The sequence below is a fragment of the Gilvibacter sp. genome, from assembly GCF_965601605.1.
Classification (GTDB): Bacteria; Bacteroidota; Bacteroidia; order Flavobacteriales; family Flavobacteriaceae; genus Gilvibacter.
Genome location: NZ_CBFCWJ010000005.1, coordinates 57,672 through 115,342 on the forward strand (window position 1 = coordinate 57,672; position 57,671 = coordinate 115,342).

General features: G+C 43.8%; 44 protein-coding genes, 3 tRNA genes, 1 other RNA gene and 1 pseudogene (2 of these 49 cut by a window edge). 27 read left to right on the forward strand and 22 right to left on the reverse strand.

Translation table 11 applies throughout. The features are described 5' to 3' along the window. A protein-coding gene (locus ACSLP7_RS00630) for a translocation/assembly module TamB domain-containing protein (protein WP_435577514.1) crosses the window boundary here: on the reverse strand, positions 1 to 3,290 show its 5' portion. 1,153 nt of this gene lie to the left of the window's left edge; 3,290 of the gene's 4,443 nt are visible here — the first part of the coding sequence; it begins with the start codon at positions 3,288 to 3,290; the stop codon falls past the left edge of the window. Positions 3,291 to 3,327: 37 nt separating this feature from the next. On the opposite strand from ACSLP7_RS00630, the gene tsaD reads away from it, so the two are divergent. Further along, on the forward strand, positions 3,328 to 4,365 hold the full coding sequence (gene tsaD / locus ACSLP7_RS00635) for a tRNA (adenosine(37)-N6)-threonylcarbamoyltransferase complex transferase subunit TsaD (RefSeq protein ID WP_435577515.1): 1,038 nt from the start codon (positions 3,328 to 3,330) through the stop codon (positions 4,363 to 4,365). Positions 4,366 to 4,386: 21 nt separating this feature from the next. Next, positions 4,387 to 5,106 (forward strand): 16S rRNA (uracil(1498)-N(3))-methyltransferase, encoded by a 720-nt coding sequence (locus ACSLP7_RS00640; protein WP_435577516.1) that lies wholly within the window; start codon positions 4,387 to 4,389, stop codon positions 5,104 to 5,106. A 71-nt stretch (positions 5,107 to 5,177) separates the two neighbouring features. Here the strand turns inward: ACSLP7_RS00640 and ACSLP7_RS00645 are convergent, their stop codons facing one another. From ACSLP7_RS00645 to ACSLP7_RS00660, 4 genes are all read right to left on the reverse strand, one after another. Next, positions 5,178 to 6,053, reverse strand: a complete 876-nt coding sequence (locus tag ACSLP7_RS00645) for a hypothetical protein (RefSeq protein ID WP_435577517.1) — start codon at positions 6,051 to 6,053, stop codon at positions 5,178 to 5,180. A gap of 11 nt (positions 6,054 to 6,064) precedes the next feature. Next, positions 6,065 to 7,492 (reverse strand): RagB/SusD family nutrient uptake outer membrane protein, encoded by a 1,428-nt coding sequence (locus ACSLP7_RS00650; protein WP_435577518.1) that lies wholly within the window; start codon positions 7,490 to 7,492, stop codon positions 6,065 to 6,067. Between the two features lie 11 nt (positions 7,493 to 7,503). Continuing rightward, positions 7,504 to 10,557 carry a SusC/RagA family TonB-linked outer membrane protein gene (locus ACSLP7_RS00655; RefSeq protein WP_435577519.1) on the reverse strand — a complete coding sequence of 1,018 codons (3,054 nt, stop codon included), beginning with the start codon at positions 10,555 to 10,557 and terminating at the stop codon, positions 7,504 to 7,506. Between the two features lie 185 nt (positions 10,558 to 10,742). Next, entirely contained in the window at positions 10,743 to 12,116 is a 1,374-nt protein-coding gene (locus ACSLP7_RS00660; RefSeq protein WP_435577520.1) for a helix-turn-helix domain-containing protein, read from the reverse strand. Between the two features lie 324 nt (positions 12,117 to 12,440). On the opposite strand from ACSLP7_RS00660, the gene ACSLP7_RS00665 reads away from it, so the two are divergent. The 6 genes from ACSLP7_RS00665 (at position 12,441) to ACSLP7_RS00690 (ending at position 16,265) form a co-directional block, all read left to right on the forward strand. Then, positions 12,441 to 13,097 (forward strand): DUF4159 domain-containing protein, encoded by a 657-nt coding sequence (locus ACSLP7_RS00665; protein WP_435577521.1) that lies wholly within the window; start codon positions 12,441 to 12,443, stop codon positions 13,095 to 13,097. A 2-nt stretch (positions 13,098 to 13,099) separates the two neighbouring features. Continuing rightward, positions 13,100 to 13,612, forward strand: coding sequence for a TrmH family RNA methyltransferase (locus tag ACSLP7_RS00670; RefSeq protein ID WP_435577522.1), 513 nt, complete (start codon positions 13,100 to 13,102; stop codon positions 13,610 to 13,612). 44 nt (positions 13,613 to 13,656) lie between these two features. After that, on the forward strand, positions 13,657 to 14,745 hold the full coding sequence (locus tag ACSLP7_RS00675) for an AI-2E family transporter (protein WP_435577523.1): 1,089 nt from the start codon (positions 13,657 to 13,659) through the stop codon (positions 14,743 to 14,745). A gap of 1 nt (position 14,746) precedes the next feature. Next, positions 14,747 to 15,910 carry a THUMP-like domain-containing protein gene (locus ACSLP7_RS00680; RefSeq protein WP_435577524.1) on the forward strand — a complete coding sequence of 388 codons (1,164 nt, stop codon included), beginning with the start codon at positions 14,747 to 14,749 and terminating at the stop codon, positions 15,908 to 15,910. A gap of 84 nt (positions 15,911 to 15,994) precedes the next feature. Next, positions 15,995 to 16,078, forward strand: a tRNA-Ser gene (locus ACSLP7_RS00685). 112 nt (positions 16,079 to 16,190) lie between these two features. Next, a tRNA-Pro gene (locus ACSLP7_RS00690) sits at positions 16,191 to 16,265 on the forward strand. Positions 16,266 to 16,295: 30 nt separating this feature from the next. On the opposite strand, the gene ACSLP7_RS00695 is transcribed toward ACSLP7_RS00690, so the two are convergent. Next, a complete protein-coding gene (locus tag ACSLP7_RS00695) occupies positions 16,296 to 16,520 on the reverse strand; it encodes a hypothetical protein (RefSeq protein WP_435577525.1) in 225 nt (74 codons plus the stop codon). Positions 16,521 to 16,681: 161 nt separating this feature from the next. Then, positions 16,682 to 17,272: a hypothetical protein gene (locus ACSLP7_RS00700; RefSeq protein WP_435577526.1), complete on the reverse strand. Its 591-nt coding sequence runs from the start codon at positions 17,270 to 17,272 to the stop codon at positions 16,682 to 16,684. A gap of 806 nt (positions 17,273 to 18,078) precedes the next feature. On the opposite strand from ACSLP7_RS00700, the gene ACSLP7_RS00705 reads away from it, so the two are divergent. Further along, complete coding sequence (locus ACSLP7_RS00705) at positions 18,079 to 19,206, forward strand: MBL fold metallo-hydrolase (protein WP_435577527.1); 1,128 nt, start codon at positions 18,079 to 18,081, stop codon at positions 19,204 to 19,206. Positions 19,207 to 19,266: 60 nt separating this feature from the next. On the opposite strand, the gene ACSLP7_RS00710 is transcribed toward ACSLP7_RS00705, so the two are convergent. Next, a complete protein-coding gene (locus tag ACSLP7_RS00710; RefSeq protein ID WP_435577528.1) occupies positions 19,267 to 21,174 on the reverse strand; it encodes a S9 family peptidase in 1,908 nt (635 codons plus the stop codon). 216 nt (positions 21,175 to 21,390) lie between these two features. On the opposite strand from ACSLP7_RS00710, the gene ACSLP7_RS00715 reads away from it, so the two are divergent. Further along, entirely contained in the window at positions 21,391 to 22,026 is a 636-nt protein-coding gene (locus ACSLP7_RS00715; RefSeq protein ID WP_435577529.1) for a DUF2306 domain-containing protein, read from the forward strand. 8 nt (positions 22,027 to 22,034) lie between these two features. Here ACSLP7_RS00715 and ACSLP7_RS00720 read toward each other — a convergent pair whose 3' ends face one another. The 3 genes from ACSLP7_RS00720 to ACSLP7_RS00730 all read right to left on the reverse strand — a co-directional run bounded on the left by ACSLP7_RS00720 (position 22,035) and on the right by ACSLP7_RS00730 (position 24,730). Then, a complete protein-coding gene (locus ACSLP7_RS00720) occupies positions 22,035 to 23,351 on the reverse strand; it encodes a fibronectin type III domain-containing protein (RefSeq protein ID WP_435577530.1) in 1,317 nt (438 codons plus the stop codon). A gap of 111 nt (positions 23,352 to 23,462) precedes the next feature. Next, positions 23,463 to 24,212 carry a DUF5995 family protein gene (locus ACSLP7_RS00725; protein WP_435577531.1) on the reverse strand — a complete coding sequence of 250 codons (750 nt, stop codon included), beginning with the start codon at positions 24,210 to 24,212 and terminating at the stop codon, positions 23,463 to 23,465. Between the two features lie 68 nt (positions 24,213 to 24,280). Beyond that, on the reverse strand, positions 24,281 to 24,730 hold the full coding sequence (locus ACSLP7_RS00730; protein WP_435577532.1) for a hypothetical protein: 450 nt from the start codon (positions 24,728 to 24,730) through the stop codon (positions 24,281 to 24,283). 179 nt (positions 24,731 to 24,909) lie between these two features. On the opposite strand from ACSLP7_RS00730, the gene ACSLP7_RS00735 reads away from it, so the two are divergent. Beyond that, positions 24,910 to 24,983: transfer RNA gene (locus tag ACSLP7_RS00735), tRNA-Arg, on the forward strand. A gap of 543 nt (positions 24,984 to 25,526) precedes the next feature. On the opposite strand, the gene ACSLP7_RS00740 is transcribed toward ACSLP7_RS00735, so the two are convergent. Then, positions 25,527 to 25,943 carry a CBS domain-containing protein gene (locus tag ACSLP7_RS00740; protein ID WP_435577533.1) on the reverse strand — a complete coding sequence of 139 codons (417 nt, stop codon included), beginning with the start codon at positions 25,941 to 25,943 and terminating at the stop codon, positions 25,527 to 25,529. A gap of 153 nt (positions 25,944 to 26,096) precedes the next feature. Here ACSLP7_RS00740 and ACSLP7_RS00745 point away from each other — a divergent pair, with 153 nt between their 5' ends. Genes ACSLP7_RS00745 through ACSLP7_RS00755 form a run of 3 tightly spaced genes read left to right on the forward strand, consistent with a single transcriptional unit; the run spans position 26,097 to position 27,672 of the window. Beyond that, the gene (locus ACSLP7_RS00745) at positions 26,097 to 26,555 is read left to right on the forward strand and encodes a 6-pyruvoyl trahydropterin synthase family protein (protein ID WP_272831875.1); all 459 of its coding nucleotides are present in this window, start codon (positions 26,097 to 26,099) and stop codon (positions 26,553 to 26,555) included. Continuing rightward, entirely contained in the window at positions 26,536 to 27,222 is a 687-nt protein-coding gene (folE, locus tag ACSLP7_RS00750) for a GTP cyclohydrolase I FolE (protein ID WP_435577534.1), read from the forward strand. The genes ACSLP7_RS00745 and folE overlap by 20 nt, the downstream gene beginning before the upstream one ends. A 33-nt stretch (positions 27,223 to 27,255) precedes the next feature. After that, a complete protein-coding gene (locus ACSLP7_RS00755; protein WP_435577535.1) occupies positions 27,256 to 27,672 on the forward strand; it encodes a DUF2452 domain-containing protein in 417 nt (138 codons plus the stop codon). 3 nt (positions 27,673 to 27,675) lie between these two features. Here the strand turns inward: ACSLP7_RS00755 and ACSLP7_RS00760 are convergent, their stop codons facing one another. Next, entirely contained in the window at positions 27,676 to 29,724 is a 2,049-nt protein-coding gene (locus ACSLP7_RS00760) for an HD family phosphohydrolase (RefSeq protein ID WP_435577559.1), read from the reverse strand. A 139-nt stretch (positions 29,725 to 29,863) separates the two neighbouring features. Here ACSLP7_RS00760 and ACSLP7_RS00765 point away from each other — a divergent pair, with 139 nt between their 5' ends. Together ACSLP7_RS00765 and ACSLP7_RS00770 are read left to right on the forward strand one after the other, a co-directional pair. Continuing rightward, a complete protein-coding gene (locus ACSLP7_RS00765; protein WP_435577536.1) occupies positions 29,864 to 31,048 on the forward strand; it encodes an acetyl-CoA C-acyltransferase in 1,185 nt (394 codons plus the stop codon). A gap of 8 nt (positions 31,049 to 31,056) precedes the next feature. After that, positions 31,057 to 31,806 carry an NlpC/P60 family protein gene (locus ACSLP7_RS00770; RefSeq protein ID WP_435577537.1) on the forward strand — a complete coding sequence of 250 codons (750 nt, stop codon included), beginning with the start codon at positions 31,057 to 31,059 and terminating at the stop codon, positions 31,804 to 31,806. Positions 31,807 to 31,859: 53 nt separating this feature from the next. On the opposite strand, the gene ACSLP7_RS00775 is transcribed toward ACSLP7_RS00770, so the two are convergent. Both ACSLP7_RS00775 and gyrA read right to left on the reverse strand, forming a co-directional pair. Beyond that, a complete protein-coding gene (locus tag ACSLP7_RS00775) occupies positions 31,860 to 33,113 on the reverse strand; it encodes a tetratricopeptide repeat protein (protein WP_435577538.1) in 1,254 nt (417 codons plus the stop codon). A gap of 66 nt (positions 33,114 to 33,179) precedes the next feature. Further along, positions 33,180 to 35,699 carry a DNA gyrase subunit A gene (gene gyrA, locus ACSLP7_RS00780; RefSeq protein WP_435577539.1) on the reverse strand — a complete coding sequence of 840 codons (2,520 nt, stop codon included), beginning with the start codon at positions 35,697 to 35,699 and terminating at the stop codon, positions 33,180 to 33,182. Positions 35,700 to 35,958: 259 nt separating this feature from the next. On the opposite strand from gyrA, the gene ACSLP7_RS00785 reads away from it, so the two are divergent. After that, entirely contained in the window at positions 35,959 to 38,514 is a 2,556-nt protein-coding gene (locus tag ACSLP7_RS00785) for an ATP-dependent Clp protease ATP-binding subunit (protein WP_435577540.1), read from the forward strand. Between the two features lie 99 nt (positions 38,515 to 38,613). Continuing rightward, on the forward strand, positions 38,614 to 39,003 hold the full coding sequence (locus ACSLP7_RS00790) for a hypothetical protein (protein WP_435577541.1): 390 nt from the start codon (positions 38,614 to 38,616) through the stop codon (positions 39,001 to 39,003). A gap of 17 nt (positions 39,004 to 39,020) precedes the next feature. Here the strand turns inward: ACSLP7_RS00790 and hutH are convergent, their stop codons facing one another. Both hutH and ACSLP7_RS00800 read right to left on the reverse strand, forming a co-directional pair. Next, positions 39,021 to 40,529 (reverse strand): histidine ammonia-lyase, encoded by a 1,509-nt coding sequence (gene hutH, locus ACSLP7_RS00795; protein ID WP_435577542.1) that lies wholly within the window; start codon positions 40,527 to 40,529, stop codon positions 39,021 to 39,023. A gap of 73 nt (positions 40,530 to 40,602) precedes the next feature. Then, a complete protein-coding gene (locus ACSLP7_RS00800) occupies positions 40,603 to 42,147 on the reverse strand; it encodes an NAD(P)H-hydrate dehydratase (protein ID WP_435577543.1) in 1,545 nt (514 codons plus the stop codon). Positions 42,148 to 42,340: 193 nt separating this feature from the next. On the opposite strand from ACSLP7_RS00800, the gene gcvT reads away from it, so the two are divergent. From gcvT to ACSLP7_RS00815, 3 genes are read left to right on the forward strand one after another with little or no spacing between them, the layout of a single operon-like run. Continuing rightward, positions 42,341 to 43,423 carry a glycine cleavage system aminomethyltransferase GcvT gene (gene gcvT, locus ACSLP7_RS00805; protein ID WP_435577544.1) on the forward strand — a complete coding sequence of 361 codons (1,083 nt, stop codon included), beginning with the start codon at positions 42,341 to 42,343 and terminating at the stop codon, positions 43,421 to 43,423. Next, on the forward strand, positions 43,424 to 44,269 hold the full coding sequence (locus tag ACSLP7_RS00810; RefSeq protein ID WP_435577545.1) for a sugar nucleotide-binding protein: 846 nt from the start codon (positions 43,424 to 43,426) through the stop codon (positions 44,267 to 44,269). It abuts the gene before it with no gap. A 10-nt stretch (positions 44,270 to 44,279) separates the two neighbouring features. Further along, positions 44,280 to 44,558, forward strand: coding sequence for a 4a-hydroxytetrahydrobiopterin dehydratase (locus ACSLP7_RS00815; RefSeq protein WP_435577546.1), 279 nt, complete (start codon positions 44,280 to 44,282; stop codon positions 44,556 to 44,558). Here the strand turns inward: ACSLP7_RS00815 and ACSLP7_RS00820 are convergent. Further along, a complete protein-coding gene (locus ACSLP7_RS00820; protein WP_435577547.1) occupies positions 44,548 to 48,375 on the reverse strand; it encodes a M48 family metalloprotease in 3,828 nt (1,275 codons plus the stop codon). The genes ACSLP7_RS00815 and ACSLP7_RS00820 overlap by 11 nt on opposite strands. Before the next feature lie 181 nt (positions 48,376 to 48,556). On the opposite strand from ACSLP7_RS00820, the gene ACSLP7_RS00825 reads away from it, so the two are divergent. Both ACSLP7_RS00825 and ACSLP7_RS00830 read left to right on the forward strand, forming a co-directional pair. After that, entirely contained in the window at positions 48,557 to 49,273 is a 717-nt protein-coding gene (locus ACSLP7_RS00825) for a YebC/PmpR family DNA-binding transcriptional regulator (RefSeq protein WP_435577548.1), read from the forward strand. A gap of 88 nt (positions 49,274 to 49,361) precedes the next feature. After that, positions 49,362 to 50,270, forward strand: a complete 909-nt coding sequence (locus tag ACSLP7_RS00830) for a hypothetical protein (protein ID WP_435577549.1) — start codon at positions 49,362 to 49,364, stop codon at positions 50,268 to 50,270. Between the two features lie 7 nt (positions 50,271 to 50,277). On the opposite strand, the gene ACSLP7_RS00835 is transcribed toward ACSLP7_RS00830, so the two are convergent. The 3 genes from ACSLP7_RS00835 to ACSLP7_RS00845 all read right to left on the reverse strand — a co-directional run bounded on the left by ACSLP7_RS00835 (position 50,278) and on the right by ACSLP7_RS00845 (position 54,145). Beyond that, positions 50,278 to 50,823: a 1-acyl-sn-glycerol-3-phosphate acyltransferase gene (locus tag ACSLP7_RS00835; protein ID WP_435577550.1), complete on the reverse strand. Its 546-nt coding sequence runs from the start codon at positions 50,821 to 50,823 to the stop codon at positions 50,278 to 50,280. 1 nt (position 50,824) lies between these two features. Continuing rightward, positions 50,825 to 52,639 (reverse strand): 3-deoxy-manno-octulosonate cytidylyltransferase, encoded by a 1,815-nt coding sequence (gene kdsB, locus ACSLP7_RS00840; RefSeq protein ID WP_435577560.1) that lies wholly within the window; start codon positions 52,637 to 52,639, stop codon positions 50,825 to 50,827. Positions 52,640 to 52,717: 78 nt separating this feature from the next. After that, on the reverse strand, positions 52,718 to 54,145 hold the full coding sequence (locus tag ACSLP7_RS00845; RefSeq protein WP_435577551.1) for an ATP-dependent DNA helicase: 1,428 nt from the start codon (positions 54,143 to 54,145) through the stop codon (positions 52,718 to 52,720). Between the two features lie 117 nt (positions 54,146 to 54,262). Here ACSLP7_RS00845 and ACSLP7_RS00850 point away from each other — a divergent pair, with 117 nt between their 5' ends. From ACSLP7_RS00850 to ACSLP7_RS00860, 3 genes and pseudogenes are all read left to right on the forward strand, one after another. Continuing rightward, on the forward strand, positions 54,263 to 54,928 hold the full coding sequence (locus ACSLP7_RS00850; RefSeq protein WP_435577552.1) for a hypothetical protein: 666 nt from the start codon (positions 54,263 to 54,265) through the stop codon (positions 54,926 to 54,928). Beyond that, positions 54,903 to 55,697, forward strand: coding sequence for a DUF3822 family protein (locus ACSLP7_RS00855; protein ID WP_435577553.1), 795 nt, complete (start codon positions 54,903 to 54,905; stop codon positions 55,695 to 55,697). The genes ACSLP7_RS00850 and ACSLP7_RS00855 overlap by 26 nt, the downstream gene beginning before the upstream one ends. Continuing rightward, positions 55,688 to 56,233, forward strand: a pseudogene (locus tag ACSLP7_RS00860) (RsmD family RNA methyltransferase); the annotation flags it as partial. The gene ACSLP7_RS00855 and the pseudogene ACSLP7_RS00860, both read left to right, overlap by 10 nt. Here the strand turns inward: ACSLP7_RS00860 and rnpB are convergent. Then, positions 56,221 to 56,575: RNase P RNA component class A (gene rnpB, locus ACSLP7_RS00865), an RNA gene on the reverse strand. The pseudogene ACSLP7_RS00860 and the gene rnpB overlap by 13 nt on opposite strands. 102 nt (positions 56,576 to 56,677) lie before the next feature. Between rnpB and ACSLP7_RS00870 the strand changes: the two genes are divergently transcribed. After that, positions 56,678 to 57,671: the 5' portion of a DNA polymerase III subunit gamma/tau gene (locus ACSLP7_RS00870; protein WP_435577554.1), read on the forward strand. 770 nt of this gene lie beyond the right edge of the window; only the first 994 of its 1,764 coding nucleotides appear in the window; its start codon is at positions 56,678 to 56,680; its stop codon lies off the right edge, out of view.

Sequence of the window (57,671 nt, forward strand, 5' to 3'; positions counted from 1 at the left end):
ACGTCACTCAGAGGAATATTAAATACAGTATTGGGTTCCGTAGTAGCCAAAACGTCTATGGTCAAGGCATCTGTAGGCCCGTAGATATCCGTTTCTCCGCTGACAAAGGCTGTTCCGTAGTAAAGCGCATCCTCTTCAAATGGAGTGTCTAAAACAAGCAGATTATCTGTGATGACCTTGAGGTTAAGGTTCCAGGTTTGGAAGTTTTGGTGTGAAACATAGCCCGACAATATACCTCCTGAGTCGTATTTAGTATCGGTAAACGGAATATTCCCCAGATCCCATCGGCTGCCATTTATAAAGAGCTCTGAGGCGTCTGCAAAGGCGTAATCTACATTCAACACCGGAATGGTCAAGCCAGAAGCATCTAAGGTGATCTTACCATTGACATCGGGTTTTTTATAACTACCACTCACTTGAGCATTTCCGCTGGCAAAACCGCGAATGTCTGTTATGACATCTGTTCCAAACGGAGTTAAGGCGCTTAGATTCAATCGATCCAAATTCACATCCAGATCAATTTGAGGCTCTTTGGGTCTCAGGTCAATACTTCCTACTGCGGATATGGCCTTGAAATTACCACTGGTCAAAGCTATATTGACATCGTACTGGGAAAGATCTTGGTTTCCGGAGACTTTGAGCAGCAGATCACCGTAATACACCTCATTGATGTTTACATCTGAGATCTGCACGTTGGAGTCCGGATAATACAGACCCTCTCTTTGTAAAAAGTTTAAACGGCCATTGACAATACCGTGCAGGTCTAAATTCTCTACCACAGGCGTTATATTGCCAATATCAACATCCGTAAAGTTCAGCTCGAAGTCCTTGTAATCACTGCCGCGTAAAAAGCCAGCCATCTCAATGTATTCATTGTCGTGATTCATCACTAAGGAATCAATATTTACATCTCTAAAGTTGTTGTCAAAGACGATCTTATTACGTCTGTTGTTGTTGCGATTTATGTACCAGACATTCTCCTTAAACTCAACGGTAGAGCGCTTAATACCAACTACAGACTTTCCGTCTGGATTGATAGTGTGATATAAGGAAAGGTTGTATTTGTCTTTGTTGTCAAAGCCTCCCGTGAACTCCGAACGAATAAATAGGGTGTCCTTAAGGGTGAAATTGATCAGCTCCATGTCCTTAAGGTCATAAAAGCCCATATCCACAGAATCTACTTGAATATAGGTGTTAAACAGCGGATTGTCATTATCAACCCGCAGATTTACCTTTCCGAGGTAATTGCCATATACCCCTATCTCTGGTGAATTGAAGTTGAGTTTGAACTCAGACTCATCAGACGAAACAGAACCCGTCACTTTAGAATTTTCTCCCAATTTTATCTCTGGCACAAAAACATCCACAATTTTACTGAAGACTTCAAATTCATAGTCTAAGTACTGATTGGTGGTTACCTCTATAGGCTGATAGTTCGCATAGATACTCCCGACCCCATTTCTAAACAAATACGGCAGGTCCATGATATTGAACTTCCCGATCAAACGGCCGTTGATCACATCAGGAGAAACCACTTTGATCTCGCGCTCTTCTCCTACATTTCCTGCTTGGACGATCAGGTCGTCAAAATAATAGTAATCCTCCAAGTTCTGATAAATGGTCTCTTTAAACTCGATCATTCCCACGGCGTCATCCACATTGGTCCCTGTCATATCCATAAGGATCTCTCCAGAGAAAATACTGATGGAATCCCGCTTGATCAGGTTGAGTTTATTCAGATCCGCATATTCCACATCCGCAGTAAAATCATAACGGTTGATGGCGGCAGAAACATCGATCAAGCCTTCAAAATCCATCTGCAAGTTTGGATCGTTTATCGTAAAGGCTCCATTGAATTCTGGCTTTTGAAGGGTTCCAGAGACCGAAACGCCTCGGTAGGGATAATCCATGATCTCCAAAACATTGAGACGGCCTGAGATACTGGATTTTACCGTTTCCACATTAAATCCTTGGCCATCAAAATCTAAGGAGCCGTCAACACTGCCAATACTTGAGGTCCCAACAAAGGTGCCCAAATTGAATTGGTCCATCCGCAGAAAACCTTTATAAGTGGCATTCTCAATCTCATTGATCTGCCCCATTTCAAAAACGGTTTGCAGATCACCTAAGCCAGTAGCGATATAAACATCAGAGTCCAGCGTAGTGCCTGTAACTGTGGAGCTTCCGTTGACATCAAAAACTCCCAAACTCTGCAGTTCTTGAGGAAGATCGGCAAAAGTGTTGGGTAGTAAACGTTTGAGGTCTGTATAACTAGTAGAAATACGATGATTCTTAGAGTCAATGCTAAATCCTTTCTCCGTGCTGAGTAAATTCACGCCGTGATAACGACCTCTCAAACGCGTTGAACGAAAACGGGTGTTGTTGGTAATGAAGACAAAATCGTTGAGTACCCCTTCAAATTCCCCAGAAACAATCAAAGTTTCATTGCGCCCAAATTCATCGTAAAAGGCGCGGAGATCGTTGGTGCTTAAAGCGGAAGGCTCAAAGTTTGCTGTGATCTTTACTTTGTTGATGAAATCACCCAGCTTGTCCGGATAGTCCAACATAACCGAAGCTGAGATATTAGAATAACCCGTCTGCAAAAGCAGGTCTTTAATCTCCATATGTTCTGGCCCATAGGTGTAATGTCCACTCATATGGTTCACACAAACTCCGTTGCGTTCGTTGAAATAAATATGTTCTACCCAAAGGCTTACAATATCGTCGTTGATCTTTAAGTCTTTAGCGTTTAGAATGAAATCGCGAAAATCAAACATCAAGACCAATTCTTGATTTTCATCACGAATACGAATATGGGTCTCTTCCATATTGACCTCACTGGCCAAGAGCACAAAGGGCTCTCCACTGGGCGGATTGTCGCTTTCGAATTTTTCTATAAAGACCGTGAGGTTATCATCTTCTTCTCCCTCATAAGTAGTGAGGTAAAAGTTCAGGCCTGCAAAGTCCACATGACCCAAATCTGGATTGCCTTCATACAGACTTTTAAAACTCAAGATAGATGCTGAGAGCTTCTCCGTAAAGATCAAGGTGTCCTCGTGATGGTCTTTGATCATCAATTCTTTGAGCACCACATCACCGTTCCAGCCCAGTCCTACCCGCTCTATACTGATGTTAGTATTGAAGTCTTCATTGATGGATTTGGTGAGTTTTTGAGCGATTGCGGTCTGAACAGGCGGCAAGGAGATCAAGATGATCAAAGACACCAAAAACAACAGCAGGATCAATAAGATCCGCAGGAAACGTTTTCGGTATTTTTTCAGAGCGCTCAAAGTCGTAATTTTGTAATCAATAAACGTACCACGTATTATGGCAAAGCCTACTTATATCTTGGGAATAGAGTCCTCTTGCGATGACACCAGTGCTGCTGTCATTGCAAACGGGAAAATGCTTTCGAATGTTGTTGCTACCCAGAAAATTCACGAGCAGTATGGCGGGGTGGTTCCCGAGCTTGCCTCGAGAGCGCATCAGCAAAATATAGTTCCGGTGGTACATCAGGCCTTGGTTCAAGCAAATATCGAAAAAAAAGACCTAAGCGCCATAGCTTTTACCAGCGGACCTGGACTGATGGGATCCTTGCTTGTCGGCACCTCATTTGCCAAGTCTCTGGCCATGGGATTGAACATCCCGCTCATTGACGTACATCACATGCGCGCACACATTTTAGCCCACTTCATTGATGTTGAAGGGCAAAAGCCTCCAGAGTTTCCTTTTATCGCTTTGACCATAAGCGGAGGACACACGCAGCTGGTGTTAGTTCACGATTACTTTGATATGGAACTATTGGGAGAAACTATAGATGATGCCGTTGGCGAATGTTTTGATAAGTCTGGGAAGATCTTAGGCCTGCCTTATCCCGGAGGCCCGCTATTTGACAAACTGGCTCAGCAAGGGAATCCCAAGGCTTTTCCCTTTCCAAAACCCAAGGTTGGACCTTATGAATTTAGCTTTAGTGGCCTAAAGACAGCCGTCTTATATTTTGTACAGAAGAATACCGCGCAAAACCCTAATTTTATTGAGGAGAACATTAAAGATATCTGCGCGAGTGTCCAATTCACTATTGTGGATTATATCATGGATAAAATCAAAAACGCCGTGCGAGACACGGGTGTGAATCGAGTGGCTATTGGCGGAGGAGTTTCTGCAAACAGCAGTATTCGTCAGGCTATGGTTGATGCCAAGACGGACTTGGGCTGGGACACTTTTATCCCTCCCTTTCAGTTTTGTACGGACAATGCGGGTATGATTGCCATGGTGGGTCAACTCAAATACGAACGCGAGAACTTTGCCGGGTACGAACTGCACGCCAAAGCACGAATGCCTTTTACCCGTCCTGCTGAAATTTAAGTCTTTTTATACCTTTACTAAATGCAATTGTTCTTCCAACCCGATCTTGATTCCAACAGCACCAGCGTTGGGTTTGACAAAGACGAGAGTCGCCATATAACCCGAGTTTTAAGGAAATCCACAGGAGATGTGATCCACATCACCAATGGTAAAGGCTTGTTGTTTACTGGCGAATTAGGTTTGGTAGAACCCAAGCACTGTGAAGCCTTCATTACCCAAGTAGAAAAACTCCCTGTACTGCCCTACCGCCTGCATATGGCGGTGGCTCCGACCAAATCTAACGATCGATTTGAATGGTTCTTAGAAAAGGCTACAGAACTTGGGATTAGTACCATTACGCCATTGCTTTGTGATCACAGTGAACGCAAGCAGATCAACTGGGAACGCTACAACAAGATCGTGGTCAGTGCCATGAAACAATCGCTGCAAACCAATTTACCGGAGCTTAATGAGCTTACCGCTTTCAAAGACTTTGTCAGTTACCAAGCCAAGCTTAAAGGCCTTAAAGCCATTGCGCATTGCGAAGATGGCGCTAAAGAACCGTTTAAAGATCTGGTCAATAGCGAGCAGCAACAAATTGATGTCTTGATCCTTATTGGCCCCGAAGGCGACTTTAGCACAGAAGAGATCGCCTTTGCTACTGAGGCCGGTTTTGTACCGGTATCTTTAGGAACCCAACGCTTACGCACGGAGACCGCTGCCATTGCAGCCTGTCATACCCTAGCCATACTCCGCGGATAAAAATTGAAACCCAGAGCCGAAGCCCCGGGTTTCGCTAACCAACCTTGATTCAAAAAAATTGAAAAAAAGTATCATTGTTTGGTCCACTGGAGGGTCACATCAGGAGAACCTTCTCCACAGGCATCGGTAATATCATCCTGAAAGGTTAAGGTAAAACTGCTGTCATCTCCAGAAATATACATTCCATTTCCTCCCACTCCTGGGCCCAAGAATATGGAGTTGCCGCCGCAAGCAGTAAAGGTGAATTGCTCATCGGCAAAGATCACCTCCTCACAGACAAAATCCATGACATATGTAGTGAGGTTATCCAAACCAACAGAGGCTACATAAAAGGCTTCAAAAACACGTTGGTTCGGGCCTGTCAAAGTCACTCCTAAGGCGGCTTCAGAAGTGGTTTGATCAAAGAGCGTTAACACCACGCCACCTCCATCTGGATCAAAAGTATCCAAGCCAAATATGGTCGGTGTCACTTGTTCCACTAAATAGTCTCCAGTAAATGCGCCTGGCTCTACTGGACAAGTAATGAATATCCTGATTGTTAGTGAACTAGCAACAACTACCTCACCAGATGCTTCAATGTTCACAATTACCTCTTCTGTAGGAATCTGTTCTCCCAAAGGGTCTATTCCAGAGATGGTAAAACTCCCTTGATAGGCATTTGCGGGAATGGTGAAACTACTCGGGATATTATAGTATTCTGCACCCAGTTCGGCTGGTGCGCTTATAGACAAATTAAAGTTTCGATCCATAGGGGCACGGGTGGAACTGTTCACCACCACTTCTGCCGTTCCAGAATCGTTGATCAGAATGGCGAGTTCCACAGTAGAATTCGCAAAACTGAGTAGGGTCTGACCGTTATCCGGATCAAACAGGATACGGTCCTTATCAGAATCGCAGGCGGTAAATGCCACACAATTCAACAGTATTAAAATGATATACTTTTTCATGATTGCTACATTTAATTGGTGTCATAACCAGGGTTCTGTTCAATATTCGGGTTCACATCGATCTCTGCCTGAGGGATCGGCAAAGTGAACTTGAAGTCCGTAGGCAGGAGTTCGCAAGGCGTAGGCCCGCCGCAGTCGGCATCGTTACGTACGATTCCCAAACCTGTGATATCACGGGTTCTTCTCAGATCAATAAATCGATGCCCTTCATAGGCTAATTCTTTGCGTCGCTCACTTAAAATGTCAGTAATGGCTTCGAGAACAGTGGAATAATTAGGAGCCGGCTGATCGGATCCAAAGCGCGCGTCACGAAGGGCATCGATGGTTATGGCTGCCTCTGCCAGCTGCCCCAAACGGGCTTGAGCTTCGGCTTTGATTAAATATTGCTCGGCCACGCGATAGAGCTTCAGGTCATTCAACCCAAATTGCCCATCACGACCGGGATATTTCTTGATAAATAACGTCTCGGGAGGATTACTCACCGGATCAATGGTGCCGCCGTCCACATCATCATCCAACAACACATCATAGCGGATATCTAAAGGGTCCAAGGAATCAAAGAGTCCAAAAGACATCTCAAAAAAAGCACCTCCTGTACCTGTGAAATAGAACAGTCCACCTGCTCTACCGTCGGCTACGGTGCGTGAGGCCTTAAAGATCACTTCCGTATTGTCTGCATCAGCATACATATTTACGTATTGAGTTCTATCGGCCAAAGGATAGGTTGCGATCAACTGATCGGCCAAAGAGATGGCTTGCGCATTGTTTCCTCGGTATAGGGCGATACGCGCCTTTAACGCTGTGATAAAGTCCTTGTTGAGAAAGATATTCGCCGAATCCTCCAAAATGGCATCAGCAGCATCTAAATCGCTTAAAATCCCTGCAAACACGTCTCCAACGCTATCACGCCCAGGAAGTTCCAAAATGACCACAAAGTCTATATAAGGCACTCCCAAATCGCTGTCAGCAAAACCTGGAGCAAACACAGTGAGCAGATCAAAATGCGCCAAAGCTCTCAAGGCTAAGGCCTGTCCTTCTATTTGCCTGAGACGATCCACCTGAGCCTCCGTCAAGGAAGCACTGTCTATAGTTTCTATGGCTTCCAAAACACGATTGGCTCGATTGATCACCGCATAATAGCTGGAGTAAATATTATTTACCACGCCACTACCGGCGTTTATAGTCTGATTGTGCTCTACGGTTCCCTGTCCACCGTTGTCTACTCCAAAACGCAGATCGTCTGTGAATCTGGAGGAGAATTGTATGATCAGTTGCGGGTTGTAGGCCGCATAGGCACCGCTTAGCGCAAGATCAATATCTTCCGGAGTTGTCAAGGCGCCTTCTGCAGCTACGGAATCTACCGGAAGTATGTCCGTAGCGTCACCGCAGCCTGCAAACAGCAGGGCTACCGAGGCGATATATATAAATAACTTCTTCATGATTTCAATTTTTAAAAGGTTAAGTCTAAACCAAGCGTAAAGGTTCTGGCGGTCGGGAAATCGAAAAAGGAAGATCCTGTATTGGTCTCCGGATCGAATCCTCGCCAACGACTAAAGGTTAACACGTTCTGTCCTTGCATATAAATACGCGCTGCTGCAAACGGTTTCTTTTTGAACTGTTCTCCGCGTAGCGTGTAGGACAGGACAATATTTCTCAAGCGCAAAAAGGAGCTGTTTTCCAGATAGCGGTCTCCCGCTTGAAACCTAAACCCGCCCAAGTTAGGATCCGGAACATCGGTGATGTCTCCCGGCTGACTCCAAGCGTTAAGTACTGTAGTGCTCTGATTGGCAAATCCCGCTAAAGAGGGATCCTCTGTTACGGCAAGCGATCCGTTAGTACGGTACTGCTCCGCAGCAAAGCTCCAAAGGCAGGAAAGTCCAAAGCCTTTGTATTGTACATCGGCACCAAAACCACCGCTGTAGAGCGGCTGTGTACCTTTTCCTAAGAAAACAGCATCGTCTGGATTGAACTGATTGGTGATCTGCCCGTTGGCATCTAAGTACAGCGGTTCTCCGTTCGCCGGATTCACACCTGCATAGCGCACCAAACGAAACTCTCCAATAGATTGTCCAACCCCGAGGTTGCCCACGCGCTCTTCCCCATCAAAAAGACTGAGGATCTCGTTGTCGTTGTAGTTGACATTACCGTATAGGTTGACAAAGAGCTGCTTGGCTTCATTGCGCACCAAGGCATAATTGAATTCAAAGTCAACCCCTTTGTTTCTGAGCTTTCCAACATTGTCTGGAAAGGTGTTGAAACCTGAAGTCAGAGAAACGGGGCGAAAAAGCAAGGCATCTCTGGTGGTGTTGGAATAAAAATCCAGGTTCCCGCTAAAGCGGTTGTCAAAGAAACTGAAATCAATTCCGAGGTTGGCCTGGGTGGTTTCCTCCCACTTCAGGTTATCATTACCAATAGCGCTTGGAACTACACCTGGCGTTGCATTGTAGCCAATGGCTGGAGAAAACAGACTGAACTGCCCAAAGGGAATAAACAGCTCCTGATTTCCTACCGTACCAAAACTGACACGCAAGGCGAGCTCATTGACCCACTCTTTTTTGGCCATAAAAGCTTCATTGGCAATATTCCATCGGCCGGATACGGCATAGAAGGTTCCGAACTCATTCTCATCCGGGAAAAAGGACGATCCATCACGACGCAAACTGGCCTGCACCTCATAACGCTTGTCGTAACGGTAGCTCAACACTCCAAAGTAAGAGAAGAGCCCACGATCGTTCTGAGACCCAAAAAGAATGGGGATGTACGGTCTGGTTTCGGCTCCGCCTTGTAACTCTACCACTTGCCCAGAAGTGATCCCGTTGATTGACTGCTCAAATAGCGGATTAAGTCCAAAACCGACAAAACCGAAGGAACGCACATGCCGTTTGTTGTACTCGGTAAACAGCGAGGCCGTTACATCGTGTACATCCCCAAAGGTGTTCTTATATCTTAAACTGGCGTTGAAGTTCAACCGCAGGTCTCTAAAATCACTTTCTTGGCGTGACCCTTTCAGATCAGAATCCGCAGTAGGTGTAATTAAACCGCGAATACTCCCGGGTGTAGTGATGATAGTCCCATTCTGTTGGCGGTAATCCGCTCCCAAAAGGGCTCCCAACTTGAGATTCTTGGCCAATTCATAAGAGGCGTCCAAGGAACCGATCAAGCGCAGTTCTTCTTCATTATCTGTATTAAAGGTGGCCGTATTCAATGCCAAATAAGGCGTATTGAGAAAGCCATTGGCTCCCGAAGCATTGATGGATCCATCCGCGTTAAGCGCACCAGATGCCACAGTACCAAAGGTGTTCAGGCTTCCATCGGCATTAAAGGCGTCCTGAAACGGCAAACCGATATAAGGCACAATGAACGGGTTATCCAACTGCCCTCCAGTATTGCCTCCACGAGCGCGATCCACCACAAAATTACTCTTGCTAAAGTTCGCTGTGAATTGACTCGAAAGCTGAAAACGGTCCGAACGCACCTCATTGTTCGTTCTAAAGGTGAATCGTTGCAAGGAAGAACCCAAGGTGATTCCCTCCTGTTCAAAATAACCCAAGGAATTAAAGCTTCTGCTGTTCTCACTACCGCGAGACACGGCGATCTCATGAGAAATGGTCGTTCCATTTCTAAAGAAAATATCACTCCAATCGGTGTTGATCTGTGCGAGTTCTGCGATCTCCTGATCAGTCAGGCCGTTCCCAGCTCCTGTACCGATGAGTCTTTGGTATTCCAAAAGCTCACGTGAGGACAGAACATCAAAGTTCGGATCGGGTTTTAAAGAAACTCCATACTGAGAACGATAAGTCAAAGTGAGCGGACTGTTGAACTTACCGCGTTTGGTAGTCACCACGATCACTCCACCGGCAGCACGGCTTCCGTACAAGGCAGAAGCAGAAGCATCCTTAAGGACTTGAATGTCTTCAATATCATTGGCATTCAAACTGCGGAAGTTGTCTTGATCTACAAAGACCCCATCGATAACGAACAGCGGTTCACTATCTCCGTTGAAGGAATTCACCCCACGAATGGTAATGGTTCCCTGTTGTCCTGGTTGTCCAGAACCCGTGGCTACGTTAAGTCCAGCCACACGTCCTTGCAAAACCTGGTCTAAGGAAGCAATAGGAACTTGCTCCACTTCTTTGGCTTTAACCGTGCTCACGGCTGCTGTTGGATTCTCCAAGCCATAAATAGGCGCTGAGATCACAACTGTTTCTAAGGCTTCGGATTCCAGAACCACATCAATTTGGCTGCGTCCGTTAATACCGACTTCCAATGGCGCGGTTGATACATACGAAAACACCAGGGTTTGACTGCCATCTACATTGATGGTATACGTTCCGTCAAGGTCGGTTTGTACCCCTAAATTGGTGTCTTTGATTTGCACAGTGGCTCCAAACAAAGGAAAGCCCTCTGTGTCTGATACGGTACCTGTTACTGTTAGCTCTTGCGCCATCCCTAGCCAAGGGACCAACAAGAATAGCAGCCAGGCATTTTTCAAAATACTCTTCATACTAGCAAATTTTGATGAAACAAAAACGAGGCTTTAAAAGCAGCGATGCTCTTAAATGCGCTAGTACAAAGATTTAATGGAAACCCAGGCTTTGTGGGTGCAATGGATAAGAATTACCCTTTACCTTTTTAATGTTTACCTAAGCCCGTTCGGGCTTTACCTTTACCTTTTTAAGGAATGTAAGCCTATGTATATAAGGCTTTTACGAATTGAGAAGGAGTAACCTCGTTGATCTTTTTGAACGATTTGTTGAAGGTAACCTTATTGTTGAAACCTACCTCGTACGCCACGTCTATGATGTTCTTCTCACGCTCGGTATCGGCTTTGAGAATCTCCATAGCTTCCTTGATTCTGTAGCTGTTGATCAGCTCAAAGAAGTTCTGGTTAAAGTGCTCGTTAATGATCTGAGAAGCACTGTGGCGCGTAGTACCTAAACGGTCTGCCAAAGAGTCAAGGTTAATATTGTTCTCCCGATAGATCTTCTCTTCATCTAAAAGATGCATGAGTTGATTCTTCAATTCTAGGGAATAACTATTGGTAAGACCAGAGTTCTTGTATTTGAGATAATTGGATTCCAAGTGGAAGCCCATCAATACCTTCGGACGGCTGTAGGCAACATAAGCTACGTACAATACCATTCCAGACATTAAGATCAGCTGGGAGTTAAAAATAAGCCCTGTGTTGATATCAGCCATCAATAGAATACCGTAGATCACATACACCAAGGCATACAAGATTTGGAAGCCTACAATGTTGCGCTGCCACAGATACAATGGTGTTTGTACTTGTGTGCGATGCGTTCTGGTCTTTAAGAACAACATTAAAGTCAGGGAAGCATAAACGATCAAGGAAAGGATCTTTCCTCCCGCCACAATTTGTCCATAGGGATTAGAACTGTAAGTCCCTAAACCGAGCATCATGCGCAGCTTCTCTTCCGCAGACAAGGAATAAATCGGTAGAAACATAATCACCAACGCCAGTGTTGGCAAGAGGTGTAATGCATCAATAATTTTAGGTTTGTAACCTGTTTTGATCCGTCTGAAGTAGAAATACAAGAGCGGTCCATAAAGGAAGGAGAATACCGTAGACATGCTTTGTGTGTGCGGTAACTCAAAGGTGTAATTCATGGTGTACAAGCCAACGTGGATGATAAACACCGAGTGAATCAACAAAAAGAGGCTCAGCAATAGCGCTGCTAACTGATCTTTTCGCTTTCTGATGTTGATGATAAAGACAATAAAGAATCCAATAAGTCCAGAATAAATATAGAACAGTGCGATCCACTCAAAACGAGGTACATATTGTTCTACCAAGGCTTGGTATTCTGGCGCTTCTGAGATATAATTGAAGGAACTGTGTTCTACAAAGTGGAAATCTAAGGTTCGCTTTACGTATTTGTCTATGTAAATAGCAGCAGTCTCGGCGTCATTGGTCTTTGCGGCTTTAAATGCTAGCTCACGGAACATCAGTACAGAATCGATCTGAACTTCCTCTTGCATATGCGCTGATGAGATCTGGGCAAAAGAAGTTGTGCCGCTCAAAACAAGGAGCAGTAGCACAATTGTTTTTTTGAATTTCGCCTGGATGGTTAGCATAGCCGAATTTTCTATTAAAGATAAGTCTCAACAAGGTAAAATAAAAGCGGATAGTACATCCCGATAGAAGTTTACTCGTAAACCTTTATCAGGAAGACAACGTAACTACCTGTTTTACAAATATATAAAACAAGCGTCAAAAGCGTTCAAAATTTTAACATGCGTAAAGCCTCAAATGCATTAAACCTTGTAGGAACTTTTAATTTATAACAATTTAGGCTAAAAATACCCTACATTTTTATCACTTTTTGGCATTTATTTATGAGAAAGGAAGCTTACCTTTAAACCATGTCTAAAAGACTCGCATATCTATTCCTCTTGGTAGCCCTATTTGGAAATTTATCTTTGACCAAAGCACAGGAAATTGCCGTTTTGCAATACGGTGGTGGCGGAGATTGGTATAGCAACCCAACGGCCGTTCCCAATTTGGTTCGTTTTTGTAATCAAGAGATTGGAACGGTGATGAAGGATCGAATCAGCAGCGTTAAACCCGGGAGTATTGATCTGTTCAATTACCCAATGCTTCATATGACCGGTCACGGTAATGTCTATTTTTCTGACGAGGAAGCTGAAAATTTACGCGCATACTTATTGAGTGGAGGATTTTTACATATAGATGATAACTACGGTATGGATCCTTATTTACGAAAGGAGTTGGTAAAGATCTTCCCAGACAAAGAGCTTAGAGAATTGCCCGCCTCCCACCCTATTTTTAGCGTGCATTTTAAATTTCCTGAAGGATTGCCCAAGATTCACGAACACGACAGCGGCAGACCTCAAGCCTTTGGAATCTTTGAGAATGACCGCCTGCTGATCTTGTATACTTTTGAAGCGGATATAGGCGACGGTTGGGAAAACCCGGAGATCCATAACGATCCGCCAGCAGTGCGTCTCAAAGCCTTGCAAATGGGCGCTAATATTGTCAAATTTGCCTTTAATCAATAAAGGTGACGCAACTTACTCACGACCAAAATCCATTCAAGCCCAAAAGCTTTTCCATATCCTTGCTCACTGATGGCGTTCGCTCTCCGGCCAATATTGGCGGACTTTTCCGACTCATGGACGCCTTTGGGATTAAAGATATTTTCTTGGTAAACTCTCAGGTCGATTTGAACTCCTCCAGACTCAAGCGTACTGCACGCGGCACCGAGCGCAATTTAAATATCAAACAATTCGATTCGGCAGCTGATGCGCTACAGGATATCCAAAGTATAATTCCACAAGCAAAGTTAGTAGCCTTGGAAATTACCTCCGAGAGCGAAGTTTTAGACAGCTTTGAACTTGATCATAACGGGGAGTATGTCTTAGTTCTCGGTGGAGAAGTTCATGGGGTAAGTGAGCAGGTATTAGCCCAATGCGATAAGGTGGTTCACATTCCTATGTATGGCAACAACAGCAGCATGAATGTAACCCAGTCTGCGGCTGTTGCGCTGCATGTGCTCACTCAAAAGCTTTTGTAGTTGCGCTGCTAAATGCCTACTTTTAATTCATCAAACTAACTTAAATGACCTCCAAGACCATCTCCAATGGAATTTTACGTGCAATAGTAATATTGGTCGCGATAGCGGTGCTTATTTGGTTTTTGTATCAAATACGTTCTGTATTGGTCTATATCTGTTTAGCAGCAGTGATCACCCTGATCGGAAGGCCGATCGTGGTCTTTTTAAGAAGGCGCCTGCGCTTTGGAAACACCTTAGCGGTAATTACTACTATTACGCTGATGTTTGGGGTCTTTCTGGGGATCATGTCGCTTTTTATTCCGCTAATTGCTAAGCAGAGTAAAAACCTTTCGCTGCTGAATATGAATGGCTTGCAGAGCAATTTTGAATCGCTTTTTGATCAGGCCAATGCTTATTTTTCTAACAAAGGCATTGATATCCTGACTTCATTAGAAGAAATGGATTGGCTCTCAAAGATCGATTATAACGCCGTTCCAGACTTTTTGAATCATATCTTCGGAGCCTTAGGTTCCTTTAGTATAGGACTGTTCTCCGTGCTCTTCATCACCTTTTTCTTTCTGAAGGACAGCGCCCTTTTTGACAATGCCATCCTGAGTTTGGTGAAGAATTCTGATGAGAATCGGCTTAAAAAAAGCATTACCAAGATCCGCAACCTCTTGACACGCTACTTTGTGGGGCTCTTGGCACAGGTTACGGTGATCTTTATTTTGTACACTATTTTATTGCTGATCTTTGGCATTGAGAACGCCGTTGTCATTGCGTTTTTGTGTGCACTCTTAAATCTGATTCCCTACGTGGGACCACTTATTGGTGGGGCACTGATGTTGCTTTTAAGTATGAGCAGTAATATAGGAGCGGATTTTCAAACTGTTATTCTCCCTACAACGCTTTATGTGATGATCGGAGTGGTGATTGTGCAATTGATTGACAATTTTGTGAACCAACCGTTGATCTTCTCTTCCAGCGTTAAATCACATCCGCTTGAGATCTTTTTGATCATTATCATTGGCGGATTACTGCTGGGAATTGTCGGGATGGTTGTTGCTGTTCCTGTCTACACGGCAGTCAAAGTAATTGCCAAGGAATTCCTGTCTGAATACAAGGTGGTGCAACGCCTGACCAAAAATCTGTAGCGTGAACCTGGAGCTTTTAGCATCTAAGGCGGTTCAAACCTTTATTTTGGAACATTTAAAGGAGGATCCGCATCAATTGGCCTTAAAAAAGGCGGAAGTTGCCGGAGTGTCCATGCCTGAAATTGCTCAACAGGTCGCGGCTAGACAGCGCATCAAAGCCAAATTACCCAAGCTTTACGACCGAGCTGGTTTGGTGTTTCCTCCCAAGCTGAGTTTAGAGCAGAGCTCTTCTGAGCAGACGGCCGTTTACAAAGCCGCTGCGCACAGCGGGAAGCTGTTATTAGACCTCACAGGAGGCTTAGGGATAGATTCCATGGCCTTTGCAGAGCGGTTTGAACAAGTTACCTACTGCGAGCACAATGCAGCACTAGCGAAGCTGGCTGCACACAACTTTAAAATCCTCGGATTTGATAACATCACGGTGCATATCGGCGACGGAACAGAACTCTTAAAAACCCAAGCTTGGGATATGATCTATTGCGATCCCGACAGGCGCTCCAAGGTGCAGCGCGCCTTTAAATTGGAGGATTGCGAACCCAACGTCATTGCCTTGCAAGATGAGCTTCTGGCCAACAGCGCTAAGCTGCTGATCAAAGCGCCACCGATGTTGGATCTGCAACAGGCGCAATCCTCATTAAAAAATCTAAGCAGCATTGAAGTTGTTGCTGTCAAAGGCGAGGTTAAAGAACTTTTACTGCTAGCAGAACCTAATGCTGCACAGGTCACTGAACGCGCCGTAAACATCGGAACCGATAGTACTGTAACGGACAAAATCACCGCGGAGTTTGAGCCTCTTGCCTATTCTGACCCTTTAAGATACTTATACCTTCCTCATGGCGCACTGATGAAGCTACAGGCCTATGATTACATAAGCGCCTATTACGGCGTTCACAAACTGGCCAAACACAGTCATGTATTTACCGCAGATGGGTCCTTTGATTTCCCAGGAAGACGCTTCCAGGTTTTGGAGGTTTTGCCTTATGACAAACGACAGATGAAATCCTTTCTAAAGAAGGACTATTTGGTCATTGCGAAGAATTTTCCGCTGACGGTGGCACAATTGCGGCAGAAATTCAAGCTGAAAGACGCCGGAGACAAATACCTCATATTTACCACATTAAAAGACGGGAGTCGGGTTGTGATCACAGCCGAACTGGATTTGTAAAAAAATCTAAGAATTGGTTGTGTTATCTAATTCGAAAAGTTAACTTTGCCTCCGCTAAAATCAGCAATGGTATTAGTGTTTATTGGAGAGGTGCCAGAGTGGTAATGGAGCAGATTGCTAATCTGTCAACGGGCAACCGTTGCCCGGGTTCGAATCCCGGTCTCTCCGCAACGATCTTACAAAGGATAAGCGTTACGATTTTAATTGTGCATGAACAGCCCGCCCGCCGGCTGGCCCGTTCGCTAAAAACATCCACTGGATGTTTTCTTAACGCTCCGTCCGGGGTGTAGCGTAGCCCGGTTATCGCGCCTGCTTTGGGAGCAGGAGGTCGCAGGTTCGAATCCTGCCACCCCGACAAAAAAAAGACCTGAAAAGTGTAGCAAGTTTACTTGCTTAAGCTTTGAAGGTCTTTTTTTTGCAACAAACTAAAACCAGGATCACGAGCCGCAGGCGAGTAATCCTTTGGTTTGTTGCATTTTTCTAAGCGAACGGAAACTTGATTCCAGTGAGCGAGGGAAACAAAAAAGCCATAAAATCGCTTTGCGATTTTGGCTTTCTCTAGCAACATCCCCCACTCAGGATCATTGCCGAAGGCAATGAATCCTTCCAAGTTTACATCCTCGCAGCGTAGTTTATTTTACGGCATTTTAGTTTATGGGTTGTTGTGTTTTGTATGGCTAATCAAATCCAATCTCAGAAAAATAAAAGCGCTCATTCATTTGAACAAGACTGTATGATGCTCCATTGAGAGTTCAACGAACAAAGTCAAAGTCACCCCCCACAAGCCTCGTTGTAATACTCCACAATTTGATAAAGCCCATCACGCATTCTAAAGTCTTTGTTCTCTACCTTTTCAATCAGGGAAGGACAATCCTGAAAGTATTCCAACACCCGCTCTTTGAGTTGGTTGGCAATAGGATCATAAGGCCCCATATAGAGTGGTTTGGGGTCCTCCGGTTTTTTTAGGTAGAATTTAGTGACGGTTTGTCCAAAGGAAATGCCACCTGCTCCAGATGAGTTGATATTGTACTGATCCACATAGAGTTCTAATTTTTCTCCTGGAATGACCAGTTCTAGTTTTAGGTATTTCTTGCGGCCGTTAAACTGGTAAAACCGATAGACCCTTTTGTCTAAGTTGTCATCTATGATGCTTAAATAGTCAATATCTGCATAGGAAATGGTCTCGGGCTTGGCCATTTCATTTTCCTTTAATTTATAACCCTTGTTTTTGAATTTACCTTCTCCATTGAGTTGCTCTCCAGATTTCAACACGACTTTAGCCCTTCTGTAGGGATCTCCAAATTGCCCTAATGCAGTTGTGGTTGAAACGGTCAAAAGGAGCAAAACGATTAGTATACGCATATAGCTTGTTGTATTGTATGATAATTAATGAGGAGTCATTAAAGATACTACAAACCTCCATTGTTCCTGTGTACTTAAAGACTTTGTTTGTAAATATTTCAGTTCGATGGGTCTTCTCCTCCTCGCTCCAAATCCCTCAAATGTTAAATTTTCTATAAAACAGTACCTTTTTATACATAGTACCGTAACATTCTGAAATTTGTGCCGTCTATAAGGTGTACATCAAATCAAATCAATTAAATCAATTTTAAAACGAACAGTTATGAACTCATCAATCACCACAAAAAGAACAGGACGTTATTTCTCAACAGGAATCAGCAGCAAAGGAGTACAATGGTCCAATTACAGGAACTACAGTCGCTAATTGCGATTTAGACAGCGCATCACACATCAAACAGTTATCACAATGAAAAAGTTAGTAAACAAACACCTACTGGAGTCGCGAAGATTCATCATTGAAGCCTACAGAAATCGAGGCTCCAGGTTTTTGAACAACTATGAAATTTATTACCTAGAATAATGGAATTAGTACATGACCCGGACTAATAAGGGAAACAGCACAAGTTGTTTCCCTTTTTTTATGCGCTAGGTTAAATAGCTTATGGGTCTCGCGCCAGCGATCGCAGCAAAGTACCGTGTACTGCGTAGAGCGCGTTCGTGAAGTAAGCGCAGTGCTGCTTCACGAGGCGCCATAAATACTTTGAATAACAGCCGCATCAGTAAAAAGTATACATCTTACCCCAAAAAGTATAATTGCACCTTTAGAATCTTTATGATCTTTGCATCAACTGGTTAAAATCAAAACCATGATCAAAAGACTCTTTAAAAAACTGCTGCGTATGCTTTTATGGACCCTCGGAATCCTTGTTGGTTTAGTGCTCATTGTATTGCTTTATATACAGATTGACCCGGTATTTGGAGCCAATCCAGATCGTAGTCTAATGGCTAAACTGGCCATTGAGGCCCAATATGACGGCAAGAAGTTCCTCAACAAAGAAGCCACTCAGGTCATGACTTCCACTAAAGACAGTTTGGCTTGGCCAGATACGCAAACCAATATGCTAGGCTCATTGGCCCCTCCTAAAGGCAAGAATCCACAGCAGCCATTGCCGAGTTTAAAGTTTGACAAAACGCAATTTATTCCCGGTAGTTTTGCTTGGTTTGGGCATTCTACTATTATGATGAATGTAGATGACACCAACATCATTATTGATCCTGTTTTTTATCGCGCGTCGCCGGTCTTTTTTGCAGGGAAGCCTTTCCCTTTGGGCGAGCGTCCAACGATCGCGGAACTCCCCGAAATTGATGTGGTTTTGATCTCACACGATCATTATGACCATTTGGACATGAAAGCCATTAAAGAGATGGACCCTATGGTGAAGCAGTATTTGGTGCCGCTAGGCATTAAGGCGCATTTACTCAAGTGGGGTGTTGATTCAGCGAAGGTTCAGGAATTTGACTGGTATCAAGAACAATACTTTAAAGGAGTGAAATTTACCTTCACGCCTTCGCGTCACTTTTCTGGACGTGGGATCTTCAACAGAGCCTCTACGCTTTGGGGGAGCTGGATTGTTAAAGGGAGCAGTCAAAACATCTACTTAACCGGCGATTCTGGTTATACAGAGGACTTTGCCAAGATCGGCGCAAAATACGGGCCTTTTGATATTGCCTTTGTGGAGAACGGCGCTTATAACAGCGGCTGGGCGGAGATTCATATGTTCCCCGAGCAATCTGTACAAGCAGGAATTGATCTGCAGGCCAAGATGTTGTTTCCCATCCATTGGGGGAAGTTTGATCTCTCCCTTCACAATTGGAAAGAGCCCATTGAACGCTTTAAAACGAGTGCTGAGCAGCGCGAACAGTTTGTAGTGACGGCCAAGATCGGGTCTATATTCAATACAGAAAACCCTCCACAAGACAATTGGTGGCAATAAAAAAACGGTCACGGGCAGTGCAATACTGACCATGACCGTCTTTTGGGTCGCTAATTAAATTTAGTCTTTGATCTCGTTGAGTCCCTCCCCTTTCAGGTGGAAATCCAAGAAATCAATAATGCTGCTGTAGGCCTTGATCTGATTCTCTTTTTTGATAAAGCCGTGGCCTTCATCTTCAAACAATACGTATTCTACAGGAACGCCGTTCTCACGAACACCTTCTACGATCTCGTCGGACTCAACCTGTAAGACACGAGGGTCCTGAGCGCCTTGCAATACAATGAGCGGCTTGGTCACTTTGTCTGTGTGGAATAGTGGGGAAATACGCTTGAGACGTACGGAATCCGCTGAATACGGATCACCCAACTCTTTGTAAAGCGCATCTCTAAAGGACTCCCAGTACGGCGGAATGCTCTTTAGGGTACGCATCCAGTTGGTTACTCCAAAAAGGTTCACTCCTACGTCAAACTCCTCTGGCGTATAAGTTAAGGCCGCCATGGTCATATAGCCTCCGTAAGAACCACCAATGATTCCAATGTTCTCGCCATCGATCTCCGGTTGAGTGGCCAACCAGTTCTTTCCTTCCACGCAGTCTTGCAGGTCTTTCTCACCGTGATTGAGGTCATCCATTTGGTAGAAGGTCTTTCCGTAACCACTACTTCCGCGGTTATTTACGGCCAACACAGCATATCCGTTATTGACCATATACTGGATTAAAGAACTGAAGTTCTGACGTGTCTGTCCTCCTGGACCTCCATGCACCCATACCATTGCGGGTACTTTGTTTTCTGCGGATGCTTGGTGTGGCAAATAATAGATCGCAGGAATCTCTATCCCGTCAAAGGATTTATAACGCACCACTTTGGCCGTTACCAGATCTTCTGGATTGATATCTGGATTCAATACGTTGGTGATTCTGTGCTGATCTTTTGATTCTAGATTGTAGGTATAGAGGTCTGAAGGTGAATTCGATCCTCCTACATACATACGCATCCAGGATTCGTCATCACTAAAACTTACGCTGGTAATGCTTTTGCCTTCAAAATCTGGAAGTGTAATGGGTGTATTGGTTTCGGTGTCAATCACTTCAATGGCGTTCTTCCCATCTTCATTGACATAAACCACCATATAACTTCCTTGGGAGGTGAAACCGCTACCAAGTATATCCCACGACTTTTCTACTACCTTGGTCTTTTCTTGCGTCTGCAGATCATAGGCCATTAAATAAGAGAATTCAGAACCGTGATCTGTAGTGTAATAAAAGGTACTGTTGTCTTTGGAAAAGTCTTGCGCTGAATTCCCACTGAGCATGCCGTTGATCTTGGTCAGGTTCCCAGTAGAAGCCTCATACAAGTACAGGTCGCTGTCATTGGTGTTGACTGTTTTGGATAAGGCAAAGAAATTCTCATCACCAGACATCCCCGTAAAGTCCATCCCGTCGTTGTTTTGGTACAAAAGCTCCGAGCTGTAATCTGCAATGGACATTTTGTACACATCAAAAAAGCGAGGATCACGCTTGTTGGAGCCGTAATAGAGGTATTGGTCGTCTTCTGACCAGCCGTAAAAATCGGCTTTAGCGCCCTCATCTGGAGTGATGTCCTTGATAGTTCCGTCCAACTCGCGCACGTAGAGGTGATCGATCTCATCTCCATTACCGTCTGCACTTAGCAGCATTCTATCGTCTTGTGGGAAGAAGGAGTTCGCAAAATAAGAAGTACTGTCAGACTGCGTTATTGCCGTCATTTCTCCACCCGTTGCAGGCACAGTATACACATTGTAAATACCGGTGCGATTACTAGACACTAGCAGTTTGCTATTGTCTGCTGAGAAGCTTCCACCGCCGACAGCTTCATTATCCATAAACTGTTCTATGGAATAAGAAGCGACTTCACGTTGGGCGATTTCTGGTTCTTGTTTACAGGAGAAGACTAGGATTAACAGAAGTAATCCATAATAATTGGTTTTCATGATTTTAATTGTTCTGATTGATAAATGTTGGTGGCCAAAGGACTTCAAAACCGACTAAAAAGAGCTGATGAAGAATTTCCAAGGCTCCTTAAAGTTAACTAAAGCCCCTGAATATTTGAGGCTTAGCCCATTATTTTCGATGAACTGATATCTTAAGGGCGCTCCAACTTGGTTCGCGCTAAATTTTACTAACTTTCAACTTCAACTACCTAAACAATGACTTCACAATCCAGAACCACACGCATTGGTTTGATAATTATGGCTATACTGGCTATTGGAACGGGAATCTATCCATTCGTTTTTGCGTTTGTCAAAGGTGCTCAAGGGCTCTTTACCACTAAACCAGAGTCCTTACTACAGACCTCATGGTATATTCCCATGTTTCTAACCCACGTTTTACTGGGCGCAGTGGCTATCATTGCCGGGAGTACGCAGTTCTTTGAATCCTGGCAACGTTCGCGATTAAAGCTCCACAGAACCTTGGGCAAAATTTATGTGCTTACCGTGATTCCCAGTGGATTGGCCGGATTTGTTGCCGGTTTCTACGCCACAGGGACTTGGTATTCTAAAGCAGGGTTTATTTGCTTGGCGATTGGTTGGGTAGTTACCACCGTAATCGCTTACACAAGCATTAAGAAGAAAGATATCAGTGCCCACAAACGCTGGATGATGCGCAGCTACGCTTTTTGTTTTGCCTTCGTGACCTTTAGAATCTACTTGGGATTGGGAGCTGCTATGGAAATTCCCTTTGATGATTATTACTCCTACCTGTCCTTTTTGTGCTGGGTGCCCAACATAATTTTTATAGAATGGCATATTGCTCAATTAAGACGAACTGTGCAAACCGTATAAACGAACGCTTAATCCTGTAGTGTTTTTGCTCCGGAATCAAAGTCTTTCGTGATCACTGCCCGATCGTACTCATCACCTAGCACCGTATAGGCTACATAAGTCAAGGTATTGTCTTCAATAGTTATGACCTGATAGAATTGTGTTTGTTCTGCGGAATTGTCAGGTTGATAGCCATCTGCCGCATATGCCTTAATCTGTTCTTTATCCAGCTCGTATTGTTTCGGGCCGCTAACTGAGGTTACATAAACTGTTCCTAGTCCATCGGAATCACTTGTATCTGCGGATCGAACGGGAACATGTCCTCGGGCGTAAGTATGATCGTGACCATTGAGGACCAAATCCACATTGTACTTGTCAAAGAGCGGCTTCCAATTCTCTCTGGCAAACTGAAAGTCACGTCCTTTAGCCGGAGAAAACACAGAATGATGGCAAGTGATAATATTCCATTTGGCCGTAGAGCTGGCGAGTTGCTTTTCAATGTATGCCGTTTGGGCTTCTAGTTGATCATTCGAGTTCAGGACTATAATACGAATATCCTGATAGTCTACCGTGTAAACCGTTTCGTGTAATTCTGCGGGTAAATCTTCTATTACTGGTAAGTTGAATTGTGGCCTCCACTGAATGGAGAGTTGTCTTGGACCTCCTTTGGCCAAAGGATAAAATTCATGGTTTCCAACTACAGGAATTGCCGTCCATTGGCTGTGAATAAAACCTCCCGCCTTATACCATTCTGCCCATTCTGAATCTCGGTGGGAACTGTTGATCAAATCTCCCGCATGGATAACAAATGAAGCATCTGGTGCCGTTTGATAGGCTCTTCTTATAACGCGAGACCAGTGGTCTAATACCTCGTTCTGTGCGTCGCCAAAATAAACAAACTGCGTAGGCGAATAATTTGACTTGGCAGTTCTGAATTGAATCCATTCTGACCAATGCTCTTCCCCGTCTCCCACGCGATAGACATATAATTGATCGGGTTCCAGATCGTTGAACTCGGCGCTGTGATAATGAACTCGTAGTGAATTATTGCCTTTGTAAAGTCCCAGATCAAATACCTCTGATTTTGCCTCAAGGGTTTGTGCTTCTGCCACGAATTTTGCGTTAACGGTGGCTTTTGCTATCTGCACTTTGGCATTGATCACCGACGTATCCGTTCTCCAGGTCACTGCTCTTGAGGTTGCTGGATCTCCACTAAAGGTCAGTATGATTCGATCTGGATCCTGGCTCGGTATTTCCCAATGATGTAAACCTTCATGGTGGTGTTGCGCCCACAGAACAGTTAAAGAAGAAATAGAGAGGACGATTGCAAAGAGGTAGTTTTTCATAGTGGTAGAAAAGAAATTGACGGTATTTGTAATCTAAGATATTGCAGTTCAATCAAAGGAGCCAATATTACAAGTGAACTTTGCATAAAGAAAAGGTAAATCGACATTACTTTAGTCCAACAGATCCTTGATCTTTTGATCGACAGACCCGCGCTCGCTGATCCTTATGATCCAAAATATAAAGCGTTCTACGGTACCTGGTCGCACAATGCTGCGACCTAATTTTTCGATCTTTAAATCTCGAGCTGCTATTGCTTGTTCCCAGGCTTCACCTTGAAGTACGACCATTTCATTGGCGTATTTCCAAGCCCCTTCTCGCGCTACAGACATACTGAAGTTTACCAAAAAGTCATCAACATTCTTGGTTTTACGCAGTATCCAAAGTAGCGTTGGCCAAATACGCGCCAAACTGTCTTGAACTTCTGTAAGCAATTCTCCCAGCACCTCATTGATCTTATTGAAATCGTTTTCCAAGCTTGCAATATTTGCTGGATCAGTGATTTGAGCAGCTGCGATGCCTAAGTCCAGATTAATATGCGCATTCATACCTGCCAACAGATGTTGCAATACAATGATCTTATTATCGACTGTAGCGTCAAAGGCTACTTGCCACGATTTAGTTGGTTTTTCACCACCTCTAAACTGCTTGTAGGCATCTATATACCGATTGGCAAAGACCACGTCTAAGCGCTCCATTCTCGGGTTGTCATCAAAAAAACCGGCATCGATCTTTTCTTTGACCCGCTGGGTCACTTTAAGGTAAAGGGCTGCAAAATATCCTAGAGTATCTTCTTGGGCAATAGCTGTATCGACTATGTTTTGCAACTCATCTATAACAGCATCAATGGTGGTAGCACCCATAAACAAACAGGTTTTGGTTATTAGTTACGGGGAGCTTTACGAAGATACAAGCCTTAAGGCAGAATACCCTACTCGATCTTTACATAATTTTCTGAAAAGGTCAGGCTTCCTTGATCGTCAAAGGCGATCTGGCTGTAGGTATCATCGTCCATTTCTAAGCGGAATCTAAACTCACGAATGGTATCTAAGGCCTTCATCATTTCTTTGGATCCGTATTCAATATACTCGATGAGCATACCGTCTTTGACCTCATAAGTTCCGTAACCAAACCAATCATTGGAATCTGTTGCGTCATATCGGGTCCACATAACGTGGCCTTTACTGTAGACCTTCACTTGCCTATATCCGTTCAAGTTGTAAATGGTGTCTGAGACCAAATCATTTTCATACATGGTTTGGTGTTTGAGTTCCCAAACGCCGCGTAATGAATTTTCAAGATCTGTGTCGTTGTTGTTGCGCGTAGACATAAAAACTAGGCCGCACAAGGCTGTGGCAAAAAGGATAGTTAGTTTTTTCATAATGTCGTATTAGTTGATAATGAAGCGGTTAACATCTTTAAGTTACGAAATATTTTTGACTTTGTGAGTTTCCGGAGGCACTCAGGGCTTCTAAAAATTAGTCAGCATCCTTTTCAAAATTTCCACCAAGCATATGCGGTAAAATATTCGTAAATTGTATATTTGCGCCCTAGTTATCCGGTCGCGTAGCTCAGCTGGATAGAGCATCTGCCTTCTAAGCAGACGGTCACAGGTTCGAATCCTGTCGCGATCACATCAAAAAGAAAACCACACTCCTGAAGTGTGGTTTTTCATTTGGAACAAAGTGAAGTTTACTTCGACTTTGTGACAGATGTAAAAACATCGGCAACAAGGTTGCCGAGTTTTCTTTTTGCAGGAGTGAGATGAAAGGAACTTTGCGTCTTTGTTCACCGTAGCTTTAGCGCAGGTGAAAGCAAAGAATCCTGCTCTAAAACTATCGAGTACAAAACCACATACTTTGAGTGTGGTTTCATATTTAAGAGCAAACCAAGCTTGCTTGTGTTTGTGAATAAATGAAAACCAAAGCGGCGCAGCCGTGTGGTTTTGTATTCGTAGCTAGGTTTAGAAAGGCATCATTGAGCGCAGCGAAGTAATCTCGCGCCAGCGATTGCAGCGGCATCCTTTTGGCGAACAGTAATGGCAGCCAAAAGATATAGCGGAAAGCGCGGTCCTTCATAGTTTTAGAGAAGAAGGAGGCGCCAAAAAAGATACAATGAACAGACCCGCTCACCCCCAGTAAGCGGGTCTTTTCATCTGATTAACTACATGCAGCGGATTAGTTGTACTGCTCAATCAGATAATCGATAAGGTCCGTAGTGGTTACAATTCCTGTCAATTGCTCGCCATCCATTACAGGTAAAGCGTGATATTGATTCTTGGCCAACCGCTGGGCCACCTCGTGAATAGTATCCGTCTTTTGGACCGTCTCGACATTCCGCGTCATTACTTGTTCAATGGTCAAAGCATCATACATTGCTGTGGTAAGACTTTCACCATCCATGGTATTGACAAAACTGATCTTTTGTAGATCGGTCTTAGATAGCATCCCGACTACCTTGTTACCACTAACTACAGGTACGTGGCGGAAATTTTCTTCCTCGATCAACGACTTAACGTCATACAAGGTATTGGTATGGTTAACGGTTTTGATATTTGGTGTCATGATCTTGGATACAGGCTCTCTTTTCTTCATAGGATTAATTGCTAAGGTTATACCTCAAAGCTAGTTGTGACACCCTAATATTTCTATGACCATTGTCATCTCCAATAGCTTTATAAATAAATTTTGTTTAATCTTTAACATATATGATTAAACAAAAAGCTATCTTTACTAAAAATAATGCTGATGAAAACTACAATGCTAGGCAGCTCAGCCCTTTTAGAACGACCTACGGCGCTAAAAACTGCGATTATTAGACGGGAACACTTCAATGCGGCACACCGTTTGCATAACCCTAATTGGAGTGAAGCCAAGAATCAGGCGATTTTTGGCAAGTGTAATAACCCACACTACCACGGTCATAATTATGAATTAGAAGTAAAAGTCATTGGATACTGCGACCCAGAGACGGGATATGTGATGGACGCTAAAGTACTATCAGACCTCATCAAAGAGCAAATTTTGGAGCGGTTCGATCACAAAAATCTCAACCTGGAAGTTTCAGAATTCAGCAACCTCAACCCTACTGCAGAAAATATTGCACGTGTGATCTACGAGTTGCTAAAAGTTCAACTGCCTTTAGATACTGAATTAAAAATCACCCTTTACGAAACACCGAGAAATTATGTTGAATACCCTTATTAATGGTCATAAACTTAATGGCTTCTCTACCGAAGAAATTGGTGACGATCACCTGTACACAGGAATAGAAACCCCTATGCGCGAGGATGCTTTTGCGCTTTCTGACGAAGAAAAAAAAGAGCAAATTGCTGATCTATTTGGTCAAATCATGGATGTGATGGGACTGGATCTCACAGACGATTCACTTCGAGGCACACCCCATCGTGTGGCCAAAATGTATATTGAAGAGATCTTCAGCGGACTCAACCCTAAGAACAAACCACGCGTTGCGCTTTTTGATAATAAATACCAGTACAATCAGATGTTGGTGGAAAAGAACATCAGCTTCTATTCCAACTGTGAGCACCACTTTGTTCCTATTGTGGGAAAAGCCCATGTAGCCTATATCTCTTCTGGAAAGGTAATTGGTCTTTCCAAACTGAATCGAATTGTACAGTATTACGCCAAACGTCCACAGGTTCAAGAGCGTTTGACCAATCAGATCGCAAGAGAGTTGGTCACTGCATTGGATACTAAGGATGTAGCGGTAATCATTGATGCCAAGCACCTTTGTGTATCTTCACGCGGTGTTAAGGACGACACTTCCTCTACCGTGACTTCTTATTATGGCGGAGCATTTAATAGTCCGGAGCGCATCGCTGAACTACAGAATTACATTCAGGGACTATAAGCACTTAAAACCCGATTTTGCTACCTTTACCTTATGGAAGCGAAGAAACCGGACAACGTAGTATATAATGAAGAGGAGCAGCGTTACGACGCTGCTCTTAAACCATATGCCACCAACGTGGGAGCTCCGGCCATTACTGCTGCCGATAACTCCGGATGGAAACTGACCAGTGTTAAGACGGTCAATGAGCGTTTTCAAGCTAAGTTTGAAGACATACACAGACAATACCAAGAGCTCACCGAACAGTATGAGCGCAACCAGTTGGTATACAATGCCAAATTCAACTTTACGCCACAGTTAGGGCAAACCTATCACCTATACCGAGATAAGCACTTACAGCCTTTCTTATCGATTATTGGCCCTACGGAATGCAACTTTGACTATGTGGGTAGCTACCGCATCAATGCAGATAAAATGTGGGAAGAAGTACCCCAAGCGGCTAATCAATAAATGCTATTCCGGATATTCTACCCTGAGGTGGTAGATATTAGAAAGCTTCTTTTTCAATACCTTTTTTACCGTTTGAATCTCCTTAAAGGTGATGTTGGCATTTAAGAACTGGCCTTGCTCCATTTGCTTGCTGACAATATTCTCAACAAACGCCTCAATCTTAGTATAAGTCGGTTCTTTTAGACTTTTACTAGCAGCCTCTACGCTATCGGCCATCATAAGGATAGCTGTTTCTTTGCTAAACGGAATAGGCCCGGGATATCTAAACGGTGCGTCATCCATTTCATCTCCTTTTTGCTCTTGAGCCTTGCGGTAAAAATAATAGACCAAACTGGTGCCGTGGTGAGTCCGGATAAAATCGATCACCCGATCCGGCAGGTTGTTCTTTTTAGCGATCTCAATGCCTTTGATCACATGATCAATAATGATGCGTGCACTTTCTTCTGGCGCCAAATCATCATGAGAATTGACAGCGGTAGCCTGATTCTCTGTAAAATAGGTTGGATTGGCCATCTTGCCAATATCGTGATAAAGCGCGCCTACACGGATCAACATGGCATTTGCTCCGATCTCATTGGCAGCTGCTTCTGCCAGATTGGCTACATTGAGCGAATGGTGGAAAGTTCCAGGAGCTTTGTTGGAGAGCTCTTTAAGCAATTTGGAATTGGTATCGCTCAGCTCTAAGAGGGAAACATCAGAAACCAATCCGAAGATCTTCTCATAAAAATAGATCAGTGGATACGACAACAAAGTGGCCAGACCCGCCAGAATAAAATACCCAAAGGTCAGCTCGTCCAAACTCGTGATTCCACCTTCGTGAATAATGTTAAAGGCCAAATAACCCAACATATAAATGATGGTGATCTGCCCCACAGAGATAAAGAGGTTTGCGCGTTTGTAGAGTTCAGACACGGTAAGTATGGTGACAATACCAGCAATGATCTGTAGAAACATATACTCAAAACTGTTCGGAACAATAAATCCTAGAAGCAGTACGGTAAGTACGTGGACAAACAAACCTAAGCGGGGATCAAAGAATGCCTTCAGAATCAGCGGCAACACACAAAGTGGTACCACATAAACGTATTTTGGGTCATATTTCACCACCAATGTGGTCAACAGGACCATCAACACTATATTGAAAAAGATAAAGGTGACCTTGGTGTTATTGGCAAAGATCTCCTGACGGTATTTGCGCAAAAAGAGCAAGAGCATCATCAGCGCAAGTGAAACCAACAAGGAGTAACCAAAAACGATCCAATTATAATTGGACTTGGTCCAAACCTGGCTCTCGTATTCCATGCGGAGCGATTCCAAGATCTGGTACTTCTCCCCTTCTACAACCTCTCCTCTGGCAATGATTCGCCTATCGGCCTCCACAATACCTTTGGTGGGGGAAATCCCTGCCAAGGCCTCCTCAAGAGTTGTTTCGGTAAAGCGTTTATTATAGCTGATATTGGCCTCAAAGATGCCCGACAAGGCATTGAGTAATTGACCAGCATCTGCAGCATAAACGCTGGAAGTAATTTGCCCATTGAGATAATTGTTAAGTTCATCCAGCATCATCAAACGACCAAATGCAATTCGAGAACCTTGATTACCTTCTCGAATAAAAACCATCTTATCTTCTGGATATGGCATGGTCTGAGATATGAGCCCTGGATTATAGATCTGTGCAATCAATGAGCTTCCATAAGTACTTAAAACCGATAAGGGATAGGTGCTGGTAGAATCTATATAAGCGGTGGACAGACGGTTTTCAAAGTTTTGGGTAACCCGTGTAACCACGCTGGCATCCCGATCAAAATAGGGCGTGATATTATTTCTGATCTCCTCTTGTTCCAAGGCAATAGCCTCGGCATCTTTCTTGATCGCAAAATCAAAAGGTGCATACAGGTTCTCATCTTGCCAAACCTGTCCTTTTTGATAATCGTATTTGAATTTCCCGCCTTTAGGAAAGAAATAAATGATCAATACTGTGGCCGCTACAAAGAGTACGGCTTTGTAGAGTAGGGATTGGTTTCGGTAAAAGTTAAAATTGAATTTTGCCATCTTGAATCCACTCAAAGATACCGATATAATTGGATTTGCCAAGCCTAACCCAAGGCATTGACTCAGATGTTAATTGGTTGCTGAATCTTTTTAAAAATTGTAGTTTTGCAGGACAAAATCAAACACCTAAAAAACTGTTATGTCTACAAAAAAAGTTGTTATCGTATCTATGGCCAGAACCCCCATTGGGAGTTTTATGGGGTCTTTATCAACGCTTACTGCAGCCCAATTGGGAACCGCAGCGATCAAAGGCGCTCTGGATAAGATCAATCTAGATCCGAAGCAAGTAGACGAAGTACTTATGGGCAATGTGGTACAAGCCGGAGTTGGACAAGCTCCAGCGCGTCAAGCCGCTTTAGGGGCCGGTATCTCAGATCACGTTCCCTGTACTACAGTAAATAAAGTATGTGCTTCTGGAATGAAGGCGGTAATGCAAGGAGCTCAGGCCATTCTTTTAGGCGATGCAGAAATTGTTGTTGCCGGAGGAATGGAAAGCATGAGCAATATTCCACACTACCTACCGCTTAGAAAAGGCCACAAATTTGGACCGCAAACCATGATCGATGGGATGCAAAAAGACGGCTTAGTTGATGCATATGATCAAAACGCCATGGGTGTTTGTGCAGATCTTTGTGCCACTGAGTATGAATTCAGTCGAGAAGATCAGGATGCATTTGCTATCCAATCCTACACCCGTTCTGCTGCAGCTTGGGAAGCTGGAAAGTTTGCTGATGAAGTAGTTCCTGTTGCTGTTCCGCAACGCAAAGGGGATCCAATAATCATTGCAGAAGATGAAGAGTACAAGAATGTACGCATGGAAAAAATACCTCAGCTCAGACCGGCCTTTACCAAAGAAGGTACAGTAACTGCTGCAAATGCCTCTACCATTAATGACGGTGCTGGTGCAGTAGTATTGATGAGCGAGGAAAAAGCAGCCGCTATGGGACTGACTCCATTGGCTGTAATAGAATCTTATGCCGATGCTGCTCACGAACCTAAGTGGTTTACCACAGCTCCAGCAAAAGCGCTTCCAAAAGCATTAGCTAAAGCTGATGTGAGTATGGATGCCATTGATTACTTTGAATTTAATGAAGCTTTCTCTGTAGTAGGATTGGCCAATATGCAGATCTTAGGACTCAATGACGCCAACGTCAACGTAAACGGAGGTGCCGTCTCTTTAGGTCACCCACTGGGATGTAGTGGTGTTCGAATCTTGATCACCTTGATCAGTGTCCTAAAACAAAACGATGGGAAGCTCGGTGCTGCTGCTATTTGTAATGGCGGCGGAGGTGCTTCGGCCATGGTTATTTCTAATCCTAACTAATTCGGACCTTGAATTACGGCCTTTGCCCTTTAAGTATTGTTCCCGTTAGAGAATCTGCGGCAGATACCAGTGAGCTGGTGACGCAAATACTCTATGGCGAGCACTTTAAGGTTTTAGAGTCTCGAGCTAAATGGAGTAAGATCCGTTTGGAATGGGATGGCTACGAAGGCTGGATTGATAACAAGCAGTGGTTCCAAATTGATAAGGAACAGTACGATGCTTTGACTAATCAGCCAGAAGTTCTCACTGCAGACTTGGTAGATTTTATTACCAACGAAGCCGGGCAATTGATGCCCGTGCCAATTGGAAGCTGTGTTCATTCCACACAATTATTGGATCATTCCCATGAGGGCAACACGACCTCTGGAACTGTTGACAAGGCTCATTTGGTCAATACCGCACTACTCTATTTAAACAGTCCGTACCTCTGGGGCGGAAAAACTCCTTTTGGGATTGACTGCAGCGGATTCACTCAAATGGTTTACCGTTTGAACGGTTACAGACTTAAGCGCGATGCCAGTCAACAGGCTACCCAAGGAGATGCCTTTAGTTTTATTGAAGAATGCGAACCAGGTGATTTGGCATTCTTTGATAACAAAGACGGAGACATCATTCACGTAGGGATTGTCCTTAAAGACAATTATATCATTCACGCCCACGGGCAGGTGCGTATAGATCGATTGGATCACACCGGAATCTTCAATGCTGAGCGCAACACCCACACCCACAAATTACGCGTGCTTAAACGCATTGTTTAAACCAAAAAAAACCACCGCCAAAGGCAGTGGTTTTTACAGCAGGGATGTATTGGTTATCCACCAAGCTCTTCTAAGCGAGCTTTCTTAGCTTTAAACTTTTCGGTATCTCCTAAGATGGAGTAAATGTTCATCAGCGTACGAACGATCTCTACATTCTCTCTAGCCTCATTAGCCTTTTCGAAATATGGAGCCGCCTCACGGTAAACGTTCTCACGTTGCGCCTTTAACTCATCGTAACGACGGTTGTCTGCTGCTGAAGTTCCTAAGTTGTTCATCTCTTCAACAATCGCTCCTTCTTGAGCAATGATCAAAGAAGCCATGTTTAGATTTGCATCTGCAAAACTAGGATCAATCTCTAGGGCTTTCATATAGTAAGCTTTAGCAGATTCAGTATCACCAGCTTTCGCTGCAACAACGCCTAGGTTGAATTGCGTCTGTGGGTTGTTTGGTTCTTTCTCAGCTGCTTCATTCATAAGCTCTTTGAAGCGTTCCAAGTTACCCATTTTGTATTGTACGTCAGCTTCTGTCATCAAAAGACCCATATCGTCTGGAGCTAAAGCACGCGCTTCTTTCATAGCAGCGATAGCTTCCTCATTACGTCCAAGACTTACATAAATCAAAGCGATGTTCTTAGTGATCTCTGTAGCCTTTGATTCTGTCTTTACAGTTTCTGGTTTGATGAAATCTCCACTCTTAACATATAGTTCACGCTCATTTGTTGAGTTAAACTCTTTCACTTCTCCAGTTTCCTTATCAGTAGCTACATACTTTTCAATGATTCCAGTATATCCTACACTTTGGAGCTCTTTATAGTGCTCAATAGCTTTGTCATACATCTTAGCAGTCACTAAGTTGGACGCTGCAAAGTACAAGAAAGAGGTATCCTGAGGGTTAACACGGTACATGGCCTCTAGTTTGCTCGCTGCCGCTTCATAGTTCTTTGCATTTTGATCTGCTACTGCACTATTTACGACCGCGGTACGCAAGGTGTTCCCTAGATTAATTACGTCAGGATTCTCCGCATCGATCTCCTTTGCCATTTTAATGGCCTTGGCAGCCTCCAACATATCCGCAGAATTGGTGGTCTCTCCATTCATAGATAATGCTTTGGCTTTATACAAGTAATAAGTAGCTTTTTGCTCATCACTTGCAGCCTCCAAAAGGCCACTCATACCGTTAATTAGGCTTTTGGCCTCGGTAAAGTTATTTCCTTTTAACGCCTTACCAATTGCACGAAGCTCCTTCTTTTGTGCAAAGGTGCTCACGGTTCCGGCAATCAATAAAACAGTCAATAATCGTGTTCTCATGTGTTAAAAATTTAATGCGCTACGGTTAATGTTCAAACCGCAGTCTCATTGTTGTGGTTTTAGAAATTACTCATTAGGTCCATCTGTCTCTGTATCCGTATCAATCGCCGTGCCATCTTCAGTAAACTCGTCCTGATCAACGTCGTCTTCATCATGCATCACTTTGGCTACTGCGGCAATAGAGTCGTCATCTCTTACTTTGATCAATCGAACTCCTTGGGTTGCTCTACCCATTACCCGCAGATCTTCTACGGCCATTCTAATAGCGATCCCAGACTTATTGATGATCATCAGGTCGTCTGCATCGCTCACATTTTTAATGGCGACTAATTTACCGGTTTTTTCGGTAATACTAATGGTTTTTACTCCTTTTCCACCGCGATTGGTAATACGGTAATCCTCTAAAGAAGAACGTTTTCCATATCCATTCTCAGAAACTACCAGAATATCCGTTGAAAAATCGTTCACTGCGATCATTCCAACCACTTCATCGTCTGGTCCTGCCAGGGTAATTCCACGAACACCAGAAGCGTTTCTTCCCATTGGTCGGGTTTTCTCTTCTTCAAAGCGGATGGCCTTCCCAGATTGAACAGCAAGCATCACTTGGCTATCACCAGTGGTGAGTTTAGCCTCTAGCAGCTCGTCGTCTTCACGAATGGTAATGGCGTTGATCCCATTGGTACGCGGACGTGAATACTGCTCTAGTGAAGTTTTCTTCACTTGTCCTTTCTTAGTAGCCATGATCACATAGTGACCGTTGATGTACTCTTCGTCCTTGAGGTCTTGCGTACAGATAAAGGCTTTCACCTTATCGTCTGGTTCTATATTGATCAGGTTCTGAATAGCGCGCCCTTTAGAGGTCTTGCTTCCTTCTGGAATTTCAAATACGCGCATCCAGAAACACTTTCCTTTTTGCGTAAAGAACAACATGTATTGGTGGTTGGTTCCCACAAATAAGTGTTCTAAGAAGTCCTCGTTTCTTGTAGCAGAGGCCTTCTGACCTACGCCTCCGCGATTTTGTTTCTTGTATTCGGTAAGCGAGGTACGCTTGATGTATCCCGCATGAGAGATGGTAATTACTACCTTCTCATCGGCAATAAGGTCTGTGATGCTTACATCACCACCTGCGTATTCGATGTTAGAACGACGCTCATCACCAAATTTCTCGCGTACTTCTTCCAACTCTTCTTTGATGATGTCCATACGACGCTCCTTTTTAGCAAGGATGTCTTTGTAATCTTCAATGGTCTTCATCAATTCGTCATATTCGGCGCGTAATTTGTCTTGCTCCAGTCCGGTCAATTGACGCAGACGCATCTCCACAATCGCTTTGGCCTGAATCTCGGAAAGCTCAAAGGCTTCCATCAATTTAGCGCGAGCCTCATCGGCATTGGCAGAGGCACGGATCAGCTTGATCACTTCATCAATGTTGTCAGAAGCAATGATCAATCCTTCTAAGATATGTGCGCGCTCTTCAGCCTTGCGTAATAAGTACTCGGTACGACGCACCACTACCTCATGACGGTGTTCCACAAAATAGTGGATCAATTCCTTGAGGTTCAATAGACGCGGACGTCCATTTACTAAGGCAATATTGTTCACGCTAAAGCTGGATTGCAGCTGCGTGTATTTATAAAGCATATTGAGCACGATGTTTGGAATCGCGTCGCGCTTCAATACGTATACAATGCGCATCCCTTTACGGTCGGACTCATCGCGAATGGTAGAAATCCCTTCGATCTTTTTATCGTTGACCAGATCAGCGGTCTTTTTGATCATGTCCGCCTTATTCACTTGATAAGGAATCTCGGTCACGATGATCGCTTCACGACCGTTCACTTCTTCAAAGCTGGCCTTTCCGCGCATCACGACACGACCGCGTCCGGTGTGGAACGCATCTTTTACACCTTCATAACCGTAAATGGTTCCTCCTGTAGGGAAGTCAGGTGCTTTGACGTGCTGCATGAGCTCGTCAATTGTAATATCGTTATCATTAATATAGGCGATGGTTCCGTCCACTACCTCTGACAGGTTGTGTGGTGGCATATTGGTCGCCATACCTACTGCAATACCTGAAGCACCGTTGATCAACAAGCCTGGAACACGCGTAGGAAGCACTGTAGGCTCTTTTAAGGTGTCGTCAAAGTTCAACTGGTGGTCTACGGTCTCTTTGTCAATATCGGCCAGCATTTCTTCTGAAATACGTTGCATACGCGCTTCCGTGTATCGCATTGCCGCTGGAGAATCTCCATCAATGGATCCGAAGTTACCCTGTCCATCTACCAACATATAACGCAAGCTCCACTCCTGAGCCATACGTACCATGGCGTCGTAAACCGAGGTATCGCCGTGCGGGTGGTACTTACCGAGTACCTCTCCCACAATACGAGCAGATTTCTTGTGTGCAGAACCCGCTCGAACCCCTAATTCATACATTCCGTACAGTACCCGGCGGTGCACCGGTTTCATTCCGTCACGCACGTCTGGCAGTGCACGTGACACAATGACCGACATCGAATAATCGATGTAGGCTGACTTCATTTCATCTTCAATGTTGATAGGGATTAATTTTTCGCCTTCAGCCATAAAAAAATCGTTTAGTTTTCAATCAAAATTTATAACAAGGCAAGATACGTTTTTCAGCCCATTTTTATTGGTGATCACAGCGCTTTTACCTACAATTTTATTAACAAATTTTTAGGGTATTTTCGTTAATAACTCTGGGTGTATTTGTTTGGTTATGCGTTTGTTTTTTCGTCCTTTTACTTACAAACGGGTATTTGAGGTACAATTTTTGCTCCTTAATCAATGTTTTAGTAATTTTAGACAGAAAGGAATTCTAGATATGGATGATAATTTTTCTCCCAGAGTAAAAGACGTAATTGCCTACAGTAAAGAGGAGGCATTGCGCCTGGGCCATGACTTTATCGGCACCGAGCACCTGATGCTTGGCTTGCTGCGTGATGGCAATGGGAAAGCAATAAATATTCTCAATGCGCTGGATATCGATCTGAACAACCTGCGCAGAAAGGTGGAAATACTGAGTCCTGCCAACCCAAATTCGGCAGCGACCTCCAACGATAAAAAGAACCTACACCTGACCCGTCAGGCCGAGCGCGCTTTAAAAACCACTTTTTTGGAGGCCAAGTTGTTTCAGAGCTCATCGATCAACACGGCGCACCTCTTGTTGTGTATTCTCAGAAACGAGAATGACCCAACCACTAAGCTATTGAACAAACTCAAAATAGACTACGACGGCGTGAAGGACCAATTCAAATTCATGATCGCGAACGACGACGATTACTTAGACTCACCAACGGCTGAATCTTCTTTTGGAGATGATGACGAAACTACGGATGAAGACAGCGGAAAGGACAACCCATTCGGCGGTGGAAACGCAAAAAGCAACAAAAAGTCCAAAACTCCTGTTTTAGACAACTTTGGACGCGACCTTACGGCGCAAGCTGAAGAAGGTAAATTAGACCCTGTTGTGGGACGTGAGGCCGAAATTCAACGTGTTTCACAGGTGTTAAGTCGACGTAAAAAGAACAATCCCCTGCTCATTGGAGAACCTGGAGTAGGTAAATCTGCCATTGCAGAAGGATTGGCTTTGCGTATCGTGCAGCGAAAAGTGTCCCGTATTCTTTACGACAAGCGCGTGGTTACTTTAGACCTGGCAAGTTTAGTTGCAGGAACTAAATACCGCGGACAGTTTGAAGAGCGTATGAAAGCGGTAATGAACGAACTGGAAAAGAATGACGACATCATTTTGTTCATTGATGAGATTCACACCATCGTCGGCGCCGGAGGCGCTACAGGATCTTTAGACGCTTCGAACATGTTCAAACCAGCCTTAGCGCGTGGTGAGATCCAATGTATTGGTGCCACTACTCTAGATGAGTACCGTCAATACATTGAAAAGGACGGAGCTCTAGAACGTCGTTTCCAGAAGGTTTTAGTGGAACCTACTTCTGTGGAAGAGACCATTGAGATCTTAAAGAACATCAAAGAAAAATACGAGTCGCACCACAATGTGACCTATACTGACGACGCTTTGGAAGCTTGTGTAAAGCTGACCAATCGTTATATGACCGACCGCTTCTTACCGGACAAGGCTATTGACGCCTTGGATGAAGCCGGATCTCGCGTGCACATTACCAACATCAATGTGCCATCGACCATTTTGGACATTGAGACCAAATTGGAAGAAGTGCGTGAGTTGAAGAATACGGTTGTCAAAAAGCAGAAATACGAAGAAGCTGCCAAACTCCGTGATGACGAGAAAAACTTAGAGCGCGAATTGGCAAGAGCTCAGGAAGCCTGGGAGAACGAATCCAAATTACATCGTGAAACGGTGTCTGAGGATAATGTGGCCGAGGTAGTTTCCATGATGACTGGAGTACCAGTAAATCGTATTGCGCAAACAGAAAGCAACAAATTGGCCGAATTGCCGGATAGAATCATGGGCAAAGTAATCGGACAGGATGCGGCTGTTAAAAAGGTGGTCAAAGCCATTCAGCGTAACCGTGCAGGATTGAAAGATCCTAACAAACCGATCGGGTCCTTTATTTTCTTAGGACAAACTGGTGTGGGTAAAACCCAGTTGGCTAAAGTATTGGCCCGCGAACTCTTTGATTCTGATAATGCCTTGGTGCGTATAGATATGAGTGAGTATATGGAGAAATTCGCTGTATCTCGCTTAATTGGAGCGCCTCCGGGATATGTTGGATACGAAGAAGGTGGACAGCTTACCGAGAAGATCCGTCGTAAGCCTTATGCAGTGGTCTTATTGGATGAGATCGAAAAAGCACACCCAGATGTATTCAATATGCTCTTACAAGTATTGGATGACGGTTATTTGACGGATTCCTTAGGACGTAAGATCGACTTTAGAAATACCATCATCATCATGACCTCCAATATTGGGTCTCGTAAGTTGAAAGACTTTGGGCAAGGGGTTGGATTTGGTACTTCTGCTAAGATGAATCAAGCCGATGCTCACGCTAAGAGTGTGATTGAAAATGCTTTGAAAAAGACCTTTGCACCGGAATTCCTCAACAGAATTGACGATGTGATGGTGTTTAATGCTCTAGAGCGCGAAGACATTCACAAGATCATCGATATTGAATTGGACAAACTAGTTGGACGCATCTCTGATTTAGGTTATACGTTACAACTAAGTGAAAAGGCCAAGGACTATATTGCCGATAAAGGCTTTGATAAGGACTACGGAGCGCGACCACTCAAACGCGCCATTCAGAAATATATTGAAGACGCCTTGGCGGAGGAGATCATCAATTCCAATCTGGAAGAAGGAGACACCATAAGTATGGATCTGGATTCCAAAACCGAGGAACTCAAAATAAAGATCAAAAAACAAAAGAAGCCTACGAAATCGTAGGCTTCGGCTTTTTGTGCAGAAGCTGATTGGACTTTCTAATTTTCACAACAAATCAGAAAGTCCAGTCGACTTCCTTTTCTTCTATAATAACCACCTATCATGACCAAAAACCGAAAAATACTTTTAGGCATACTCACCTTTTTACCCTGGGTCTTTTTGATCATCTATTTGGTGAGCTTTTTTAGCTTTTTTAGCGATATAGCTTTTAGAGATCCACAAGATTTTGAAGAAGAACCCTTTGCCATATTTAGAGGATTCTTTGGGCTGATCATACTCGTGTTGATCGCTGCAGGAATGTCCATAGGCATGATGATCTATTATTTGATCCATTCTGGAAAGAATCCGAAGATCAAAGAGTCAGAGCGCATTGTGTGGATACTGGTGTTGATCTTTGCCAACAGCGTAGGTTCTTTGGTCTATTACTTCATGTATATCGTTCCCCTACCCGAACCGGGCAGCGAACTGATTGAATCGAACGAAAACGGCTAAAAGAACACTAAGACTGACTAGTAGAGCTCCGCAGAGTCGATCTGCAAACTGCGCAGAAATTCCACGCTCGCGTGAATATCCTCGGACAACAAACGATCTTCTGAAACAAAAGGTACTTCCGCACGGTACAACTCCAAAATTGAAGCCAAAAAGGGCGCTGTTTTTAAAGGTTCTCTAAACACCAATGCTTGGGATGCATTCATAAGCTCTATAGCCAACACCTTTTGCACATTGACCGCAATGCGGTAACATTTGGTAGCTGCGTTAGCTCCCATACTCACATGGTCTTCTTGTCCATTGCTAGATACGATAGAGTCTACAGATGCCGGGGTCGCCAACTGTTTGTTTTGGCTCACGATACTCGCTGCAGTATACTGCGGAATCATAAAACCAGAATGCAGACCTGGCGTTTGCACCAAAAAGTCGGGAAGTCCACGTAAACCAGAAACCAATTGGTAGGTTCTACGCTCGGAAATATTGGCAAGTTCTGCCAAGGCTATTCCTAAATAATCCAAAGCCAAAGCCAAAGGCTGACCGTGAAAATTCCCACCAGATATGATGCGATCCTCACCTACAAAGATGTTGGGATTGTCTGTTACGGAATTGATCTCCGTAAGTATGGTCTTGGACGCAAACTCTAAAGCGTCTTTGGTAGCTCCGTGCACTTGAGGCACACAACGGAAGGAATAGGGATCCTGTACACTGGATTTTTCAGAAGCAGCGATCTCACTTCCATCTAAAAATTCCAATATTCTCGCCGCGGTATTGATCTGCCCTTTGTGAGGACGTACCAAATGCACCAAGGGATCAAAAGGACTCAGATTACAATCAAAGGCGTCTACAGATAAAGCGGCAATCAAATCCGCCAAATAAGCTTGTTTATAGCCTTTTAAGAGTAATTCAACTCCGTAGGCCGACATGAACTGGGTTCCGTTAAGTAAAGCCAAACCTTCCTTAGCCTGCAGTTTAATTGGAGTTAACCCAAGCTCTTTTAATACTTCTGAAGCATCTTGTCGTTCTCCTTGATAGTATACCGCTCCTTTTCCCAATAGCGGCAAAGCCAAATGAGCTAAAGGTGCTAAATCACCAGAGGCTCCTAAACTTCCTTGCTGATACACTACAGGAAAAACCTCATTGTTGTAGAATTCCATCAGCAATTCTACTGTAGACAAAGCCACTCCAGAATGCCCATAACTCAAGGACTGCACCTTGAGCAGCAGCATAGTCTTTACAATATCAGTGGGAACTTCTTCTCCGATTCCGCAGGCATGAGACATGACCAAATTCTCCTGCAATTGCGTGAGCTTATCGTCAGAAATAGCCACATTGCACAAACTTCCAAAACCCGTATTGATTCCATATACAGGCTCCTTGGATTGTTGCATTTTGTGATGTAAATAATCATAAGCAGTCTCAATACGCTGCTTTGCGGCTTCACTCAAGCGCAACTGGTGCGGCTCGGTGGCAAGTTTTTGCAGAAGCGGGAGGTCTAAAGTTGACGACCCAATTTCATAGACTCCTTCCATACTGTTAGTTGATCGGGTAAAAATACACTTTCTGACTCAATTAATGGAGATTCCTAAGGGCAAGTCACTGGATTTACTGAGCCTCTTCTTCTTGTTGCTGCGGAGGTTGTTCTACCTCAAAGAGTTTGATAAATGCATTGCCGATATTTTCTGTAATGTCTGAGGCCAAAAGGGCTTGATATCCCAAGTGCTGTACTGCAATATCTCCTGAACTTCCGTGTAAATAGACACCCATGGCGGCAGCTTGCCACGTCGGATAGCCTTGCGCCATGAGTCCTGTGATCATTCCCGCAAGAACATCTCCACTACCTGCAGTAGCCATTCCTGGGTTACCCGTGGAATTAATCAGTGTCCCTTGAGGAGTACAAATGCAGGTGTGCGCACCTTTTATGAGTATAACAACCTGGAGTTCTACAGCAAAGGCTTGTGCCTTTTGTAATTTATCAAAATCATCGGTCCAATCGCCTAGTAATCGCTTGAGTTCTCCGGGATGCGGTGTCAATACAGACTGCTGAGGAATTTTAGCATAAAGCTCTTTCTTTGACGCTAGTAAGTTTAAAGCATCAGCATCCAATAACACAGGTGCCTCTTGAGCCTCTAAAAATTGATCTAAAGCAGCTAAGGATCCATCTTCCATACCCATGCCCATTCCAATTCCGTAGGTGTGAGTAGGCTCCAAAGGAATTGAATTTAAAAAAGACTCTTCCTCTGAACAACTGGCCATAGCTTCTGGCACAGTAGTTTGCAGGACTCCTAAGCCACATTTAGGAACATGCGCGGTAGCTAATCCACTGCCAGCGCGTAAAGCGGCACGAGTAGCCAAAACAACAGCGCCCATTTTACCCAAACTACCTCCAACGAGCATACTGTGGCCGAAGGTTCCCTTGTAAGAATACTTTTCTCTGGGTTGATACCAACTTAAAATATGTTGTTTATGCAACAGGGTAGCAATTGGTGGCTGGGTCATGACGAATTCCGGATCTAAGCCTAAGTCGATGGCTTCCCATGTATTGGTATAAATCCCCGTAGAAGGCATAAAGAAAGAAAGCTTTGGCAGTTGAAAGCTCAAAGTGTGATTCGCTTTTACAACCGCTTCAGGATCCTCTATCGGAGCATTAGCGTAAAGACCACTTGGCAGGTCAATAGCTAAAATAAAGGCGCCAGCGGCGTTTAGATGTTGCACCATGGCCTTTACCCATCCGTCCATACAACGGTTAAGGCCAATCCCAAAAATGGCATCTACAACCACATCGTCTTTATGGATCTCCGGAAAACCGTCCTCACTGGTTATGAGTGTTGGCCATTTCTTGGTGACCTGCTTGATTCGATCGTAATTGATCAAAAAGTTCTTAGAACGTTTATCACTGCAATTCACCACATAAGTATGCACATTATAGCCGTGTTGAATTAAATGGCGGGCCAAGACCAGACCGTCTCCCCCATTATTTCCTATACCACAGAAAATCCGAACCGGTACTTGGGCACCGTGCATGCGTGAATGTAGCCAATTGAATACTTGGATACCCGCGCGCTCCATAAGGTCGGTCGGGCCGAGTTCTTGCTTTTGAATGGTGATGGCATCTGCTTGGTAGAATTGTTCTGCGGAGAAAATATTCATGCGGTGTCTGGGTATTTGTATTGCAGCCTTAAAGGTAGGGCTTTCTAGCCGACTGCTGGTGGATTTATTTTTAATAAATTCTATCCGTCTAGCCTCTAAAACTGGGGGAATAATACTTAAATTTGCTCAGCTTCGTTTTGAGTTTTAAAGCAGAAGCCGAAATCAATCTGAACATAATAAAACCGATATCGTTTTGAAAAATACCGCACTTTCTGAAACTCATATGGCCTTAGGAGCAAAAATGGTTCCTTTTGCCGGTTACAATATGCCCGTGTCCTATGAGGGCGTAAATATTGAACATGAAACTGTTCGCAAGGCCGTGGGCGTTTTTGACGTTTCACATATGGGTGAGTTTTTGGTTAGTGGGCCAAATGCTTTGGAACTGATCCAGAAAGTATGTTCAAACGATGCCTCCAAACTCACTGTTGGTAAAGCTCAATACAGTTGTTTCCCAAATGAAACAGGTGGTATTGTAGATGATCTCATCGTTTACCGAGTGAAAGAGGAAGAATACCTCTTGGTGGTCAATGCTTCTAATATCCAAAAAGATTGGGATTGGATCAACAAACACAACAGCATGGGCGCACAGCTGCGTGACATCAGCGAGGACTATTCGCTACTTGCAATTCAAGGGCCAAAAGCTGTTGAGGCCATGCAGTCTTTGAGCAGTGTGGATTTAAGCGCGATCAAATTCTACAATTTTGTAGTGGGAGATTTTGCCGGAATTGAGCATACTATCATCTCTGCTACTGGATATACCGGGAGCGGAGGTTTTGAAATCTACTGCAAAAACAGCGAGGTCAAACAAGTTTGGGATCAAGTTTTAGAAGCCGGAGCAGATTTTGGCATCAAACCTGTAGGACTTGCGGCTCGCGATACCCTGCGTTTGGAAATGGGCTATTGCCTTTACGGAAACGATATTGACGATACCACCTCTCCTATTGAGGCTGGACTCGGTTGGATCACCAAGTTCACCAAAGATTTCATTAACAGCGAAGCTCTAAAAGACCAAAAAGAGCGCACGCCAGAGCGCAAATTGGTTGGTTTTGAATTGGATGATCGCGGAATTCCACGTCAAGGATACGATATTGTTGACGGCAATGGAAACAAGATTGGTGAAGTCACCAGCGGTACCATGTCGCCTTCTTTGAAAAAAGGATTGGGAATGGGTTATGTGCCTGCTGTTATGGCAGCCCCAGGAAGCAAAATCAACATTCAGATCAGAAAGAACGCCGTTCCCGCAACGGTGGTTAAACTCCCGTTTTATAAAGGATAAGTGCGTAGAATACTGATTCTAGGAGCTAGCGGTTATTTAGGGCGGATCTCGTATAAAGAACTTACCCCCTACCTCCACTTACACGGCACTTACTTTTCAGCAGATCAGTATGAGGACAATCAAGTCATGCATCGGTTTGACCTGGAGCGTGATTCTATTGCAGCGCTCTTACGGGAATTGCTTCCTACGGAGATCATTTATGCCTTAGATGGACCCTATCCAGAACAACAACAAGCCTTAAAGGTCATTGTTGAGTATTGTCGTGCAGAAAAGGCCCGACTGATCTTCTTCTCCAGTGTTGCTGTGTTTGATGCGGTAAACTCCCATGTGAGCTATGAGAACGACAAACCTTTACCGCAATCTGCATACGGCAAGCACCTGACGCAAATGGAACGTATTTGTGGCGATCTGCCAGCTTCCCTTTTTAGTATTCTGAGATTGCCTTTGGTTTTGGGAACCAACGCGCCCTTGATCAAACAACTCAGAGCTGCCCACCAACACAAGGCGCATTTTGAGGTGAATCCTAACCAGATCATCAGTGTCAATACCGAGCAAGAGATTGCAAGACAACTGCATTATATCATCAATCGCAAATTATCTGGAATCTTTCATTTGAGCAGTACGGATCTGATCCATCACAGCGATCTGTTTTTAGAGCTTTCCCAAAAGTTAGGCTTGACAGAAACGATCTTTGCTTACAACTACAGTTCCAACGATGATGAATACTATGCCTTGCTACCCAAATACAATTTATTACCCGCCGAGTATAGAAACTCAGTCGCGAACTTGATCAATCAAGTCGTATTGAATGAACAAATCAGTATCTTCAGTTCTAAGAAATACTAAAACAAATGCTATGAAATTATCGGACGATCAAATTCAACAAGCCCTTCAAGAATTACCTGATTGGCGTTATGAAGACGGATTTATCAAAACGGAGATCGTATGTGCGGATTTTAAAGCAGCTTTTAGTCTGATGACCCGTATTGCCTTTGAGGCCGAGGCGCTTAATCACCACCCCAACTGGGACAATGTCTACAACCGGATCAACATCTCCCTACAAACTCACGATGCTGGTGGAATCACCGATTACGACATTCAACTGGCGCGAACAATCAACGCGCTTAAGGCGTAGTGCTGATATATTGACGTTCCGATGGGAACAGCAGTGCGTTGGCACGTTTTCTCCAAGCCAAAGGCGTCTTATCTTTCAAAACCATACAAGCTAGTGAATAGAAGTATCCCTTTTGATAGATCTCCCTTAGCTTGATATTCGCTTCCATTGCCACAATATCCTCTGCCTTAAGAGCATCGATAAAGAGTTCTAGATCTGCGGCATCAACTCCAACTTGCTCCACATAAGGTAAAAATTCCTGGTAAGCATCTCCATTATTAATGGCGAGTCCAATGGCACTCCAAACCGTATCACCATTGAGTCCAATTTCTGAATCAACGGCCATAGCTTCTGAGATCATCTCAGGAGTAGCCCCGTCAGAAGCGGCGATTTGTCTGAGCAAATAAGGTTTGAAAAGCGGATTATCCATAGCCATAGCGAAAGCCCCTTCAAGGTCTCCAATATGGATCAAGTGATAAGCGTAGTTAGGATTAGCTCGCTTACCATCTACATCGCCACTTTCTAATCCGCCATAGAAATCAAGGTCGGAACTGCTATACGTTCTAAATTCATAGGTGTTAAAACTGGAGCGCAAATCCAACAAACGCAAAATGCGGGTGGCATCCTCGGCTATTAAAGTTGCCAAGGCATCTTCCTCTGCAGCAGTTTCAAAGGCCATTAAGGCTTCTTCCCAGCGTTCGTTCTGCCCGTAGACATAACCCGAGGCATAGCCCAACCAAGGATGATCTGGATGCGTGGTGTAAGCTGCTGTATACTTAACGTTCTTGGCTGCTTCATCTTCCATGCAGCGGATATTCATATACAGATAATCTGGATTCTTAGAATCTTGTTCAAACTTGCGACTGATCTCTTCACAGAAAGCGATTTGCTCGGTTTCATCAGCTTGAATCATCATGGCGCGCAGTGTTGGCACATCCTCACCGTAATTATCCATACGAGCGTACAACATATTATCGGCATCTTCATAACGCGTACTCATATTGAGCCAGTTCACCAATTGTGCATCCGACGGATTCTCCCACTGTGCATGGGCAAAGATCAAATCCTTCAATTGCAACGAATCCTCTATTTGATTTACTAGATCATAGGCATCTATGTCGCTGTAAGCGGTCACAGCGGATTTACGCGCTCCTCTGCTACTACTGGAAAGTTCGATAGAGTTTGGTGGCTCCTGTAATAGATAATCCACTTTGGTGTCTATCAAACGTGGACTGCCCAGATAATCGGGCGCAGCGTCGCCATCATAACCGTAAAACACAGCGTATTTCACAAACAAGGCAGCTCCGGCCACATTGTAAACATAGCCGCGACCAGGCGCTCCAATTTGAGCGGTATAAGTCTCGATTTGGTTACCCCGCGGATCCGTTGTGATCAATTGATAATCGGTATTATAACTTACATCTAAAGATTCATAAGTGTGTGCACCAATAGTTATTTCCTGACCTCCTGTGGTTACAGTCACAGGAATACCCAAACCATTGTATACCAAAAGATCTGTTCCTGTAGTGGAACTCCCTAAGAACAAGGCCCCACCGATCAATACCACAGAGGCTGCAAATTTCGATGCAGCTCCAAAAAGTCCTTCGCCCAACATAAAACGATCCCACAACTTAAGTTTGCGCTGAATCTTTCGTTCTTTTCCAGGAGTTAAGACACTGTATTCAGGTATCATTTTATTGGCTAAAGATGCCGGTGGCAAACTCTTTTTATTCCAATAAGCATCCGCTATCATATCTTCTACATCTAACAAACGCTCCAAGGCCATATTGCGCAAGAGCTGCAAGTTTTGACGTGCCCCTGCAGCCCAACCAGCCGCAGCATTGATCCAACGATCCATATTTTCACGATCGGGAAAGCCCAATTTAAACTCTTCATAAAGCGCCTCATAACTGTGAGCCTTCATGGCTTCAATAATAGCAGGCTCTAACTCAATTTTGGTACTGTCGTGATAAGCCGCTTTAAAACATTTATAATAATCGTTGGCAGCTATATGAATTTGAGAAAATTCCTCACTAGAGACACGCCCGTCCGCTATTGCAACGCTTACGGTATTGTTGAATTTGCGCTCGGCATCGTTTAGATCTGCGACAGCGTGCTCTGCATAATGGATCAAATGAGCTAAGGATTTCAAATTCTGATCCCAATTGCCGCCTAATTGTTGGGCCATCTGATACGCATAGCGTCTGCAGTTCTTATCGTGAGTCCTAAGGGAGTCAATAATGGCCTCTTTCTCTTGCTGAACACTCTTTAAAACATCATCTATATCCTTGCGTTTGATCTGTTCTCCGCGGTGCCAAATCGCTCTTTTTTCGATAGTGATGACCTCGTGTTTGGAGATTTCAAGTGCTTGAATTTCTTCTTGTAGCTCCTGATATTGATCCAGTTGTTGTTTCAAGGTTTCTGAATACAACTGGCTCTTGATTCGCTCAAGATCTAGCGCAGCTCCCTCAGCTTCGTAAATTTCGTCTATAGAATCGAAATTGAGAAAAGCATATCGATTCATGAAATTGGAGGCGTATTTTGGGTCCAAGAACGTCCAGTCAAAATACTCCTTTTGATAGGCCTCTAAAGTCTCTGCTTCTGTCGGCATTTCTAGATCCTTTGCATTCGAGGTTGCAATGAGACGTTTGGTCATCTCTTCTTCCAAAGCAGCTGCATTGCTAAAAAGGACTTCAGCTTTTCTGTTGTCTATGTCTGAGGCCAAATACGAACGCTTAGCGTTGTCTTCTCGATCTTTATCAACGGGGTGGGTAGACCACATTTGTGGCGGATTGTATGCGCGAGAGGTAAACACGCGGTGGTTTGCCGGGTCTAGGGTATCCATTGTTGGAGATTCGCCGTAAAGCGGGTCATCCAGAACCTGCTTCATATTTTTAATGTATTGGCTTTGTACCGTATACATATTGTTCATGGTCTTGGACTGCGCCAGCTGAACATTGACAAAACTCATGGCATTGTTAAATGCCTCATCAGCAACTTGTAAGCGGTGCAAGGCGTGGATCAGCGCGTCACTCCCAGTAAGAGAAACCGCAACCAGATCTGCCTGAAATTCCATTTCACGAGACAGGGCACGCTCCGCAATAACCACTACGCTGAAGCAGGTTTCTATCAACGAACGCACCGCCCAGACCAATATGGAAAGGATCCACCCGATCCAAGCTACGCGAATGTCTATGGATGAGATCATTCCTAAGAACTTATCAAAGGCATCTCGCTTACCTACTATACGCGCTGCAATTTGCTGCGCTACATAGACATAACGTCCTAAAAGCATGGAACGTTGAGCAAAATGGCCAAATTCGTGGGCCAATACGGCTTTGAATTCTCCCAAACTCAAAACATTAGTAAGGCCTAAGCCAATTTCGAGATTCTTCTTTGAAGGGATGATCAGGTTAATCAATGACAGATCGTAAGAAACACTAGCGTTCACTCTGTGGGTCAAGAATACTTTGTGAGGTCTTGGTGCTTTGGCCTCATCGGCGAGTTTATAGATATAATCAAACAGGACAGGCTCCTCCTCTTGGGTAATAAAGCGCTGCATAGGGTTTTCAACCTTTTTGTTCAGAAAGAACAAAGACTTGATCAAAAACAAACAAATGAAGGCGTAACCTCCAGCCAAAACATAAGACCAGAGATCATCTCCATTCATAAAGGAATAATAGGCCAAACGTCCAAACCAAAAAGTCAGAACAAAATACAATCCAATAAAAAGCAATAAACCTAAAATGGAAAGGATCACATGTTTCTTGAATGATTGCGTAGGATTGGTGTAGCCCTCCGGAACATTCTTTGGGCCTTGAGAGTAAAAACTGTCCATGAATATTAATTGTTAGCACTTAAATATAAAACAAGCCTTTAAAAAGTCCGCAGCAACTTATCAACAAAAGACAAAATCAGGAATTTACCTGATCGATTTTACAGCCAGCGGAAGTTTTCCAATATTCTAGGGAACAACATCTGCATTTTTTTAAATTTGTGGATCGAATCAATTTTTATCTATGGGAAGAGCATTTGAATTTAGAAAAGCACGTAAAATGAAGCGTTGGGCTGCAATGTCCAAAGCCTTTACACGAATTGGAAAGGATATCGTAATGGCTGTCAAAGAAGGTGGTCCTGATCCTGATGCTAATTCAAAACTGCGCGCGGTCATTCAAAATGCCAAGGCTGTCAATATGCCTAAGGATAATATTGAACGTGCCATTAAGCGCGCCTCAGATAAGTCTCAAGGCGACTATAAAGAAGTTCTTTTTGAAGGCTATGCCCCACACGGTATTGCCATTTTGGTAGAAACTGCTACAGACAATAACACCAGAACAGTTGCCAATATCCGATCGTATTTCAACAAATGTGATGGAAGTTTAGGAACTTCTGGTTCTGTGGTCTTTATGTTTGATCATACCTGTAATTTCCGCATCAACGGAGAAGGTATGGATTTGGAAGAATTGGAGTTAGAGCTTATCGATCACGGAGTTGAAGAGGTCTTTGAAGACGAGGACGGCGTAATGATTTACGCCCCTTTTGAGAGCTTTGGAGCCATTCAATCTGCTTTGGAATCACAAGAGATAGAGATCATTGCTTCTGGCTTTGAGCGCATTCCTCAGGTAACCAAGACGCTGGGCGAAGATCAAAAAGCTGATGTGGAGAAATTGCTCGAAAAAATCGAGGAAGATGATGACGTACAAAACGTCTACCACAATATGAACGAACTCGAGTAACAACCGCTGCGAGCCGTAAGAGAATTCTTTGATTTTGTTTGTACGAATTCAATTCCTTAACTTAGCTGAGTAGGTTAAACACAAATTCATGCGTAATTTCCTGATTTGCTTTTTGTTAAGCAGTGTCATTTGGTCTTGCCAGAAGGACTCCTTCTTGGAAGAACGCGGTGTTAATCCTACTGGTGATTCTACCATTAGTGTAGATCCAACCGACGAAGAGATCTTTGATGATATCGATCTTCAAGACCCACGAGCTAGCTTGGATAACAGCACTCAAGGTTTGTATCGAGGGGTCTTCTCTTCCTTTGATGGAACCAACCACGGAGAAATTGTGATTAACCTTGGTAACGATGGCGAAATGGCTGCTGCCATACACTTTATCAACGGAGAAAAGATTGCTTTTACCGCGGAAAGCGAAACACTGACCACTTTTAAGTTCAGAAATAACCAGGGATCATTTTCTTTCAACGTCGCAGATATTGAGGATCCAAAGGCCACAGATGTAATTTTCAATCAAAAGTCGAGTTATATCAGAGCCTATAAAGAGCGCAGCTCAAGAAGAATTTCCATAGCCTTAGGGCATTATGATGATCCTGCTGATGAAGAATTCGGCGGGAATTGGGACTTAATTTCTTTTGGTGTTAGAGAGTTTAACTTTCCCGGAGCCATTAGATTGAGTGAAGTTGTAGTTTCTCGTGGAGATCAGGTACTGGTAGACCTTGAAGGTGACATGACTGAGGATTTTGAAGGCTGCTTCGGATTTGATGTTCGAGGTCCTTATTTAGCACAAGTCTCCGGCGATATTGCTTTGCTTGAAGGAAAAGATCAGGTTTCTATTTTCAACGGACAGCGTTGTGATTGGAATCTGTCCTACAGTTTTCAAAACAACCGTGGCACATACTCTACTTCTCGTTGTGAACCAGGTGCTGCCTCTGGAGTATGGATATGGAACTTCCGCACAGGCCGTCTCTTTGTAGACGCTTTGCGCATCCATTAAAATCTTTCTAGAAATCTTGTGTGTACTCGGGCTTCTTCCCGACCACGCCTTTATATTTGGCCATTAAAGCAGTCATATCTTTATCAATATCACCGCTAAGTGTATAAGGTCGGTGTATCGTTACGGTTTTAGTTCCATAGTCAAAAGCTACAGCAATTACAGGCACATCGGCAGCTTGTGCGATATAATAAAAACCTGTTTTCCACTGATCGACTTTCTTACGTGTGCCTTCTGGTGCGAGTGCCATGCGGAATTCATCGTGCTGCTTAAAGATCGCTGCAATAGCTTCTACTTTATTCTGACCAGAAGTACGATCCAAGGGATAACCACCCATCCAACGAAAATAAGCGCCTAAGGGCCATTTGAAAAGTTCTTGTTTCCCTACCCAATGGATCTTGGTCTTTAAAATACGACGTGTATAAGAACCTACAGTGAAATCATGCCAATGCGTATGAGGTACTACGATCACTACGGATTTCTTGACCTTCGGATCAAAGCTGCCTTTGATCTTCCACCCCATGATCTTATGAAAAATGAATTTAGTAAGTCCCATCTTACATTTTGAGATATAATTCACGAAGCTTCTCCCGAGTGGCAATATCGCGCCAGTTGTCACCCAAAGCATTCTCCCAAAGCGGTTCCAGTCCAAGAGCTGTGTTGATCATGGTCTCCATTTGCGCATCGGTAAGCTGAGAACAAATACCCACCGGCAAATCGATATCGTGTTTCTCCATCATTTGTTTAAAGAGTTTCACACCGTCCGGATAGAATTCTTCCAAATGACTAAAAACAATACAATTTCCAATTCCGTGTTTGGTTCCTAAGACATAGCCTAAACCATAACTCAAAGCATGAGCAACACCGACCTGAGAGTAAGCAATACTCATCCCACCGTGCCAAGAAGCCATCATGAGTTTTGCCCGAGCCTCTTCCGCAGTTAAGTCATCACCTAAAAATATCTCCACACAGAGATCATAAGCCTTTTCACCATAGCTTTGACTAAAGGCATTTAAAAAGGTGCCTTGCAAGGATTCAACACAGTGAATGAAGCAGTCCATACCGGTGTAAAACCACTGGTTCTTTGGGACGCCTTTGCAGAGATCAGGATCTAAGATCACCTGATCAAACGGTGTGTAATCGCTGTTGATTCCCAATTTCTTTTCGGGTCCAGTCAATACACAGGTTCTTGAAACTTCAGCTCCTGTTCCAGAAATAGTAGGGATACCGACGTGATAAACGGCCTTTTTCTTGACTAAGTCCCAACCTTGATATTCAGAAGCACTACCGGAATTGGTCAACATTATAGACACAGCTTTAGCGAGATCTAGAATAGATCCCCCACCAATTCCTATGATTCCAGAAGGCAGTTCCTTATACTCTGTTCGTATTTTTTTGACGATCTCATCAACTTGAGTCGTCTTTGGCTCTTCAATGGTCGACGCAAAAATGAGCTTATCATTGAAATTTAAAGTAATGCGATCCACCAAGCTCTGTTGATTCTCAAAAATATCGTCAACAATAAAGATAAAAGGAGCTCGGTCTTTGCGCTCAGCAGCTAGAATTTGTTCCAACTGATCAAAACTACCCTTTCCAAAAACCACCTTAGGTACCATTGGAAAATTTCTGTAACCATCATTTACAGCTGGTTGTTCCACTTTTTCGATCATGCGTTTTGCACGAGCGAGATCCTCTGGGGTGTCAATTTCTACTCCCTGATCCTTGGTTACAGCCATTTTTATATTGTGGCCGTATTCCAGGTATCGAATGCATTCGATCTTCTCCGCCGCTTCTAATTTGCGCATGGGCAATCGATAGAAATCCATAATTGCCTGCTTTCTAAAAGCGTATATACCTTTGTGTTTAAAGTACTTAACCGCAGTATTCTTATCTCGAGGATAAGGGATCGGTGAACGGGAAAAGTACAGTGCAAAATTGTCTTTGTCTACAATTACCTTAACACAGTTTGGGTCGCTGATCTCTTTCCAGTCCTGAATCTCAGTCATTAATGAAGCCAGATCGATCTTGTCCGCGTCCTCTTGATAAAAGACATCCAATACCTTCTTAAGACCGTCTTTGGTTGTAAAGGGCTCATCCCCTTGGACATTGACGACAATATCAACATCCATATCCGCTACTGCCTCTGCGATGCGATCACTCCCACATTCGTGCTCTTTTTGGCTCATAATAGCCTTACCTCCGTGATTGGTGATCTCCTCAAAGATCACATCACTATCAGTAACCACAAATACGTCTTGAAATAATCCTGTATCTACCGCCGCCTCATAGGTGCGAAGAATCACGGTTTTCCCTCCCAGATCCTGCATGAGTTTGCCTGGGAAGCGCGAGGCTCCGTATCGTGCGGGGATCATAGCAATAATGCGCAAAGGTGTATTCAATGTCTTGTTTTTAGTGGATCAAAAGTACAACAATTTATAAGATCGAGGGGCTTAGTCCTCTTCAAAGAAAGTACTGGAAAAACCAAGCAGAAAGACCTTATCGCTAGCCCGGGTTAAAGCTGTGTACAACCACCGGAAATAGCCTTTGTTTGGGCCTTCAGGAAGATAGGGTTGTTCTATGAAAACCGTTGGCCATTGCCCTCCTTGTGATTTGTGGCAAGTGATGGCATAGGCGAACTTTACCTGCATGGCATTAAAGTATTTGTTATTCTTAACGGCCAAGAACTTTTTATAATGAGATACCTCGTCTTCATAGTCCTCACGAACAGCTTCATAAAGTCTGTTAGAATCCTCATAAAGTAAAGAGGGAGTCTCTGCCATTAAGGTATCCAGTATCAAAACGGTCTCAAAGGGTTTCATATCTGGATAATCTATCATGCGTACGGTAACTGTGGCAAATCGAAAACCATAGAGTTCATTGATTGCATGGATCTCTAAAACCTCAATAATATCTCCATTGGCCACAAATCCAGCCTCGCTATCTGGTTTGAGCCAGAAGTAGTTGTTCTTCACCACCATCAAGAAATCTCCAGCCTCTAGCTCGCCTTCTTTAAAGAGGATTCGTTGTCGTATCTGCTGATTGAATAAATTCGCGCGCTTGTTGGAACGCACTATGACTATAGCTCCTTCTGTTCCCTGATCGCTGTAGGCGTCATTTAAAGCATCCATGATCTCTTGCCCATCCAAAGGCCGAGTCATGTCGTTGAAATCAGTCAATCGAAAACGATAATCGTCATAATACTCATGAGACAAACGATCGCGAAGCGCCGTAGCATTATACAGAATGCCACTGTCCATTTGTTGACGAACCACCTCGCTGAGCTCTAAGACTGTCACCTTTTTATCAAAAAAACGTGCCATCAGATCTTCATCTAAGGCAGGACTGATATCTAATTTCACTGGAGGCAGCTGTGCCGTATCGCCAATCAGGATCAATCTACACCCGTGTCCGCTATAGACGTATTGGACTAAATCTTCCAGCAGTGAGGAGCGCTCATTAGAAGTAGCGTTTAGTTGCATATCTGGGATCATGGAGGCCTCATCTACTATGAAAATGGTATTGCGATGCTTATTGGGTCGTTTGATAAAAGTGATGCCTCCACCCTTCTTCTTTCTTGGGGTATATATTTTTCTGTGGATGGTATGTGCCTGTCTGCCAGCATAGTTACCCAATACTTTTGCCGCACGTCCAGTCGGCGCCAAGAGGTAAGCTGACTTTTTAAGCTTCCATAACTGACTTACCAAAGTAGCCATGATAGAGGTCTTTCCTGTACCTGCGTAACCCTTGAGCAAAAAGAGTTCATCTGGCGCAGAGTTACAGGAGTACAATGCGAGTAACTGCAAGGCTTTCTGCTGTTTCAGCGTTGGTTCGTGTGGGAAGTTTTCGCGGAGAATTTCGTAAAATTCTTGAGGTTGCATCCGGATGATTTCTTTGGCTTAAAACTACGCGAATTTTATAGGATATTACTTTCGTGAAACAAAAAAAATTGTAGATTTGCGTTAGACCTAGTTTTAACAAAAAAACTCTCTTCAAGAATGAAAATAGTAATTCAATTAGTACTTTGGGCAATCATTGGTTTGTTAGGGTATTTGTTGTTTAAATCCATTTATGGACCGATTCAATTCAACCAAGTCAAAGAGAAGCGCTACGCTAAAGTAATTGACAATCTAAAAGACATCCGTTCTGCTCAGTTAGCTCACCAAGAAGTTACTGGTGTATTTGCGAAGGACTTCAACGCTTTAGTTGCTTTTGTAGACACTGCAGAATTCGCCATCACCCAACGTAGAGATACTATTTACGACGATGTTGAGAAAAACAGAGCTTTCGGGATCGATGAAGGTTACTACATCGAAGAAACTTTGATCGATACCATTGGTTATAATAGTGTAAGAGATTCTCTATTCAGAGATTCTGACCGCTACAAAACCATGATGAACGTTCCAATCGAAGGCGTTACTGCAAAATTCGATATGGACGCTGGAATGATAGAATCTGGAGATCTTAAGTTGCCTGTGTTTGAAGCAAAAGTTGCGAAGAATGTAGTTTTATCAGATCAAGACCCAGACCTATTGGCTCAAGAAAATCAGATCGTATCTGTAGAAGACATTAACGGTTCTCACATTATCGTAGGATCCATGACCGAGGTAAACACCAACGGTAACTGGCCTAAGAACTATGACACACCCGCAAGAAAGAACTAAAGAGGTTCCGACCGAAAACATAAAAAGACTGTCCGTTCAAATTAGTTTGACCGGACTTTCTTTTTTATTGGAATATCCAAGTGGCGATTCTTGGGTATACCGTCATGAATTGCCTTCTGGATTGCATCCCGGTGATGTACTTATTGAACTCCAACAAATACTCTCTCAAGAGCGATTCAGCAATAAAACTCAAGAAGTTGTAGTGGTTTACCACCACCCTACTTTTACTTTTGTTCCTGAGGCCCTCTTTGCTCCAGAGAACCTGGCAGATTACTTAAAGTTCAACGCTAAGATCCTGCCTCAGGACTATTTGGATTACGATGTTTCCAAGTCCAGAAGCATGGTCAATGTCTACGTGCCATACACCAATATCAACAACTTCTTTTTTGATCGCTATGGAGACTTCACCTTTCTGCACGGTGCTACCGTCTATTTAGCAGCACTAGAATCCAAGACCACAACAAAAAGCACACAGGTCGCTGCGCATTTGGAAGACAACAGTCTTATGATTGCGGTGACCACAGGAAATAAAGTGTCACTGATAAATGCCTTTGAAATAAGCGCTGCTGAAGACTTTGCGTATTATTTGTTATTTACGATGGAACAATTAGGCTTAGACCCAAAAGAAGTTCCTTTGGTTTTAAGCGGGGATTTCAGTGAAGATGATGATTATTTTGCCTTAGGTTATCGCTACGTAAAAGACATTAGCATCTTAGAAGATTCCCAAGAAGCTTTCTTACTAAAAAATGTGGCTGCCGCATGCGAATAATCTCTGGTTCACATAAGGGAAAACGCCTAAGAGCGCCGAAAAACCTACCTGTCAGACCCACAACAGACTTTGCCAAAGAATCGCTTTTCAACATCTTGGGAAACAGAATTAATATTTATGAAACCAAGGTTTTAGACCTCTTTGCAGGCACCGGAAACATCTCCTATGAGTTTGCCTCTCGAGGCGCTGAGGACATAACAGCTGTAGACCAACACTACGGATGCTGTAAATTCATTACGACCACTGCTCAGGAATTGGAATTCCCTATTCGAGCAATTAAAAGCGATGTTTTTGGATTTATTGCCAAGCATACAGAGACCTATGATCTCATCTTTGCGGATCCGCCTTATGATTTAGGCCAAGAGGCTTTTGAGCGACTGGTCATTGAAGTTTTATCGGGCTCTTTACTTGATGATGAAGGCGTTTTGATCGTAGAACACCCCAAGCACCTGGAATTAAATGCACTTGATGGATTTTCAGAGCTGAGAAGATACGGCGGGAGTTGTTTCTCCTTCTTTGAGAAAAAAACAGCAGACCTATAAGCCGGATTCTGTCCCCCGAAGTAGAATAAATTCACTTCAGGGTCCTTATCATTTATCTGGAGTGTACATTGCTGCACCCTTCTAACTGCCTACCCTCCCACATCGCGCGAGCAGCACTCAAACGTAGGTTTACATGGCATTTCACCGCATAGAGTTTACCTGATTTCACTACAGCATTACCTGTACTTGCTTTCTGTTGCACTTGTCCTCCCGGAAAGTGAACTGCGTTCTACTTTCTGGTGACGGCCGTTAGCCGCTATGCTGCTCTTTGGTGTCCGGACTTTCCTCCATGAAGTGAACAAAGTTCTACTTCACAGCGATAAGGCGGTCTGCTGGCTGCAAAAGTACATTTTTTGACAAATAATGTTAATAAAAAAGCAGAATTACAAGCGCACCGAGGCCCTATAATTTAGGGGTAATTTTATCTTTGTTACTCTTATGGAACACTTCATTGTATCGGCTAGAAAGTACAGACCCACCACCTTCAAGGATGTTGTTGGGCAAAGTGCTATTACCAATACTTTGGAAAACGCTATTGCCAACAATCATTTGGCTCAAGCTTTGTTGTTTACTGGTCCGCGAGGCGTGGGAAAAACAACTTGTGCCCGTATTTTGGCCAAGAGGATCAATGCGGATGACAACACCTCAGAAGACGAAGACTTTGCTTTCAATATTTTTGAATTGGATGCGGCTTCCAACAACTCTGTAGATGACATCAGAAGTTTGATCGATCAGGTCAGGATTCCACCTCAGGTTGGAAAGTTCAAGGTTTATATCATTGACGAGGTGCATATGCTCTCTGCTGCAGCCTTTAATGCATTCCTTAAAACCTTGGAAGAACCTCCCAAACACGCCATTTTCATTTTGGCGACTACAGAAAAGCACAAGATCATCCCTACCATCCCATCACGATGTCAGATCTTTGATTTTAAACGAATCACTGTAAAAGATATCAAGGAGCATTTAGGTCATGTAGCGGCTTCAGAAGGTATTCAGGCCGATGAGGACGGACTGCAGATCATTGCCCAAAAGGCCGATGGCGCTCTTAGAGACGCCTTATCGATTTTTGATCGTGTTGTGAGTTTTTCTGGTAAGAATTTGACGCGACAGGCAGTGACTGAGAATTTGAATGTTTTGGACTACACTACCTATTTCAAGGTGACCGATCTTGTCCTGGACAACAATATTCCTGAATTACTGCTTGAATACGATCAAATACTCTCACAAGGATTTGACGGACACCATTTCATTGCAGGTTTAGCTTCTCACTTTAGAGATTTATTAGTCGGTCAACAACCACAAACCAATGATCTGCTAGAAGTTGGGCCGGAAATTAAGGCCAAGTATTTGGATCAAAGCCAACGCTGCTCCAAGGCATTCTTAATTGAAGCCATAGAAAAGGCCAACGCCTGTGATCTGCAATTTAGAAGCA

Coding starts and splice junctions, on each gene's coding strand:
- ACSLP7_RS00765 (WP_435577536.1), top strand. CDS start 29,864: ATGTCTACAAAAAAAGTTGTTATCGTATCTATGGCCAGAACCCCCATT.
- ACSLP7_RS00785 (WP_435577540.1), top strand. CDS start 35,959: ATGGATGATAATTTTTCTCCCAGAGTAAAAGACGTAATTGCCTACAGT.
- ACSLP7_RS00665 (WP_435577521.1), top strand. CDS start 12,441: ATGTCTAAAAGACTCGCATATCTATTCCTCTTGGTAGCCCTATTTGGA.
- ACSLP7_RS00715 (WP_435577529.1), top strand. CDS start 21,391: ATGACTTCACAATCCAGAACCACACGCATTGGTTTGATAATTATGGCT.
- hutH (WP_435577542.1), bottom strand. CDS start 40,529: ATGGAAGGAGTCTATGAAATTGGGTCGTCAACTTTAGACCTCCCGCTT.
- ACSLP7_RS00700 (WP_435577526.1), bottom strand. CDS start 17,272: ATGCGTATACTAATCGTTTTGCTCCTTTTGACCGTTTCAACCACAACT.
- ACSLP7_RS00835 (WP_435577550.1), bottom strand. CDS start 50,823: ATGGGACTTACTAAATTCATTTTTCATAAGATCATGGGGTGGAAGATC.
- ACSLP7_RS00730 (WP_435577532.1), bottom strand. CDS start 24,730: ATGAAAAAACTAACTATCCTTTTTGCCACAGCCTTGTGCGGCCTAGTT.
- ACSLP7_RS00845 (WP_435577551.1), bottom strand. CDS start 54,145: ATGCAACCTCAAGAATTTTACGAAATTCTCCGCGAAAACTTCCCACAC.
- ACSLP7_RS00675 (WP_435577523.1), top strand. CDS start 13,657: ATGACCTCCAAGACCATCTCCAATGGAATTTTACGTGCAATAGTAATA.
- ACSLP7_RS00640 (WP_435577516.1), top strand. CDS start 4,387: ATGCAATTGTTCTTCCAACCCGATCTTGATTCCAACAGCACCAGCGTT.
- ACSLP7_RS00740 (WP_435577533.1), bottom strand. CDS start 25,943: ATGAAGAAAAGAGAGCCTGTATCCAAGATCATGACACCAAATATCAAA.
- ACSLP7_RS00825 (WP_435577548.1), top strand. CDS start 48,557: ATGGGAAGAGCATTTGAATTTAGAAAAGCACGTAAAATGAAGCGTTGG.
- ACSLP7_RS00790 (WP_435577541.1), top strand. CDS start 38,614: ATGACCAAAAACCGAAAAATACTTTTAGGCATACTCACCTTTTTACCC.
- tsaD (WP_435577515.1), top strand. CDS start 3,328: ATGGCAAAGCCTACTTATATCTTGGGAATAGAGTCCTCTTGCGATGAC.
- ACSLP7_RS00800 (WP_435577543.1), bottom strand. CDS start 42,147: ATGAATATTTTCTCCGCAGAACAATTCTACCAAGCAGATGCCATCACC.
- ACSLP7_RS00705 (WP_435577527.1), top strand. CDS start 18,079: ATGATCAAAAGACTCTTTAAAAAACTGCTGCGTATGCTTTTATGGACC.
- ACSLP7_RS00725 (WP_435577531.1), bottom strand. CDS start 24,212: ATGGGTGCTACCACCATTGATGCTGTTATAGATGAGTTGCAAAACATA.
- ACSLP7_RS00655 (WP_435577519.1), bottom strand. CDS start 10,557: ATGAAGAGTATTTTGAAAAATGCCTGGCTGCTATTCTTGTTGGTCCCT.
- kdsB (WP_435577560.1), bottom strand. CDS start 52,639: ATGATCCCCGCACGATACGGAGCCTCGCGCTTCCCAGGCAAACTCATG.
- ACSLP7_RS00820 (WP_435577547.1), bottom strand. CDS start 48,375: ATGGACAGTTTTTACTCTCAAGGCCCAAAGAATGTTCCGGAGGGCTAC.
- ACSLP7_RS00720 (WP_435577530.1), bottom strand. CDS start 23,351: ATGAAAAACTACCTCTTTGCAATCGTCCTCTCTATTTCTTCTTTAACT.
- ACSLP7_RS00850 (WP_435577552.1), top strand. CDS start 54,263: ATGAAAATAGTAATTCAATTAGTACTTTGGGCAATCATTGGTTTGTTA.
- ACSLP7_RS00710 (WP_435577528.1), bottom strand. CDS start 21,174: ATGAAAACCAATTATTATGGATTACTTCTGTTAATCCTAGTCTTCTCC.
- ACSLP7_RS00760 (WP_435577559.1), bottom strand. CDS start 29,724: ATGGCAAAATTCAATTTTAACTTTTACCGAAACCAATCCCTACTCTAC.
- ACSLP7_RS00815 (WP_435577546.1), top strand. CDS start 44,280: ATGAAATTATCGGACGATCAAATTCAACAAGCCCTTCAAGAATTACCT.
- ACSLP7_RS00645 (WP_435577517.1), bottom strand. CDS start 6,053: ATGAAAAAGTATATCATTTTAATACTGTTGAATTGTGTGGCATTTACC.
- ACSLP7_RS00855 (WP_435577553.1), top strand. CDS start 54,903: ATGACACACCCGCAAGAAAGAACTAAAGAGGTTCCGACCGAAAACATA.
- ACSLP7_RS00650 (WP_435577518.1), bottom strand. CDS start 7,492: ATGAAGAAGTTATTTATATATATCGCCTCGGTAGCCCTGCTGTTTGCA.
- ACSLP7_RS00830 (WP_435577549.1), top strand. CDS start 49,362: ATGCGTAATTTCCTGATTTGCTTTTTGTTAAGCAGTGTCATTTGGTCT.
- gyrA (WP_435577539.1), bottom strand. CDS start 35,699: ATGGCTGAAGGCGAAAAATTAATCCCTATCAACATTGAAGATGAAATG.
- ACSLP7_RS00745 (WP_272831875.1), top strand. CDS start 26,097: ATGAAAACTACAATGCTAGGCAGCTCAGCCCTTTTAGAACGACCTACG.
- folE (WP_435577534.1), top strand. CDS start 26,536: ATGTTGAATACCCTTATTAATGGTCATAAACTTAATGGCTTCTCTACC.
- ACSLP7_RS00775 (WP_435577538.1), bottom strand. CDS start 33,113: ATGAGAACACGATTATTGACTGTTTTATTGATTGCCGGAACCGTGAGC.
- ACSLP7_RS00755 (WP_435577535.1), top strand. CDS start 27,256: ATGGAAGCGAAGAAACCGGACAACGTAGTATATAATGAAGAGGAGCAG.